This window comes from Thalassovita taeanensis, from assembly GCF_900110775.1.
Lineage (GTDB): Bacteria > Pseudomonadota > Alphaproteobacteria > Rhodobacterales > Rhodobacteraceae > Litorimicrobium > Litorimicrobium taeanense.
This window is the reverse complement of record NZ_FOEP01000003.1, coordinates 115,344-172,774: the sequence shown is the minus strand read 5'-3', so window position 1 is coordinate 172,774 and position 57,431 is coordinate 115,344. Positions and strand designations below refer to the sequence as shown.

Here is a 57,431-nt window from a genome sequence, read left to right as displayed (position 1 = left end):
GCAAGAGCGGGTGCCCAATCCGGGCACCCATCATTGGCTTACTTGGCCATCATGTTGCGCACGGCACCCACGATTGCCAGAACAACGCCGCCACCAATGCCGCCGCCAGCAACCTGACCGATGATCGCGCCGATATCCAGCCCGCCGGCATCGCCAGCAATGCCCGCCAGATCAGGCGTGCCCAGCATGCCCAGCAGCGTGCCACCAAGACCACCACCAACAACACCGGACAGCGAGTTGATCAGCGTGCCCTGATTGAGTGATTTAAACAGGCCACCGGCAGCGTTGCCGCCAACTGCGCCCGCAATCAAACTGATGAGAAGTTCCATTGTATTTCCCCTTCCAGACGGGCCTTATCCGATTTTGGGCGCGGCCCGGCCCAAGGCTGTCGCGCAGCGGCAGCCTACATCAGAAGTTGAAATATCCAGAAAGGGAAAAACCCCGGCCTATTCCCCGTGGCGCAGCAGGCGTTGCTGCTGACGGCCCCAATCGCGCTTGGCTTCGCTGTCGCGCTTGTCGTGGTTCTGCTTGCCTTTGGCGATGCCGATCTTCAGCTTGGCCAGGCCTTTGTGGTTGAAATACAGCACCAGCGGCACAAGGGTCATGCCCTTGCGCTGGGTCGCCGTCCACAGCCGCGACATTTCCTTTTTCGACACCAACAGCTTGCGCTTACGCCGCTCTTCGTGCTTCCAGGTTTTGGCCTGCTCATAGGGGGCGATATAGCCGTTGATCAGCCACAGCTCGCCATCTTCAACCGAGGCATAGCTTTCGGCGATGTTCGAGTTTTTCTCGCGCAGCGACTTCACTTCGGACCCTTGCAGCATGATCCCGCATTCCAGATCATCCTCGATGGCATAGTCAAACCGTGCCCGCCGATTTTCGGCGATCACTTTATAATTCGGGTCTGTCTTTTCCTTTGCCATGGGCCTTTCCTATCCGCGCGTAACGTTGCTGTCCATCCAAGGGCTTATCTAGGAACTTTCACACGCAATTCCAAGCCGCCCGGCTTAACTGCCGCGATAGGTGGACATACCATAGGCCGACAGCAGCAGCGGCACGTGGTAATGCGCCTCGGCGTCGGAAATGCCGAACCGGATCGGCACCACATCCAGAAATCGCGGCTTTTCCGGCGGGGTGCCGATGGCATCCAGATAGGCCCCGGCCTGAAACAGCAGTTCGTACACCCCAACCGCGAATTGATCGGCAGGCAGGATCGGGCTGTCGGTGCGCCCATCCGCGTTGGTGGTCATTTCGGCCAGTTGCACCCGCGTCTCGCCCTCGATCCGAAACAGGGTGATTGTCAGATTCGCAGCGGGACAACCGCGCGCCGTATCCAAAACGTGGGTTGTCAGATATCCTTGGGCCATCGCGGCGCTCCTTTTGCGGGCAAATACAGGCGTGATGCCGGAAGGATAGGCTGAAACAGGACCGGACCACACGCCTGAAAGTGTTTCAAGAATTTCTTGAAAGAGACAAGCCCACCAAATGCCTTAGAACCAAGCCAGCAATGGAAAGAACAAGAATGCAGCGTTATCCCCGCAATATGACCGGCTATGGCGCCACGCCGCCCCACGCGCAATGGCCCGGCGATGCCAAAGTCGCCGTGCAATTCGTGCTGAACTATGAAGAGGGCGGTGAGAATAATATCCTGCACGGCGATGCTGGGTCCGAGGCGTTTCTGTCCGACATCGCAGGCGCTGCCCCCTGGCCCGGCCAGCGGCACTGGAACATGGAATCGATCTATGACTATGGCGCGCGGGCCGGGTTCTGGCGGCTGCACCGGCTGTTCACCGGCGCGGACATCCCCGTCACCATCTACGGCGTCGCCACCGCGTTGGCGCGCAGCCCCGAACAGGTCGAGGCGATGCAGACCGCCGAATGGGAAATTGCCAGCCACGGCCTGAAGTGGGTCGAACATAAGGACATGTCCGAGGCCGAAGAGCGCGCCGCGATTGCCGAAGCAATCCGCCTGCATACCGAGGTCACCGGCACCCGCCCGCGCGGCTGGTACACCGGGCGCTGTTCGGTCAACACCGTGCGGCTGGTCGCCGAAGAGGGTGGGTTCGATTACATCTCGGACACCTACGACGATGATCTGCCCTATTGGATCGAGGTCGGCGACCGCGATCAACTGATCATCCCCTATACGCTTGAAGCCAACGACATGCGCTTTGCCACAGCGCCCGGATATATCACTGGCGAGCAGTTTTTTACCTACCTCAAAGACGCCTTCGATACCCTCTATGCCGAAGGCACCACCGCGCCCAAGATGCTCAGCATCGGCCTGCATTGCCGCCTGATCGGACGGCCCGGTAAACTGGCGGGGCTGAAGCGGTTCATCGAGTACATCAAAGGCTTCGAGGGCGTCTGGACCCCGCGCCGGATCGAGATCGCCCAGCACTGGGCCACGACCCACCCGCATCAGCGTTTCGACCGGCCCAGCCTGATGAGCCGCGCGGCTTTCGTGACCAAATTCGGCGGCATCTTTGAACATTCCGCATGGATCGCGGAGCGCGCCTTTGATCTGGAACTTGGCCCCGCCCATGACTCCGCTGCAGGCATCCACAATGCCCTTGCCCGCATATTCCGCTCCGCCACTCAGGAAGAACGCCTTGGCGTTCTGCGTGCGCACCCAGATCTGGCCGGGAAACTGGCGACAGCCAAGCGGCTGACCGCGGACTCGACCTCGGAACAATCCAGCGCGGGGCTTGATGCCCTGACGGATCAGGACCTTCAGGCCTTCACGCAGCTGAATACCCAATATACCGAAAAACACGGTTTCCCCTTCATCATCGCGGTGCGCGACCATACCAAGTCCAGCATTCTCGAAAACTTTACACGCCGCGTTAGCAACGCATCAGACATCGAATTCGCCGAGGCCTGCAAACAGGTCGAACGCATCGCCCGCCTGCGACTGGAGGCCCTTCTATGACCGCCAAAACCTATGCCTTTCCGCACGGAGGCCTGCCCGAGCAGGACGTGAACCCAGAAGGCACCGCCATCTTCACGACCGCCTATGCGGTCATCCCCGCCCACACGATGCGCGATATCGTGACCTCGCTGCTGCCCGGCTGGACCCGCACCCGCGCTTGGGTTCTGGCGCGCCCGCTGTCCGGCTTTGCCGAAACCTTCGCGCAGTATGCGGTCGAGGTGGCTCCCGGTGGCGGCTCCGACACCCCTGAGCCCGACCCAGAGGCGCAGGCCGCGATCCTTGTCGCAAGCGGCACCATGCGCCTGACCGTGAATGGCACCGCCCATACTCTGGCTGCAGGCGGCTTTGCCCATATTCCGATCGGCGCAATCTGGACCGTGCATAACGACGGCCCCGCCCCTCTGTGCTTTCACTGGGTCCGCAAACGCTGGCACGCCGCGCCGGGCCTCCAACGCCCGCCGCTGGTGATCACCTCCGATCACGACGTGCCCGCTCAAACCATGCCCAATACCGATCTGTGGTCCACCACCCGCTTTGTCGACACCACCGACCTGCGCTTTGATTGCCACGTCAATATTGTCACCTTCCAGCCCGGCGGGCGCATTCCCTTCGCCGAAACCCATGTGATGGAACACGGGCTGTATGTGCTGCAAGGCACGGCGCGATACCTGCTGAACACCGACTGGGTCGAGGTTGGCCCCGGTGATTTCATGTGGCTGCGCGCCTTCTGCCCGCAGGCTTGCATTGCCACCGGCACCGAACCCTTTCGCTATCTTTTGTATAAAGATGTGAACCGCCATCCAGCCCTGACCCTTTGACCTGACCCGCCGAGCCAAACCGCGCATGACCAAGACGATCAAAACCCAACCGCTGACAGCCCAAGCCTTCGCCCCCTATGGCGATGTGCTTGAGGCCGAAGGCACGCCCGACAAAATCATCAATCAGGGGTGTTGCGGCCGCTATCACGACCGTGCGCTGCTGGATTTTGGCGCCGACGGCCGCGCCGGTATCTCGGTCTTCAAGGCCCAGCCGCGCAGCCTGCCCTATGCACTGGATCTGGTCGAGCGCCACCCCGAAGGCAGTCAGGCGTTCATCCCGATGAGCCAGCACCCCTGGCTGGTCATCGTGGCATCGGACAACAATGGCACGCCGGACGATATCCGCGCCTTCATCGCGGCACCCGGTCAGGGGATCAACCTGCATCGCGGCATCTGGCACGGGGTGCTGACACCGCTGCACGCGCCCGGCCTGTTCGCCGTGATCGACCGCATCGGCGACACGGCCAACCTTCAGGAACACAAGCTCGACCACCCCATAACAATCACAGACTGATGCCCCCGACCAAGAAGGGGCCGCACAATCCAACAGGAGAAATAGGGATGACAGACACGACACTCGGGACCCCGGCCCAGATGATGGACCCGGACTATACGCCGCCGCTGGCCAAGGCGGTACCGCTGGGAATTCAGCACGTTCTGGCGATGTTCGCCAGCAACGTCACCCCCGCGATCATCGTGGCCGGGGCAGCGGGCTTTGGCTTTGGTTCGGATCAGGGCGCGCTCGGGTTTCCCGACATGACCTATATGATCCAGATGTCGATGCTGTTTGCGGGCATCGCCACACTGTTTCAGACCATCGGCATTGGTCCGGTGGGCGCGCGGCTTCCGATCGTGCAGGGCACCAGCTTTGCCTTTCTGCCAATCATGATCCCGGCGGTGGCCGGGCAAGGCACGGCCGGAATGGCGGGCCTGATGACCGGCGTGTTGATCGGCGGCTGTTTCCACTTCCTGCTGGGGACTGTGATCGGCAAGATCCGTTTTGCCCTACCGCCACTGGTCACCGGCCTGATCGTGCTGATGATCGGTCTGGCGCTGGTCAAGGTGGGCATCCAGTATGCCGCTGGCGGCGTACCGCTGATCGGCAAGCCCGCATTCGGGTCGCTGGCGATGTGGCTGCCCGCGCTGGTGGTGATTGTCGTGACGCTGGCGATCAAGTTCTTCACCAAGGGGCTGATGTCCGTTGCCGCGGTTCTAGTGGGTCTGGTCGCGGGCTATGTCGTGGCCTATTTCATGGGGCAGGTCAGCTTTTCCAAGATCGCCTTTGCCCCGCTGTTCGAACTGCCGACACCGTTCAAATGGGGGCTTCAGTTCAACTCGGCCATTGTCATCGGCATGTGCTTCATGGCGGTGATTTCTGCGATTGAAACCGTCGGCGATGTCAGCGGCATCACCAAGGGTGGCGCGGGCCGCGAGGCGACCGACAAGGAAATCACCGGCGCCACCTTTGCCGATGGTCTGGGCACCGCAGTGGCGGGCGTTTTCGGCGGGCTGCCCAACACTTCGTTCAGTCAGAATGTCGGCCTGATCAGCATGACCGGGGTGATGAGCCGCCACGTTGTCACAATCGGCGCGATCTTTCTGATCATTTGCGGCATGATTCCGAAATTCGGCGCGATCGTGGCCACGGTGCCGATCAACGTGCTGGGTGGCGGCGTTATCGTGATGTTCGGCATGGTCTGCGCCGCGGGGATCAGCATGTTGTCTGACGTGACCTGGAACCGGCGCAACATGGTGATCTTCGCCGTCTCGCTGTCGGTTGGCCTTGGGCTGCAAATGGTGCCCGAGGCGCTTCAGCATACGGGCAAAACGGTGCAAATTCTGCTGACCAGCGGCCTTCTGCCTGCCGCAGGCCTGTCGATCCTGCTAAACTTGATCCTGCCGGAAGAGCTGGACTAAGCCCTACGGGGTCGATGCACAAATCAGCACCCCTCGCCGATTTCGGCGGGAGGCTTCGTTTTCTGGCGCAATACGTCGCCATTGCACTTGGACCGGCCGCAGACTCACGTTAGGATTTGATCAAATTTGGATTGGAGCACCGCCATGAAAGACGACAACTTCCTCAAAGAAAATAATGCACGCCACCTGTGGCACCCGATGGGCCACCCGGCGGACGTGCAAGCTAATGAACCCACCATCATCAAAGCGGCTGAAGGGGTTCATATCACCGATATCGACGGACACAGCGTGGTCGATGCCGTGGGCGGTCTGTGGTGTGTGAACCTTGGCTATTCCAACAATGTGATCAAAGAGGCCATCGCCAAGCAGCTTTATGATCTGCCCTACTACTCGGCCTTTGCCGGGGCCACCAACCCGGCGGCGATCGAGGCATCGTATGCCGTGCGCGAGTTTTTCAAGGAAGACGGCGTGGCGCGGGTGTTCTTCACCTCGGGCGGGTCGGATTCGGTGGAAACCTGCCTGCGACTGGCGCGGCAGTATCACCGGCTGCGGGGCGAACCGACGCGCACCAAGTTCCTGAGCCTCAAGAAAGGCTATCACGGCACCCATTTCGGCGGCGCCAGCGTCAATGGCAACAACCGGTTCCGCACGGCATACGAGCCGCTTCTGGCGGGATGTTTCCACCTGCCCAGCCCCTATACCTATCACAACCCGTTCAACGAAACGGATGGTGCTGTTCTGGCGCAAAACATCGCCGCCGCGATGGAAGACGAGATCGCCTTCCAAGGTGCCAGCACGATCGCCGCGTTTATTATGGAGCCAATTCAAGGGGCTGGCGGGGTTATCGTGCCCGATGCCAGCTTCATGCGGCTGATGCGCGAGATCTGTGATCGGCATGGGATTTTGTTGATCTCGGACGAGGTGATCACCGGATTTGGGCGGACAGGTGATTGGTCGGGGGCGCGTCATTGGGGGGTGCAGCCGGATATGATGAGCACCGCCAAGGGCATTACCTCGGGGTATTTCCCGGTGGGTGCCGCGCTGATGAGCGAGAAGGTCGCCGATGTGTTCGAAAAGGACACCACCGGCGAGGGCGCGATTTATCACGGCTATACCTATTCGGCGCATCCTGTGGGGGCCGCCGCGGTCACCGCCTGCCTGTCCGAAACCCTGCGGCTGGACACCAAGACCAACGCCGCCGCACGCGGCACGCAGCTGTACGAAGGCGTTCTGCAACTTGCTGATAAATATGACATTATCGGCGACGTTCGCGGTGGCCACGGATTGATGACCGGGATCGAGATTGTCAGCGACAAGGCCAGCAAAACCGCGATGGACATGGCAACGATGAAGCGCATCCACAAGACCGCCTATGAGGCCGGGGCGATGGTGCGGCTGGGCGGGCACAACGTGCTGATGTCGCCGCCGCTGACCATCACCGACGACGAGGTGAACGTGATCCTTGGGGCGCTTGACGCGGGCTTTGCAGCCGCCTGATCCGGGGTTGACCTGATGTGAGAAGTATCACCCGCCCTCGACCGAGGGCGGGTTTTTTCGTGTCGGTGACACATCGGTTTCACGTCGGTATTACGTCGGTATTGCATCGGTGCGAAATCGCGCCCCCAAGCCGCCCCACCGGGGGGCTGTGTCATTGCGCCCCAGCGCAGAAGCTCTATTGAACTAAACATTCATATTACTTTATATGTTCACAAACGAGGAGCCCTCGAAAGGACCGCACAATGGACCCCAAAAAAATCTCGGACGAGATCTCTGTCGCGCCACAAATCCTGCCGGACGACGTCGGCGCGCTGGCGCAGATGGGCTTTCGCTCGATCCTGTGCAACCGGCCTGACGGCGAAGCGGCGGATCAGCCGACCTTTGAAGAGATCGACGCCGCGGCGCGGGCCGCCGGGCTGACAGCCCAGTATCTGCCGATCGTGGCGGGCAAGGTGTCGGATCAGGATGCAGCGGATTTCGGCAAGGCGATGGTTTCGCTGCCGGGGCCGGTTCTGGCGTATTGCCGGACGGGCACGCGTTCGGCCACGCTGTGGTCTTTGGCGGTAGCGAAGGACAAATCGCCCTCGGATATCCTGAGCGCGACCAAGGCGGCCGGGTATGACATGGCGGGCGTGGTGCGCCGGATCGTCAATGGCGGCAAGACCCCGACCGACACCGGCGATGCAAAGTATGACGTGGTAATCGTGGGCGGCGGCGCGGCGGGCATTTCGGTGGCGTCAAGCCTGATCGCGCGCAAGTCGGATCTGAACATCGCCATTCTGGACCCGGCCGACATTCATTACTATCAACCCGGTTGGACCATGGTGGGCGCGGGTATTTTCGACGCACAGACCACGGCCAAGACCATGGGCAGCCTGATCCCCAAAGGGGTGCATTGGATCAAATCTGCCGTGGCGGCGTTTGAGCCCAAGGACAACGCCGTTGTTCTGGATGGATGCCGAGTGGTGAAATACGATCGCTTGGTCGTGTGCCCCGGTCTGAAGCTGGACTGGAACAAGGTTGAGGGGCTGGTCGAGACGCTGGGCAAGAACGGCGTGACCTCGAACTATCGCTATGATCTGGCGCCTTACACTTGGGAACTGGTGAAGGGGCTGAAAGAGGGGCGGGCGCTGTTCACCCAGCCGCCGATGCCGATCAAATGTGCCGGTGCGCCGCAAAAGGCGATGTATCTGTCTGGTGATACCTGGCTGCGCAATGGCGCGCTGAAGGACATTGATATCAGGTTCATGAACGCCGGCGGTGTGCTGTTTGGCGTGAAGGATTACGTGCCCGCGCTTGAGGCCTATGTGAAGCGGTACGATGCCAGTTTGAACTTCTTCCACAATCTGGTGGCGGTGGACGGTCCGGCGAAAAAGGCGTGGTTTGACGTGACCAAGCCCGACACCCCGGTTGAACGGGTCGAGGTCGAGTTCGACATGATGCATGTCTGCCCGCCGCAGGTTGCGCCGGATTTCATCCGGGTGTCGCCGCTGGCCGATGCCGCCGGGTGGGTCGATGTCGATCAGGCGACGCTGCGCCACAAGGAATATGACAACATCTGGTCGCTGGGCGATGTGATGAACGCGCCCAACGCCAAGACCGCCGCCGCCGCGCGGATGCAGGCGCCGATCGTGGCGCAGAATCTGGTGGATGACATCAGTGGCACATCACCGACGGCGCTGTACAATGGCTATGGCTCGTGCCCGCTGACGGTGGAGCGCGGCAAGATCGTGCTGGCTGAGTTTGGCTATGGCGGGGCGTTGCTGCCGTCATTCCCCAAGTGGATGCTGGATGGCACCAAGCCGACCCGCGCAGCGTGGATCCTGAAAGAGCAGATCCTGCCGCCGGTATACTGGAAGGCGATGCTGCGCGGTCGCGAGTGGCTGGCGAAGCCCGAGAAGGTATCGGCCAGCTAGGCAAGACAGACACAAGACCACGGCAGGCAGGGTAAACCCTGCCTGATATATTTTCTGATCCAAGGACATCGCCTCATGCGACTGCCGACACTGAACCGCAAGCATCTGGAACGCCATCTGCCGATTTTGCAGTGGTCCAAGACATATGACCGCGAAACGCTGACCTCGGACATGGCGGCGGCGGTGATTGTGACGATCATGCTGATCCCGCAATCGCTGGCCTATGCGTTGCTGGCGGGGTTGCCGGCGGAAATGGGGCTTTATGCCTCGATCCTGCCGCTGGTGGCCTATGCGGTGTTCGGCACCAGCCGGGTGCTGGCGGTGGGGCCGGTGGCGGTGGTGTCGCTGATGACAGCGGCGGCGGTGGGCAATCTGGCGTTGCAGGGCACGGCGGAATATGTGGTGGCGGCGATCACGCTGGCGTTCATTTCGGGGCTTATCTTGTTGGTGATGGGGGTGTTCCGGCTGGGGTTTCTGGCGAATTTCCTGTCACATCCGGTGATCGCGGGGTTCATCACGGCCTCGGGGGTGCTGATCGCCACCAGCCAGATGAAGCATCTGTTTGGCATCAAGGCCGAGGGGCATACCCTGCCGCAGCTGTTGGGGTCGCTGTTCGAGAACCAGCATCTGGCCAATCCGATCACGTTGTTTATCGGGCTGACCACGACGGCGTTTCTGTTCTGGGTGCGCAAGGGGTTGAAGCCGCTGTTGCTGGCGACCGGGATGAAGCCACGGCTGGCCGATATCATGGCCAAGGCTGGGCCGGTCGCGGCGGTGGTTGTGACCACGCTGGCGACCTGGATTTTCGGGTTGCAGGACAAGGGTGTGCGGATCGTGGGCGAGGTGCCGATGGGTTTGCCGCCGCTGACGTTGCCATCGTTTGATGCGGATCTGTGGTCGTCGTTGTTTGTGTCGGCGCTGCTGATTTCGGTCATCGGGTTTGTGGAATCGGTGTCGGTCGCGCAGACACTGGCCGCGAAAAGGCGCCAGCGGATCATCCCGGATCAGGAGCTGATCGGGTTGGGGGCGTCGAACATCGCCGCCGCAATCTCGGGCGGGTATCCGGTGACGGGCGGGTTTGCGCGCTCGGTCGTGAACTTCGACGCGGGGGCAGAGACGCCCGCGGCGGGGGCGTTCACGGCGGTGGGCATCCTGTTGGCCGCGCTGCTACTGACGCCGCTTTTGTATTTCTTGCCGAACGCAACGCTGGCCGCAACGATCATCGTGGCTGTGCTGAGCCTTGTCGACTTCTCGATCCTGAGCAAAACGTGGTCGTACTCCAAGGTGGATTTCACCGCCGTGGCATCGACGATCGCGCTGACGCTGGGGTTCGGGGTTGAGGTTGGCGTGTCGGTCGGGGTGATCCTGTCGATCGGGTTGTTCCTGTACAAAACCTCGCGGCCGCATGTGGCCGAGGTGGGGCTGGTGCCGGGCACGCAGCATTTCCGCAACATCAACCGGCATGACGTTCAGACCGCGCCGTCGATGGTGACGCTGCGGATCGACGAAAGCCTGTATTTCGCCAACGCGCGGTTCCTTGAGGATTACATTTACAACCGCATCGCCTGTGACGAGCCGATCAAGGATGTGGTGTTGATGTGCTCGGCCGTGAACGAGGTGGATATGTCGGCGCTGGAAAGCCTTGAGGCGATCAATCAGCGGCTGAAGGATCTGGACATCAAGCTGCACCTGTCCGAGGTCAAAGGCCCGGTGATGGACCGGCTGAAGCGCAGCCATTTTCTGGATGAGCTGTCGGGCGAGGTGTTCCTGTCGCAATACGACGCGATGGTGCGGCTGACCCGATCGGACCAAAGCGAAGGCGCCTGAATTGACGGGTCTGCGCCGGGCGGGTATCTGCGGGGCATGACACAGATAGATTGGTTCGGCGTGATTGAGGATGATGGCAAGGCCCAAGGCTGGGGCTTTGCCGGTGGTGCGGTCTGTGCCACCGCCAGCGGCGCCGATGCGGCAGAGGTTATGGCGCAATTGGGCGCTGACACCGCGCTGATCGTGCGTGCCGGTGAGGCCGCGCAACCTGTGCCATGTGCGCTGCGCCCCGATGCTTTGCCGCTGGGCGATCTGGTGCAGGCGGCCCCGTTGGGGCGATTGCCCGCGCCGGTTCGGCTGCATCTGCTGGGGCTGGTCACGCTGCATACCAATTGGGATGGGGTGGCCTGTGTGATCGGGCCGGACCGCAGCCATTGGGTGCAGATCAGCGCCGGGGAAGCGGTGAGTTTCCAAAGTTTTCTGACCCCGCGCCTGTGGCATGCCCTGAACGCAGGCGATGCGGCGGACGCGCAGGCCGTGGCCGACACGCAATCCCGCCCCGAGCGATTGGCGACACATCTGAGCAGCGCCGAATTGCGCGGTGATTTCGCTGCCATCGCGGGCCATCTGATCGGGGCTGAGCTGTCGGCGGCGCGGCCCTATTGGCTGGGTCAGCAGGTGGCGGTGCTGGGCGACAGCGCGCTGGTGCCCGCCTATTGCGCAGCACTTGCGGCGCAGGGCGTGCCGGTTGCCACCCCGGAAAACACCGCCCCCGCGGGGCTGGTGGGGCTGCGCAACGCAGGCCGGATCACGCCCTGACGCGACGCGCGCGCTTGCCAAGATGCGGGCCTCATGCGACGCTGAGATGAACACCGATCATGGGAGGGGCGAGGTGCAGACCGACACCCAAAACATCAAAACACACCTGCCGCTGGTCACCGAGCTGCGCAATCCCGGCATGGCGCTGGATCTGGATTGGGTGCGCGCGGCGCAGGCCAACACCTCGGCCATCGAGCGGCGTGCGGCCACTCTGCCCGGTCGGCGCAGTGTGAAGAAAGAGTATCAGGCGGCGTGGTTGCTGAAGGCGATCACCTGCATTGATCTGACCACGCTGGCGGGCGATGACACTGTCGGGCGGGTGCAGCGCCTGTGCGCCAAGGCGCGCCAGCCCGTGCGCCACGATATCCTAGAGGCGTTGGGTGTGGACGGGATCACCACCGGCGCGGTCTGCGTGTATCACGAGATGGTCGCCCCGGCTGTGGCCGCACTTGAGGGCACGGGAATTCCCGTGGCGGCGGTTTCCACCGGGTTTCCGGCGGGGTTGTCGCCGTTCCATCTGCGCGTGGCCGAGATCGGCGAGAGTGTGAATGCCGGAGCGCATGAGATTGATATCGTGATTTCGCGGCGGCATGTTCTGACTGGCAACTGGCAGGCGCTGTATGACGAGATGCGCGCCTTTCGCGCGGCCTGCGGCGAGGCGCATGTGAAGGCAATTCTGGCCACCGGCGAATTGGGCAGTCTGCGCAATGTGGCGCGGGCCAGTCTGGTGTGCATGATGGCGGGGGCGGATTTCATCAAGACCTCGACCGGGAAGGAAAGCGTGAATGCGACGCTGCCGGTCAGTCTGGTGATGATCCGCGCAATCCGCGAGTATCACGAGCGCACCGGGGTGCGCATTGGCTATAAGCCGGCGGGCGGGATTTCCAAGGCCAAGGATGCGTTGGTTTATCTGAGCCTGATCAAGGAAGAGCTGGGAAATCGCTGGCTGCAACCGGATCTGTTCCGCTTTGGCGCGTCGTCGCTGTTGGGGGATATCGAGCGCCAGTTGGAGCATCATGTCACTGGCGCCTATTCCGCGTCCTACCGCCATTCGATGGGATAAGACGATGAGTGTAAAAGAGATTTTCGAGAGCATGGAGTATGGCCCCGCGCCTGAAACCGCAGCCGAGGCTTTGGCGTGGCTGGTGGATCAGGGCGACCGGTTCGGGCATTTCATCAATGGCAGCTTTACCGCGCCGGGCGAGGGGTTTTTGTCGAAAAACCCGGCCACGGGTGAAACGCTGGCGATGCTGACGCAGGCGACGCAAGCGGATGTGGATACCGCGGTCGAGGCCGCGCGCAAGGCGCAGCCGAAGTGGGAGAAGCTGGGCGGGCATGGTCGTGCGCGGCATATGTATGCGCTGACGCGGTTGATGCAGAAACATGCGCGGCTGTTTGCGGTGCTGGAAACGCTGGATAACGGCAAGCCGATCCGCGAAAGCCGCGACATCGACGTGCCGCTGGCGCAGCGGCATTTTTATTACCACGCGGGCATGGCGCAGCTGATGCAGGCCGAGATGCCGGACCGCCGCGCCTTGGGCGTGTGTGGCCAGATCATCCCGTGGAATTTCCCCCTGCTGATGCTGGCGTGGAAGGTGGCCCCCGCTTTGGCGATGGGCAACACGGTGGTGCTGAAGCCTGCTGAATACACCTCGCTGACGGCGCTGTTGTTTGCGGATATTTGCCGACAGGCCGGGCTGCCCAAGGGCGTGGTCAATATCGTGACCGGCGACGGCGCGGTCGGCGAGATGATCGTGGCCCATGAGGGGATCGACAAAATCGCCTTTACCGGCTCGACCGAGGTGGGGCGCAAGATCCGGCAAGCGACGGCGGGCAGCGGCAAGGCGCTGACATTGGAGCTGGGCGGTAAGTCGCCCTATATCGTGTTCGATGACGCTGATCTGGACAGCGCGGTTGAGGGGCTGGTCGATGCGATCTGGTTCAATCAGGGACAGGTCTGTTGCGCAGGCTCGCGGCTGTTGGTCCAAGAAGGCGTGGCCGAGCGGTTCCACGCCAAGCTGCGCGCACGGATGGACGGGCTGCGGATCGGTGATCCGTTGGACAAATGCATTGACGTGGGCGCGATCGTGGACCCGGTGCAGGTGCAAACCATCCGCGACATGGTGGACGGCAATACCGAGGGCGAGACCTATTGCGTGAACGCACAGCTGCCTGCGGGCGGGTGCTATTATCCACCGACGCTGATCACCGGGCTGACGCCGACGTCACGCCTGATGCAGGAAGAGATATTCGGCCCGGTTCTGGTCTCGACCACCTTCCGCACCCCGACCGAGGCGGTGGATGTGGCCAACAACACGCGCTATGGCCTTGCCGCGACGGTCTGGACCGAGAACGTGAACCTTGCGCTGGATATCGCACCCAAGCTGGTTGCCGGTGTGGTCTGGGTCAATGCCACCAATCTGTTTGACGCCGCCGCGGGCTTTGGCGGGATGCGTGAAAGCGGGTTCGGGCGCGAAGGCGGTTGGGAAGGCCTGAACGCCTATACCCGGCCCAAGGGCAAGACCAAGCCGCTGACCAAGATCGAAGGCTTCACCGGCGAGGGTAGCGAGGCCGAGGGGATCGACCGGACGCCGAAGCTGTATATCGGCGGCAAGCAGGCGCGGCCTGATGGCGGATATTCACAGCCGGTGTTTTCACGCGCCGGGGCGCTGCTGGGTCAGGTGCCGATTGCCGGGCGCAAGGATGTGCGCAACGCGGTCGAAGCGGCGCGCGGTGCCGGTGGCTGGGCCAAAAGCACGGCACATCTGCGGGCACAGATCCTGTATTACATCGCCGAAAACCTGTCGGCGCGGGCGGCGGAGTTTGCCGCGCGGATTGATGGGCTGACCGGCGGGCGCAGTGGCGCAAAAGAGGTCGAGGCCAGTATCAGCCGCCTGTTCACCTATGCCGCCTGGGCCGACAAGTTTGACGGGCAGGTCAAAAGCGTGCCGATCCGCGGTGTCGCCATGGCGATGCGCGAACCGGTGGGCGTGATCGGCGCGATCTGCCCCGACGAAGCGCCGCTGCTGGGGCTGGTATCCGTCATGGCGCCAGCGATTGCGATGGGCAACCGGATGGTTCTGGCCGCAAGCGAGGCGTTTCCGCTGGCCGCGACCGATTTTTATCAGGTGCTGGATACGTCGGATGTGCCGGGCGGGGTGGTGAACATTCTGACCGGGCCACATGCGGATCTGGCCAAGGTTCTGGCGCAGCATCTGGATGTTGACGCGGTCTGGAGCTTTTCGTCGTCTGAACTGTCGGGGCTGATCGAAGCCGCCAGCGCGGGCAACCTCAAGCGCAGCTGGGTCAACAACGGTCAGGCGCGCGACTGGATGGGAACCGAGGGCGAAGGCCGCGCGTTTCTTGAGGCCGCAACCGAGGTCAAGACGATCTGGGTGCCCTACGGCGAGTAAGGTCTAGTCAGGTGTTTCGCCGTCGCGTTTCAGGCGGCGGGACACATATAGGACAGCAAAACAGATGCCGCCGCCCAGAGTCCAAAACCCGCCCATCAGCATGGTCAGCTCGGCAAGTGGTCTGTCGGGATAAAGCGTGACGACAAAGCCCCAAATCAGCCAGAGGCCCAGCCACATCACCAGATGCGACAGCCAGAATTCGCGGCGACGCAGCAGGCGCAGCGGCCCAAGATAGACCGCCATGGCGGCGGTCAGCCCAACGATCAACGCGATCAGCAGCCATATAGTCATGACGATCCTCAGCCCCCGCAGTCCGCAGTCAGAGTGCCATGATCGCCCTGCGCGCTCAATGCGCCTGATCAGGCTGAGGCGTTTGGGCGCAAACCCCGCTTAGTTTCCAGCGGTCGCAAGCCCCACGGGCTGACCGACGACGACAAAGGTCAGGTGCGCGGGGTCCAGCAGGCGTTTGGACACGCGGGCGACATCGTCAAGCGTGACGGCGTTGACCTGATCGTTGCGGGTATTGATATAGTCGGTCGGCAAATCCTCCATCTGCATCGAAACGATGATGTTGGCGATGGTCGCATTGCCGTCAAACCGCAGCGCATAGGCACCGGTCAAATAGGTCTTGGCATTGGCCAGCTCTTCTTCGGTCACGCCATCGTCCAGCAGTTTCTGCCATTCCTCGCGGATCACCGCGACGGCCTCGGCTATGCGATCATTGCCCGACGCGACCGAGCCCATCCACATCTGCGCCTGATCCTTGTCGGCCAGATAGGTATAGACGCCATAGGTCAGGCCGCGTTTCTCGCGCACCTCCTGCATCAGGCGGCTTTCGAACGAGCCGCCGCCAAGGATCAGGTCCAGCACATAGGCGGCAAAGAAATCCGGGTCTTCGCGGTCGATCCCGCGCTGGCCGAACAGGGCCACGGATTGCGGTGTGTCGAACGGCACCACCTGCACCCCGCCGGGGAAGTTCAGCTTGGCCGGGCCGGGCAGCGGCGCGCCGGTGGCGGGCAGATCGCCTAGCAGCCCATCCAGCAGCGCCGACAATTCATCGGCGGTGATATCGCCCACAGCCGAGACATACAGCCGATCCCGCGCCAGCGCGCCTGCGTGCGCGGCGATCAAGTCAGCGCGGGTCAGCGCCTGCACGCTGTCCATGGTGCCCGACATCGGCGCGCCGTAAGGGTGGTCGCCAAAGATCAGCGTTTCAAATGCCCGCGAGGCGATGTCGCGCGGGTCTTTTTGATCGGACAGCAGGCCGGAAATCACCTGCCCGCGCACCCGTTCGACGGCGTCGGGATCAAAGCGCGGCGCCACCAGCGAATCGCGCAGCAGCGCCACCGCCTGATCGCGGTTTTCAGTCAGGAACCGTGCCGAGACCGAGACCACGTCATCCGACAGATCATAGCGGAAACTGGCGGCCAGCGCTTCGGTCGCGCGGGCGAAACCGCGAGCGTCCAGATCACCGGAGCCTTCTTCCAGCAGTCCGACCATCAAATTGGTCGCGCCCTTTTTGGCCGGGTCATCCAGCGCCGCACCACCACGAAACCGCAGCTCCAGCGCGGTGAAGGGGATCGAGTGATCCTCGACCAGCCAGGCGGAAATGCCGCCCGGCGTGGTGAGCGTCTGAATATCCACACCCGCGCGGGCCGGAAGGGCGGCCAGCAGCGCGATGCACAGCAGAATGAAGCGGGTCATCATTGGCTTACCTCCTCGGCCATCAGCCAGCCGGTGACAGAATGGCGCTTGTCCAGCAATTCGCGCGCGGCGGCCATGATGTCATCGGCGGTTACGGCATCCAGCGTTGCGGGCCAGTCCTGCACGTCCTTGATCGTCAGCCCCTGCGTCAGCGCCCGGCCATAGCGGTTGGCCAGCCCCTCGACATTGTCGCGGGCGTAAACCTCGGAGGCGCGGACCTGCATTTTGATGCGGTCCAGCTGTTCGGCATCGACGCCCTGCACCAGGAAATCGGCCAGCACCTTGTCCATCGCGTCTTCGGCCTGTTGCAGGCTGACGCCCTGCACCGGCACGATCACCAGATCAAAAGTCGTGTCATCCAGTGACGTGTCGCTGTAGTAGGCCCCCGTATACACCGCCTGCTGCGTGTCGAATTGCAGCTTTTCAGCCAGAACCGAAGTGGTGCCACCGCCCAGAATATCGGCCAGCAGAGTCAGCGCCGCCGCCTTTTCCTGCGCGCCGCTGTCGCGTTCAGGCGCCAGGTAAGACCGGCTGACATAGGGCTGCGCCACCCGCGCATCGCGGAAGATCAGCCGCCGCTCGGCGATCTGTGGCGGCTCAGTGCTGCGGTAACGTTGCTTGGGCAGGTCGGGATTGGCCGGAAGGACGCCATAATATTTCTGCGCCAGCGCGCGCACCGCGTCGGGCTGCACGTCGCCCGCGACGATCAGGATCGCGTTGTTGGGCGAATAATAGGTGCCATAGTAGGACAGCGCGTCCTCAAGGCTCAGCTCTTCCATCTCGTGGCGCCAGCCGATCACCGGCACGCCGTAGCGATGGTTGAGGTATTGCACCGCATCCTTCTGCTCACGGAACAGCGACGAGGGGTTGTTGTCCACGCGCTGATTGCGCTCTTCAAGGATCACGTCCCGCTCGGTGGCGATATCGCTTTCGCTTAGGCGCAGGTTGACCATGCGGTCACTTTCCATCCGCATCATCAGTTCCAGCCGATCCGCCGCGACGCGCTGAAAATAGGCGGTGTAGTCATAACTGGTGAAGGCGTTGTCATTGCCGCCGTTGCGCGCCACCGTTGCGGAAAACTCGCCCGGTGCCAACGTATCGGTGCCCTTGAACAGCAGGTGTTCCAAAAAATGCGCCACGCCGGACTGGCCGGTGGGTTCATCGGCAGATCCGGCACGATACCAAACCATCTGAACCACAACCGGCGCCCGGTGATCTTCGATCACCAGAACCTCCATCCCGTTGTCCAGATTGAAATGGGTCAGCTGATCATCAGCCCGCGCGGGCGCGGTGCTCACGGCAAAGGCCGCGATCAGGGTCAGGATCGGGGCGGTAAGACGGATCATCGGCGTTCTCCTGCAAGTTAGGTGCAAGATACGCCCTACTGCGGCAACCGCAAGCCAAGCTGACGCGCTTGTGACTTAGCGCGCGCCCGGCGGGGCGGACGGCGTGGTAATGCCAACCCGGCGAAACCGGTCCACCTCGTCATGTGCATCCAGCGACTGACGTTTGTACACGTCGTTATAGCGGTCGACACGCACCAGCCGGATCCGGGTAAAGCGCGATTTCCGACGGCGGAATTCCTCGTCCTCGACCACAAGGGTCGGGCGGATATCCGCCGAAACACCGCTGCGGCTGGCGTGGCTGACCAATGCGGCATCCGATGCAGGCACACCCGATGCAATCAGCGCAGATGGCTTGCCACCCAAAGCCGCCACCGCATCCCCAAGCGGGTTGCGATCGGTCAGGTTGGTCCCGCCCGGCGTCGGCACAGGCAACGCCGCATAATCCGCAGGGGCCTCAAGCGCCTTGTTTGGAAGGATTGAAAACTCGTCCGGCCCATCAGAGAACGAGCGCATATCGCGCAAACGAATATCCCGCCCGTCGCCCGAACAGGCCGACAAGACAACACAAGCGATCAAGATCAACGCACGCGGCATCCGCATTGCCAGCCTCCGATTTGGTCCGCCCTTTGCTTAGCGGATTGTCTCGCCCTCGTCACGCGGCCTTTTTCGCCCCGCCCCACAGAACCAACCCCAAAGCCCCGGCAAAGATCGCCACATCGGCGATATTGAAGGCAAAGGGGTTGGCGATCCCGCAGCACGACATGTTCAGAAAATCCGCCACGGCGCCATAAAGCAGCCGGTCCACCACATTGCCAAGCGCCCCGCCGATCAGCAACCCGGCCGAGATCTGCCCGGCCCGCCCCGGTCTGTCGCGCATGACCCACCACAGCACACCGCCCGAAATCAGCAGCGCCAGCACAATCAGCACCCAGCGCACCAGATCGGTGCCCTGCGCAAACAGGCCAAAATTGATCCCGTAATTCCACGCCATCCGCAGATTCAGAAACGGCGGCACCAGATCAATCTCGCCCAGTTGACGCAGGTTCAGCAGATGCACCACCAGATATTTGCTGGCCTGATCCGCCAGAAAAGTCCAGAAGCCCGCCCAGAATACCCGCCGCATCGCGCTCTCCTCGGGGCGCACGGCCCCGCATTCACATTTCCAAAATATCCCCGCCGGAGGCCTCCTGCCCGCGCCACGCACTGCGCCGCCGGGCAGGGTTGCCTCGCTTTAGTGGCGGAAATGCCGCATTCCGGTCAGAACCATCGCCAACCCGGCCTCATCCGCGGCCTTGATCACCTCGTCGTCGCGCATGGAGCCACCGGGCTGAATAACCGCTGTGGCCCCCGCTTCGGCGGCGGTCAGCAGACCGTCGGCAAAGGGAAAGAACGCATCCGACGCCACGACCGAGCCTTGGGTCAGCGGGGCAGTCAGCCCCAGCGCCTCGGCCATATCGACCGATTTGCGCGCGGCAATCCGGCAGCTGTCGACGCGGCTCATCTGGCCTGCGCCCACACCCACAGTCGCCCCGTCTTTGACATAGACGATGGCGTTGGATTTCACATGTTTGGCGACGGTCCAGGCGAACAGCAGGTCGGCCAGTTCCTTGTCAGTCGGCGCGCGCTTGGTGACCACTTTCAGGTCGGGCAGGTCGATATGACCGTTGTCCTTGTCCTGCACCAGGAACCCGCCCGACACCTGCCGGAACGTCAGCGCCGCATCGGCGGGGTTCGCCATGCCGGGGGTGATCAGCAGGCGCAGGTTTTTCTTTTTGGCAAAGATGTCACGCGCGGCCTGATCGGCGCCGGGGGCGATGACCACTTCGGTGAATATCTGGCTGATTTCCTCGGCCGTCGCTGCATCCAGCACCTGATTCAGCGCGATGATCCCGCCAAAGGCACTGGTGCGGTCGCAATCGAACGCGCGGCCATAGGCCTCGGTCAGGGTTGCACCGCGCGCCACGCCGCAGGGGTTGGCGTGCTTGATGATCGCGCAGGCCGGGCCGTCGTTGGGCAGGAATTCCGACACCAGCTCAAACGCCGCATCCGTGTCGTTGATGTTGTTATAGGACAGCTCTTTGCCCTGAAGCTGCTGTGCTGTCGCCACGCCGGGGCGTTTGGTGCCATCCAGATAGAACGCTGCTTTCTGGTGCGGGTTCTCGCCATAGCGCAGGGTCTGCGCCAGCGTGCCGGCCACAACCCGGCGGCGCGGCGCCTCGTCGCCAATGGCGGCGGCCATCCAGGTGGACACGGCGGCATCATAGGCACCGGTGCGGGCATAAGCCGTCTGCGCCAAACGCTGCCGGAAGCCATAGGAGGTCTGGCCGTCGTTGGCGTCCAGCTCGGCCAGCAGGGCGTCATAATCCTCGACATCCACCACCACGTTCACAAAGCGGTGGTTCTTGGCTGCCGCGCGGATCATCGCCGGGCCGCCGATGTCGATATTCTCGATGCAGGTGTCATAATCGGCGCCCTTGGTGACGGTTTCTTCGAACGGATAAAGGTTGACCACCAGCAGGTCGATCGCGCCGATCTGATGTGCTTCCATCGCCGATTTATGCTCGGGGTTGTCGCGCAGCGCCAGCAGCCCGCCGTGCACCTTGGGGTGCAGGGTCTTGACGCGACCGTCCATCATTTCGGGAAAGCCGGTGACCTCGGCCACATCGCGCACCTCGAGCCCGGCCTCGCGCAGCGTTTTGGCGGATCCGCCGGTTGACAGCAGTTCGACCCCGCGCGCGGTCAGCGCCTGGGCCAGCGCGATCAGGCCGGTCTTGTCGGAAACGGAAATCAGCGCACGGCGCACGGGATGCAGATCGGTCATGGGGCAGCCTTCTGGTCTTTGGTTCAGGTCAAATCCGGCTCGTCACGATTGAGATCGCGAATGCTGACAGGCGTGTCCTGCGCCTTTGACAACGACCACCGGATGCGGGTCGCATAGTCCATTGCGCGGCTGGATAAAACGATTTGTTTGGTCGCACGCGGCCTGAGGCGGCCTTTTTCAAGGTAAACCGAGGGGTCCAGCTCGATTTTTGCCGTTGCATCATGCCGGAACAACCACAACTCGCCGCTTTTAAGCGCCAGCGACACGCTGGATCCGCCCATATCAAGCGTCGCGTCGACCTCGGGGTGCAGGTGGAACCGTACCTGAAACGGCACGCCTTGCAGCCGGGCCTCGTCCATCACCTTGTCGAACCGGCGCTTGTCGGCCTCTTCAAGCGCGACCAGCAGATCCTCGCCCGCCATGCCGCGGCCATCGAACGTCATCTCAAGCGTGCGGGCATGGGTCAGCCCATGGGTCCGAACGTAACCGTTGTGCCCGCCCTCGAAGCGAATCCCGTCCGAGGCCTGCGACATCTGAACCGGCACTTTGGTGGGCGTATCGACCAGCATCTCGGCACGCGCGCCGCCTTCTCCCAGCCGCGCGCTGGAATAGCCTTCCAGCGACAGGGTGGAATGGCTGGGCGTTGCCCGCCCTGCCCGCCGCCAGTCCATGCCGAACGACCCGCCCGAGCCGCAATTGACCACCACCGGCCGCCGCCCCGAGGTCAGCTCGAACGCCAATGTCGAAGCATGTGCGTTCTGCGAGGCCTTGCCCCCCGGCGGGGCGCTGGCGTCAACGATCACGCTGGTGCGACCGGCGCTAAGCCGGGCATAGCCCATCGACAGGCCGTCAGGGGTGAAGGTCTTGACGCCGCTGGCCGCCAGCGCGGTATCCAGCCGCCCTTCGGCCCCGCGCCCGCCGCCATGGAACCGCGCCAGCCCGCCATCGGCATGGCGCAGGGTGCGCAGGGTGGGGGCGATGCGTTCGATCGCGGCCAGATGATCGGGATGCGGGGTGCGCCCGGTTTCCGTCAGCGCCGCCGCGGCCCAGGTCAGCAGGGTGAACACCTCGAGCAGCTCTTCGGGGTTGCGGGTGGGAATGCCGCCCTGCGCATCGACCTGACCGCGACACTCGCGCCCCAGCGCCTTGATCGCGGGGGCGGTGTGTTTCTCCATCCCCTCAAGCGACAGCGCGGCGTAAAGCAGCCCGGTCAGGGCCTCGAATCTTGGCAATCCGGGGGTGGCCTTGTGCCAGCGGCGGCCCAGAAAGATCGCCTGTTGCCCAAGGGAGCGAAAGAACGCTTCAGAGGCGTCCTTGTCCTGCCCGCGCAGCACGAACAGCGCGTGGTGAATCCAGCGGATGATGCGCCGCCCGGTCAGGTCCGGCGTCCAGCCTGGCCCGGTGCCATTGCCGTAAAGTGCGATCCAGTCCCAAAGCCAATCGCGCGCCAATGCGCGCGTCGCGGCGTCGCCCACAGCGGCCAGATCATCCAGCCAGGCAAAGCCGTGGACCTCGTGCTCGAACGCGATATCGGGGGCGTCGATCTGCCAGAGGCTCGTGCCCGGTGATTCGATCAGATGCCCCGCGAACAGCAGATTGCCCGCCATCAACTGCCGCCCGCGCGCAAAAGACCCGATGGTGCGCGGTTCGGGTTGGCTGACAAATCCGGTGGCCGGGCGCGTCAGCGTGCTCAGCCGCGCATGCAGCCGATGCATGAAGCGCGTGTGCCGCGCCGAGAAACGTTCTGGTCTGGACATCAGCTCTGCCTCTCACGCTCTGACGGCGGAATTGGGCAAAGGATAGACTGACAAAACCGGGCTGTCACCGCTGAAAACCTGCGCTGCGCGGTTTTTGCGCCGGGGCCGTCGCGGGGGATTTTGGGCAGCGGAAAAAGGGGGCGGTTTGCCCCTCCGGTCAGACCGTCAGGGTCTGACCTTTCACCCCCAAGGATATTTGGAAAATGTGAACGCCGGGGTCAGGTGGTCAGGCAGGCCATGTAAAAGCCATCCATCCCACCAAGGTCCGACCAGTAATCGGGGCGCAGGCGCAGCCCGCCTTCTTCGGTGATCCAGGCGGGGTCGATGCCGGGCAGCGCCAGCGCGTCACGGTCCGCACGCAGGCCGGGGTGACGCGCTAGGGCGTCTTCGACCTGACATTCGCCTTCGTCTGGCAGCAACGAGCAGGTACAGAACACCAGCCGCCCGCCGGGTTTGAGCAGGGTCAGCGCGTGGTCGATCATCTGCTCCTGAAGCTCGATCAGCGCGCCGAAATCCGAGCCGTCCTTGGCCAGCGGCAGGTCGGGGTGGCGGCGAATGGTGCCGGTGGCCGAACAGGGCGCATCCAGCAGGATTGCATCGTATTGGCCCTGATGTTGCAGCGCGTCGCCGGTGACCAGATGCGCCTTGAGCCCGGTGCGGGTCAGGTTTTCGGCCACGCGCACCATGCGGGAGGCGGATTGATCAAGCGCGGTTACATCGGCACCGGTCGCGGCCAGCTGCATGGTTTTTCCGCCCGGTGCGGCGCACATGTCCAGCACGGCCTCGTCAGGTTTGGCAGCAAGGAGTTTTGCGGGCAGTGCTGCGGCGGCGTCCTGCACCCACCAATCGCCTTCGGCAAACCCCGGAAGCGCCGACACCTGCCCCGGTTGCGCCAGACGCACCGATCCGCTGGGCAGCAACACCCCGCCCACCGCTGCGGCCACTGCCGCCGCGTCGCCCTTTGCCGTCAGATCCAGCGCGGGGCCTGCGAAATGCGCCGCCTCCATCGCCGCCATCGCCTCGGCGCCATACGCCTCGACCAGCGGCCCGCGCAGCCATTTGGGCAGGCGCGGCACCCGCAGTTTGGCCCATTCCGCGACGCCCTCGGCCGCGACTTTGCGCAGCACGGCGTTGACCAGCCCCTTCATCGCCGCCGTATGGGTGTCAGCCGCGGTAATCGTCACCGCCTCGTTGACGATGCCATGCGCATCGCCGCCAAGGCACAGCTCGACCGTCGCCAGCCGCAGCGTATTGCGCACCGTCAGGGGTGGATATTTCCGCAGATGCTTTTGCAGGATCCGGTCGGCCCGTTCCAACCCGCGCAGGGTGTCGGTCGTCAACCGCTGCGCCCGCGCCCGATCCGCCGGGCTCAGGCGTTCCAGCATCCGGGTGCCCAACAGCTCTGACAGCAACCGACCCTCGCCCAAAACCTCGTCCAACAGGTGAACGGCGGCACTGCGGGGGGTCTGTTTGCGTTGGCTGGTCATGTGCGGTCCTTGCTCTGGCGTGATGGGGGCGTATATCAAGGGTCAGCCGCAAGAGGAAGACAAGCGATGAGCGAGCCGAAAAAAGACCTGCCCCCCGCCGCGATCCGCGCTTTGGCCGAGGCCGAAGCGCGCCGCGTTGAGGCCGCCAAGAAAACGCCGCTGGCAAAAGAGCTGGGCGGGCGCGACGGCCCCGAGCCTGTGCGCTATGGCGATTGGGAGAAGAAAGGTCTGGCGATCGATTTCTGACCGCAGGCATTGAGAACAGGGCCTTAGTGCTGACCCGGACGGCAGGACCACAGCCGGGGCGTTACAGCCCCAGCACATCCACCATGTCATATTCGCCCGGATGCTGGTCCAGCCCCCAAAGCGCGGCCTTCAGCGCCCCACGGGCAAACACCGACCGGTCACTGGCCACGTGGCGCAGAATGATCCGCTCGCCTGCGGCGGCAAACATCACATCATGCTCGCCGATGATATCGCCGCCGCGAATCGCGCTAAAGCCGATATCGCCACGCTTGCGGGCACCGGTTATCCCATCGCGCCCCCGATCCGAGACATCCTCAAGCCGCACGCCGCGCCCCTGCGCTGCCGCCTCGCCCAGCATCAGTGCTGTGCCCGAAGGCGCGTCGACCTTCTGGTTGTGATGCGCCTCGATCACCTCGATGTCGTAATCGGCGTCCAGCGCGGCGGCGACCCGTTTGGTCAGCTGCACCAGCAGGTTCACCCCCAGCGACATATTCCCCGCGCGCACGATCACCGCGTGATGGGCGGCGAGTTTCAGCCGTTCAAGATCCTCGGTCGTCATGCCGGTGGTGCCGATCACATGCACCGCACGGGCCTGCGCGGCCAGCGCGGCAAATTCCAACGTCGCGGCGGGCGCGGTGAAATCAATCACCGCCTGCGCGTGGGCAAAGGCCTCCAGCGGCTCGTCGGTCACGATCACGCCCTGCGCGGCACCACCCATCGCCTCGCCGACATCCCGGCCCACCCAATCGTGGCCCTTACGTTCGACCGCGCCCACCAGCCGCGCCCGGTCGCTGTTCTGAATGGTGCGGATCAGCATCTGCCCCATCCGCCCCGAGGCCCCCGTCACCACAATGCCCGGCAGGTTTGTCATCGCATCCACTCCGATATTCTTCGCTTCCGCCTGCATAGCGAAGCAAAGCACGCTTGGCAAAGCCCCGCAGAAGGCTTAGATGCCAAGGCATGGCCAAAGGTAGCTTTTCTCAAGGCTCAGGACCCAGCACGCGACAGCTGCGGGTCGGAGAGCTTATCCGCCGGACGATGTCCGAGGTGCTGGCGCGTGGGGATATCCATGATCCCGACCTCAACCGGCTTTCAATCACCGTGGGCGAGGTTCGCACCTCGCCGGATCTGCGGGTGGCCACGTGTTTCGTGTTGCCACTGGGCGGCAAGGAACAGGGCGACGCGGTCAAACTGCTGGCGCGCAATCAGGGCGAGCTGCGTCGCATCATCGGCAAGAAATGCGGCCTGAAATACGCGCCCGAGCTGCGGTTCCTGCTGGATGACACGTTTGACAGGATGGACGAGACTCGCCGCCTGTTCGAACAGGAACACATCCGCCGAGACGTGGAAAAATAATGCGTCGGGGCGGAGCATATCCGCCCGTTTGGGTGGCTTTGCTATGGTCGGCCCTAAGCCTCTGGCCGCTTGCCGCCAGCGCCGTCGAGTGTTCCACGCTGGAGCATTCCGGCAACAGTTACACGATATGCGAGGTCGCCGCCGACCGTGAACAGCTGCGCCTGTTCCTGAGCGGCCCAGACGGCGTGCCCTATGGTCAGTTCAGCGCGGTCAGGGCTGCGGTGGCCGAACAGGGCGAACAGCTGCTGTTTGCCGCCAACGCCGGTATGTACCACGACGACCGCCGCCCGGTGGGGCTGTATATTGAGGACGGCGAACAGGCGATGCGCGTTGTCACCAACGCCGGGCCGGGCAATTTCGGCCTGTTGCCCAACGGTGTGTTCTGCGTTGGCGATGCCCGCGCCGACGTGATCGAAACCCTGCGTTTCGTGGAGACCGCGCCCGCGTGCCGTTACGCCAGCCAATCCGGCCCGATGCTGGTGATCGACGGCGAGCTGCACCCGCGCTTCCTGCCCGACAGCACCTCGCTCTATGTCCGCAACGGGGTCGGCAGCTCGGCCGATGGCCGCCGCGTGGTCTTTGCCATTTCGGACGAGCCGGTCAGCTTCCACGACTTCGGCAGCCTGTACCGCGACGCGCTGCACCTGCCGCAGGCGCTGTATTTCGATGGCAATATCTCGCGGATCTATGCGCCGCAGATCGGCCGCAACGATCCGGGGTTCCGCCTGGGGCCGATCGTCGGCGTTACAGCGCCCCGCGAGCCTTAAAAATTTGACAGGCGGGACCGCATCGGATACCTCGCGCGCCTTGGCGACATCCGTAAACTTCAGCAGGCAGGGGCAACATGGCACGCAAACGCAAGGGTCGGGACATTTCAGGCTGGCTGGTGGTGGATAAACCCGCCGGTGTCACCTCGACCGCCGTGGTCAACAAGGTCAAATGGGCCTTCAATGCCAACAAAGCAGGCCATGCCGGCACGCTCGACCCCGAGGCAACCGGCGTTCTGGCCGTGGCGCTGGGCGAGGCAACCAAGACCGTGCCCTATATCACCGACGCGCTGAAAGCCTATCGTTTCGTGGTGCGGCTGGGGCAAGCCACCAACACCGATGACACCGAGGGTGAAGTGATCGCGCAAAGCGATCTGCGCCCCACGGATGAGCAGATCAAAGAGGCGCTCAGCGGCTTTCTGGGCGATATCATGCAGGTCCCGCCGAAGTTTTCCGCCGTCAAGATCGACGGTCAGCGCGCCTATAAGCTGGCGCGCGAGGAAGAGGATTTCGAACTGGCCGCCCGCCCGCTCTGGGTCGAGGAACTGCTGATGACCGACCGCCCCGACGCCGATCATGTCGAGCTGGAAATGACCTGCGGCAAGGGCGGTTATGTCCGCGCAATTGCCCGCGATCTGGGCGAAGCGCTGGGGTGTCATGGCCATGTGAAGTGGCTGCGCCGGGTCTGGTCCGGGCCGTTTGACGCCGAAGACGGCATCACCCTGGAACAGCTCGACGCGCTGGCCCGCACCCCCGAGCTTGACGCCCACCTGCTGCCGCTCGAAGTGGGCCTGACCGACCTCCCCGAGGTCAAAACCACAGATCAGGGCGTTGTGCGGCTGCGCAATGGCAACCCCGGCATGGTGATCGCGCATGGTGTGGAATACGGCGATGAATGCTGGGCCTCGTTCGATGGCAAAGCCGTCGCCGTGGGCCAATACCGCGCGGGCGAACTGCACCCCAGCCGGGTCTTCGTGCCAGCAGCCCCGACCGAGGGCTGAACCCTTGCATCCGCGCCGCTGCGGCGGCACAACTGCGCCATGATCACACGCGAGTTCCTCAAGGGCGACGCCCAGTCCACCGCCGTCTATTCCGACTGCGAAAACTACCGCTATCTGCTGACCCGTGTCTGGGATCCGGCCGGGCGCAAGGCGCTGTTTGTCATGCTCAACCCCTCGACCGCGACCGAAGTGCAGAATGACCCCACGGTGGAACGTTGTGAACGCCGCGCGCGCGCGCTTGGCTTCGGCAGCTTCCGCGTGACCAATATCTTTGCCTGGCGCGACACCGATCCGCGCGCCATGCGTGCCGCCACCGACCCCGTCGGCCCTGAAAACGATCGCGCCATCGCCGACAGCTGCGACTGGGCCGATCAGATCATCGCCGCCTGGGGCGCCCACGGCGACCACCTGAACCGCGGTCCCGCCGTGGCGCGGCTTTTGCGTGACACCGGCCGGACGATCCACCACCTTGGCCTGACAAAGGGCGGACATCCGAAACATCCGCTGTATATTGCGTATACTCAGCAACCTCAGCAGTGGGACACGCCGCACTAGCGCCTGCCCCAACCAAGGCCCACATGACCTCATCGACCGATTCCAGCACCGAAAAAGCAATCGCCGCGATCGAACGCCTGACCGAGGAGGTCGCGCACCTGAACGGGCATCGCTTTGTCGCCGTGCAAAACTCGCTGCTCCGGCAGTTGCTGGCGCAGTTCACCCGTGGGCTGGCCTTCGGCCTTGGCTCGGTTTTGGGGGCGACACTTCTGGTGTCGGTGCTGGCGTGGTGGGCCTCGCAGTTCGAATTCCTGCCACTGATCGGCGACTGGATGGCACAGCTGGCCGACGAAATAGAACGCGCCACCAGCGGCCAACCGCAGATTAACCAAATCACCCGATAGGTTTTGACCAGCCCCCCATCGCTCAGGTTACTATACTGCGGGGCAAAAGGGGTGGTTCCGCCATGTTTATGATCGCTGGTCTGTTGAGTATGATGGTTGCGGGTGCGGCGTTTGTCGGCACCGGCCTTATGGATGACGACCCGGCCGAGGATGACGGCCCAGAACAGCCCGACACCCCGGACCTTGCAGAATCCGACCAAAACGGCACCGACCTTCTGGACAGCGCCGATCCCGATGCGGGCGCCGAGATCGAAGCCACGGGCGATCAATTCGCAGCCGGTGCGACGATCCTCAGCGGCACCGACGGCGACGATCAGCTTGATGGCCAAGGCGGCGACGACCAAATCGGCGGATATGCCGGTCAGGACACGCTGTCGGGCGGCGCGGGCGATGATGACCTGCACGGTCAGGCCAACGACGATGTGATCTGGGGCGGTGATGACAACGATACGCTGCACGGCGAAGATGGCAACGACACCCTGCACGGCGACGGCGGCGACGACGAACTGTTCGGCTATGACGACGACGATGTGATCTGGGGCGGCGACGGCGATGATACCCTGACCGGCGGCGATGGCGATGACCAACTGCACGGCGAAGATGGCAATGACGGGCTGATGGGCGGGCTGGGCGATGATACCCTGACCGGCGGCGCGGGGCAGGACACGTTGTTCGGCGGCTGGGGCAACGATGCCCTGTCGGGCCGCGACGATACCGAGATGGATTTCCTGAACGGCGGCGGCGGTGACGATTCAATCGTTGCGGGTGATTTTGATCTGGTCAGCACCGGCGATGGCGATGATGTGATCCTGCTTGGCGACTGGATCACCAACCCCGCCGAGGTGCAGGATTTCGACCTCACCTCGGACACGCTGGTCGTGATTTACGACGACAGCGCCGCAACCGTGCCACAGCTTGACCTGACCCCGTTGGAGAACCAGCCCGGCAGCGTCAGCCTGTCGCTGAACGGGGTGCAGATCGCCACCTTGCGCAACGCAGGCTCAATGACGCTGGACGACGTGATGCTGATGGGACAATCTGGCATTGCAAGCGCCAGCACGGCCTAGGCCGTGCAGCCCGATCAGACGCCCCGCCTGCTTTTCCCTTTCCTTTCGCGCCAATCTCACCTATACGCGCGCATCCGTTGCGGATTCCCGCGCGGGTGCTCTATGGACCCTGCTGGACGACATCCCGGCTTGTGCCCCAACCCTCAATACAGGAGATCCCGATGTCGATTACTGTTGAAGAAAAAGCACGCGTCATGAAAGATTTCGCAACCAAAGAAGGCGACACCGGTTCGCCCGAAGTTCAGGTTGCAATCCTCAGCTCGCGCATTGCCACGCTGACCGAGCATTTCAAAACCCACAAAAAAGACAACCACGGTCGTCGCGGGTTGCTGAAAATGGTCGCCCTGCGTCGGAAACTGCTGGACTACCTCAAAAACAAAGACGAAGCGCGATACACCACGCTGATTCAGCGTCTGGGCCTGCGCCGCTAAGATCAAAACCGCGCCCCTTGGGGCGCGGTTTTCACTTGATCCGAAGGGTTCTGCCGTCTGGCTTTGCGACGGGACCGGGATGAATGGAAAGCCACGGGGCAATGCGGCCCCGGATGAAAACGGCCCACGGGGATACGCCCCGACAAGCCAACATAGGATACGAGATGTTTAACGTTACGACGAAAACAATGCAGTGGGGCGACGAAACCCTCACTTTGGAAACGGGCAAGATTGCCCGTCAGGCTGATGGCACCGTCATCGCCACCTTGGGCGAAACCAGCGTCATGGCCAACGTGACCTTCGCCAAATCCCCTAAGCCCGGTCAGGATTTCTTTCCGCTGACCGTGCATTATCAGGAAAAATACTATGCCGCGGGTAAAGTGCCCGGCGGTTTCTTCAAGCGCGAAGCGCGCCCGACCGAAAAAGAGACGCTGACCGCGCGCCTGATCGACCGTCCGATCCGCCCGCTGTTCGTCGAAGGCTTCAAACACGAAGTTCTGGTCATGTGCACCGTGCTGTCGCACGATCTGGTCAACGACCCCGACGTCGTTGCAATGATCGCCGCCTCTGCCGCGCTGACCATTTCCGGCGCGCCGTTCCGTGGCCCGATCGCATGCTGCCGCGTTGGCTTCACCGAAGGCAACTATGTGCTGAACCCGTCTGTCGATGACATGCAGGGCCTGCGCAACAACCCCGATCAGCGCCTTGATCTGGTTGTCGCCGGCACCAAAGACGCCGTCATGATGGTCGAATCCGAAGCATACGAGCTGTCCGAAGCCGAAATGCTGGGTGCCGTGAACTTCGCGCACACTCAGATTCAGCCGGTGATCGACCTGATCATCTCGCTGGCCGAAGACGCCGCGAAAGAGCCGTTCAACTTCACCCCCCCGGATTACTCGGAGCTGTACGCAGCCGTGAAAACCGCCGGTGAAGATCAGATGCGCGCCGCGTTTGCGATCACCGACAAGCAGGAACGCACCACCGCCGTTGCCGCCGCCCGCGATGCCATCAAGGCCGCGCTGAGCGAAGAGCAGCTGGGTGACGCGAACCTTGGTTCCGCGCTGAAAAAGCTCGAAGCCGGCATCCTGCGTGGCGACGTCGTGAAAACCGGCAAGCGGATCGACGGTCGTGACACCACAACCGTGCGTCAGATCGTTGCCGAAACCGGCCTGCTGCCCCGGACCCATGGCTCCGCCCTGTTTACCCGTGGCGAAACCCAAGGTCTGGTCGTGACCACGCTGGGCACCGGCGATGATGAGCAATTCATCGACGCGCTGCACGGCAACTTCAAATCCAACTTCATGCTGCACTATAACTTCCCGCCGTATTCGGTTGGCGAAGTTGGCCGCGTGAGTGGCCCGGGCCGTCGTGAAATCGGTCACGGCAAACTGGCATGGCGCGCGCTTCAGGCCGTTCTGCCCGCCGGCACCGACTTCCCCTACACCATCCGTATCGTGTCCGAGATCACCGAGTCGAACGGCTCGTCCTCGATGGCATCGGTCTGCGGTGGTTCGCTGTCGATGATGGACGCGGGCGTTCCGCTGAAATCGGCTGTCGCTGGTGTGGCCATGGGCCTGATCCTCGAAGACGACGGCTCTTATGCGATCCTGACTGACATCCTGGGTGACGAAGATCACCTTGGTGACATGGACTTCAAAGTAGCAGGCACCGAAAACGGTATCACCTCGCTGCAGATGGACATCAAGATCGCAGGCATCACGCCCGAGATCATGGAAAAAGCCCTGGCACAAGCCAAAGACGGCCGTATCCATATCCTGAACGAGATGAACAAAGCCCTGTCCGGCACGTCCGATTTCAGCGTTCACGCGCCCCGGATCGAAACGATGCAGATCCCGACCGACAAGATCCGTGAAGTGATCGGGTCCGGCGGCAAGGTCATCCGCGAGATCGTCGAAGTCTCCGGCGCCAAAGTCGACATCAACGACGACGGCATCATCAAGATCGCCTCGCCGAACGGTGAAGCCATTCAGAAAGCCTATGACATGATCTGGTCGATCGTGGCAGAGCCGGAAGAAGGCAAAGTCTACAAGGGCACCGTGGTCAAGATCGTTGATTTCGGCGCCTTCGTGAACTTCTTCGGCAAGCGCGACGGTCTGGTCCACGTGTCCCAGATCGAAAACCGCCGCCTGAACCATCCGTCGGATGTGCTGAAAGAAGGTCAGGAAGTCTGGGTCAAACTGCTGGGCTTTGACGACCGTGGCAAGGTGCGCCTGTCGATGAAAGTCGTGAATCAGGAAACCGGCGAAGAAGCCACGCCTGAGGAAAACGCAGAAGACTAAGTCTTCTTTCCTGCAAAATGCGAAAGCCCCGGCAAATCTGCCGGGGCTTTTTTTATGTCCGGTGAAATCCCGTTTGATCAGCCCGCCAGATCCCCCCATCTTTTCAAGGCAATGCGCGCGCAGACCACCGGTCAGAGCCCTTATTTGCAAAGGCCTCTGACAATTTCCCCGGGTCTGAAATCTAGTTTTTTCCCCGTTTCTGAACCCGCAGGACAGGGCATTAAGGCCCCACAAGATCGGTGCGCCCGAGAGCGTCTCTCTGGCAAAGCCGACACCCTCGGTAAGACTTCCAATCATGCCATCCCCACTCACGGGAAGGTTTCTGGCAAGAAACCTGAGAGGGGCTTTCGTCTCCCCGCGAAAGCCCCTTTTTCAGATAATCTCATCCTCATCGAACAGCGGATCGGCCTCAAGCTGCTCTGACATTGCGTCCATCTTTTGCCCCGCCAGTTCAAGGTTGGGCAATTGCGCGACGTGGAACAGCGCATCGCCCTCGTTGACCACCGGCAGGTTGGTGCGCCCGACGATGATCCCGCCTGTGGTGGCAATCACATCTGTTTCGATCTCGCCGAACGGATCAGACAACACCCCCAGCAATGCGCCTTCCTCGACGATATCCCCGATGTTACGGTATGTCCGCAACAACCCGCCCGCCGGCGCCCGCTCCCAGGTCGAACGGTTGCACCGGATCGGCTTGACCTGTGGCCGCGCCACCCCACGCGAGCTGATCATGCCCAGCTCTCGCATCACCCGCAGGATCCCGCTCAGCCCGTGCCGCGCCGCCGATTCGTCGAACCGCAGCCCCTCGCCTGCCTCATACAGCAGCATATCCACGCCGCGTTCCTGCGCGGCCAGCCGCAGCGACCCGTCCCGCAGCTTCGAGGTCAGAATGACCGGCGCGCCAAACACATCCGCCATCTGCATCGTCCGCGCATTGCCCGGCGATACCCGTACCTGCGGCAGGTTGCTGCGCTGGATCGCAGCCGAATGCAGGTCGACGCCGAAATCAGATCGCACCACGATCTCTTCCATAAAGATATTCGCCAGCCGCGCCGCCAGCGACCCACCCGATGAGCCCGGAAAACACCGGTTCAAATCGCGCCGGTCCGGCAAATACCGCGAGTGGTTCAGAAACCCGAAAGTGTTGACGATCGGTACCGCCAGCAAGGTGCCCGACAACGCATTCAGCGGGGCCGAGCGCAACAGGCGCCGCACGATTTCAACCCCGATCACCTCGTCCCCGTGGATCGCGGCAGACACGAACATCACCGGGCCGGGTTTCTTGCCGTGCACCACGTGCACCGACATCGACACCGGCGTGTGATCCGACAACGTCGAGACCGGCAATTCGACCGTGCGGCGGGTGCCCGGCGCGATCACCTGATCCGCCAGATGGAAGGGACCGCGCCGTGGCATCAGCCCTTGCCCCGCGTTCTGGTTGCGCCCACTTTGGCGTTCTTCTCGATGCACTCGATGATCTTGCCGGCGATATCAATCCCCGTGGCCTTCTCAACCCCTTCCAGCCCCGGCGAAGAGTTCACCTCCATCACCACGGGACCGTGGTTCGAACGCAGCATATCCACGCCACACACGTTCAGCCCCATCGCCTTCGCCGCCCGAACCGCGGTTGACCGCTCCTCGGGTGACAGCTTGACCACATTGGCCGATCCGCCACGATGCAGGTTGGACCGGAATTCGCCCTCGGCCCCGGTGCGCTTCATCGCGGCCACAACCTTGCCACCCACGACCAGCGCCCGAATATCGGTGCCGCCCGCTTCCTTGATGAACTCCTGCACCAGGATGTTCACGCCCGCGCCGCGAAACGCTTCGATCACCGACTTGGCCGACCGATCAGTGTCAGCCAGAACCACGCCAATGCCCTGCGTGCCTTCCAGCAGCTTGATCACCAACGGCGCGCCGCCGGCCATCTTGACCACTTCCTCGGTCTGCTTGGGGTCATGTGCAAAGGTCGTGACCGGCAATCCGATCCCATCGCGGGCCAGCAACTGCATCGAGCGCAGCTTGTCCCGCGACCGGCCAATCGCCACGGATTCGTTCAGCGGGTAAACGCCCATCATCTCGAACTGGCGCAACACTGCCAGACCGTAAAACGTGACCGAGGCACCGATCCGCGGAATGACCGCATCATAGGTCGGCAGCTTTTGCCCCTCGTAATAAATCTCGGGCCGCCGCGACGCGATGTTCATCGTGCAGCGCAGCGTGTTGATCATGTCCAACTCGTGGCCGCGCTCTTCGGCCGCCTGCTTCAGTCGTTGATGTGAATACAGGTTCGCATTCCGGGCCATCATCGCTATTTTCATTGTCTCTTCCTTTCCTGAAGAAGATCGTGACCTATCCCTTACGGGGCCGCGACGGCGACCGGCGAGCCGGCCATAAAAGATTTTCCGGCATCCACAAGGATACCGCGTTTACGTATGGCCGTACGGCCAAGGATGATCGGCATCACCATGCCGGACCTATCTGTCAAAGAAACGTCAATCCGCCATTTCCGACCGTCCAGAACCAGCAGCGTTTCGATCACCAACCGGTCCTGCGGCGTGCCGCTGGTATTCTTGATCGCCCGCTGGTCAACCAGCCGCGCCTCGCAATCACGCGCCTTCAGCCCGCTGGCATGCGGAATGTGAAACCGCACCCATTCCTGCCCCTCGCGCTCGAAGATGCGGATCCGCGTCGCATGCAGCGCTGAGGTCCGCGCCCCTGTGTCGATCTTGGCCGTCAGCAGTGGAAGGCCCAGTTCGGGCAGGGCAATGCGTTCGCGCCAGCCGATGATCATCGGCGGACGAGGCTTGCGCCCGGTCTTCGCTGTCATTTCAGCACATCCTCACTGACGCGGCGATAGTTCACAAAGGTATTGGCACTGAGCACGACAAAGAATGTTTCCATGTCGATCAGCACAAAGCCCCGCTCGAACAGCGCGCGGGACAGGATCAGCGTATCACTGTCATACAGGCGACGGCGCTGCAGCAACTGCCGCAGCAGTTTCACCGGGATCCGGTAACGCCCATCCGATTTGCCGCCAAACTCTTTGGTATAAAGATCGGCAAGCTTGTCTGCGCAGGCGGCAAGGTGTGTTTCAGTCAGGTCATTTTTCATGCGCCCTCGTAAAAAAACTAATCCTCTTTGTCTATAGGTAATTTTTTACCACCTATAATCCTGTTGCAACTGTGACGCACAAAAAAAGACCCCGGAAATCTCCGGGGTCTCAATCATCACTTCAAATAGGTCAGGCGCAGATCAGGCCTTGTATTTGGTCGTGCGCAGATAGGGCAGCTTGACGTCGATCTCGCCAAACTTTTCGCGCGCCTGATCGTCGGTCAGCGACAGCGCCACAATCACGTCCTGCCCCACGGTCCAGTTGGCCGGAGTGGCAACCGGCGTGCCAAAGGTTGCCTGCAACCCGTCCAGCGCGCGCAGCACCTCGGCAAAGTTACGGCCTACCGACATCGGATAGGTCATGATCAGCTGCACCTTCTTGTCGGGGCTGACAATGAACACCGACCGCACGCTGGCCGAATCGGCGGCCGTGCGCCCATCGGGCAGATACGCCTCGGCGGGCAGCATATCGAAGGCCTTCGACACTGCCAGATCCCGATCCGCGATGATCGGGAACCCTGCGGGCGCGCCGGAAAACGCTTCGATGTCGCTTTTCCACTGCTTGTGCTCGTCAACACCGTCCACCGACAGGCCGATCACCTTGGTGTTGCGCTTGACCCATTCATCGGCCAGTTGCGCCACGGCGCCAAATTCGGTTGTGCAGACAGGAGTGAAATCCTTGGGGTGGGAAAACAGAATCGCCCAGCTATCTCCGATCCAGTCGTGGAACGTGATCGTCCCCTGATCTGTCTCGGCTGTAAAATTCGGTACGATGTCATTGATACGCAAGCCCATTCGACTGTCCTTCCAAAAGTTGTCTGATTACATTCTGTATATTAGATATGTTCTAAACTGGCAAGTTCCAGAGTTTTTCTATCGACTATGTCAAAAAACCGCCAGTGCGTCATGTGATCCCACCTCACTTCCTAATTTGATCAAATTTTTGAAATCAACAAGACTGCCCCTTGCAGGAGCCTAAAACCCCTGCCAGACTGCCGCGGAAACCTGCGGCCAACCCTTCCACCATGCGGAAATTGACCACAGCCCTGGGAACATCCTCACGGAGGTCAAAGATGATCGAGAAACGCCAATTTTATATCAATGGGGCATGGGTCAATCCGGCTCAGCCGCGCGACCACAACGTCATTGATCCCTCGACAGAAGAGCCCTGCGCCGTGATCTCGCTGGGCGGTCAGGCCGATAGCGACGCCGCCGTTGCCGCCGCCAAGGCCGCCTTCCCCGCATGGATGGCCACGTCGCCCGCCGAACGCATCGCGCTGGTGGAAAAGCTGCTGGAAATCTACAAGGCCCGCTCCGAAGAAATGGCGCAAGCCATGAGCATCGAGATGGGCGCGCCCATCGACATGTCCCGCTCCAGTCAGGTTGGCGCCGGCACTTGGCACATCACGAACTTCATCAAAGCGGCCAAGGATTTCAAATTCATCAAACCGCTGGGCGACCACGCCCCGAATGACCGCATCATTCACGAACCGATCGGCGTTTGCGCCCTGATCACACCGTGGAACTGGCCGATGAATCAGGTCACGCTCAAGGTCATCGCCGCCGCCATCGCCGGCTGCACCATGGTGCTGAAACCGTCCGAGGAAAGCCCGCTCGACGCGATCCTCTTTGCCGAGTTCATGCACGAGGCCGGTTTCCCGCCGGGCGTCTTCAATCTGGTCAACGGTGACGGACTTGGTGTCGGAACCCAGCTTTCGGGTCATAAAGACGTCGACATGGTCAGCTTCACCGGCTCGACCCGTGCCGGCATCGCCATCTCCAAAACCGCCGCTGACACGCTCAAGCGCGTGCACCTGGAACTGGGCGGCAAGGGCGCCAACATCATCTTCGCCGATGCCGACGACAAGGCCGTCAAACGCGGCGTGCTGCATATGATGAACAACACCGGCCAGTCGTGCAACGCACCCAGCCGGATGCTGGTGCAAAAGGGCATTTACGACCAAGCCGTCGCAACCGCCGCCGAAGTCGCCAATTCTGTCACCGTCGGCAGCGCGCACGACTCGGGCCGCCACATCGGCCCTGTCGTGAACGAAGCGCAATGGACCAAAATTCAGGGCCTGATCCAAAAGGGCATCGACGAAGGCGCCCGCCTTGTTGCCGGTGGCACCGGTCGCCCCGAGCACCTGAACCGCGGCTTCTTCGTCAAACCGACCGTCTTTGCCGATGTGACCAACCAGATGACCATCGCCCGCGAAGAAATCTTCGGCCCGGTCCTGTCAATCATCCCGTTCGAGACCGAGGAAGAAGCCGTCGCCATCGCCAATGACACCGTCTACGGCCTGACCAACTATGTGCAGACGCAAGACGGCCCCCGCGCCAACCGGCTGGCGCAGCAACTGCGCTCGGGCATGGTTGAAATGAACGGTGCCTCACGCGGCGCGGGTGCGCCGTTTGGTGGCATGAAACAATCCGGCAACGGTCGCGAAGGCGGCGTTTGGGGCATCGAGGATTTCCTCGAAGTCAAATCCGTTGCGGGTTGGGCGGCGGAATAACCCCACCACCATTGCTTGACACATGCATCCGGGGCTATATCAGCCCCGGATGTTTTTGTTTCAGGAGGTGCCGCATGACAACATCACAGCCGACATCGCTGGCCGGGTTTGTCCCCGATACCATCCTCAAACGTGACATCTTTTCCGAAACCGTATCGGGCCATATGGCCAACGACCCGGAACAGCGCGTGGCGTTGCGGCGGCTGGACGGCGTGCCGTGGTACGCCCGGCCGGTCTCGCAATTCCTTGCCCGCAAAGAGGCGCGCGGCTTGCGCGCCGTTCAGGGCATCGAAGGCACCCCTATTCTGCTTCAGGCCGACCGCGCTGGAATTCTGCGGGTCTGGTCGGCGGGCACGCCGCTGCATCTGGCCAAGCCGTCACATGCTGAATGGTACAAAGACGCCAAACGCCTGCTGCGCGAAATGCGCCACCGTGGCGTGACCCACAACGATATTGCCAAGCCGCAAAACTGGCTGATGACCCCCGATGGCCGCGCCTCGGTCATCGACTTTCAGCTTGCCACCGTGCACCGCCGCCGGGGCAAGATGTTCCGCGTCGCCGCGCGCGAGGATCTGCGCCATATGCTGAAACAGAAACGCGCCTTCGCGCCACATCTGCTGACGCCCTCGGAAAAGAAAATGCTGGCGCGCAAATCCCTGCCCTCGCGGATCTGGATGGCGACAGGCAAGCGGCTTTATAATTTCATCACCCGCCGCCTGATGCATTGGTCCGATGGCGAAGGCTCGGAAAACCGCGTGGCACAAGATGGCCCCGCGATCCGCGCCGCGTTGATCGGTGATGGCGCGCGCGAGGTGGCTTTCGCCGCCTATTCCCTGCCCGCCGGCGGCGTTGGCCTCTATGCCTTCGCCGAGGCCGACGCACCGATGCAATACCGACATGATACCGACGTGAAACCGACGTTGCTTCAGACGGTCAAAACCCTGCCGCGCGACGGCACTGGCGCCCTGCGCCTCGACCTGCTCGAGCTGATCGCCACCAACCGTCTTGACGAGCTGGCGCAGATGCAGGCCGCCTCCCCCGAGCTGGCAGACACCCTCCGCCCCATCGTCGCCGGGCGTCTGAACCTGACAGATCGCCGTCTGAGATAACCGACCGCACCGACACGGCACTCAGGCTTTCGGCGTGCTCTGCGGTGCGAACTCAAAGCCACCACAGCTCAGCGCCGGGCAGGACCGACGTCGACATCCGCAAAATTATGGCGCAAAATGGCGTCTCGGCGCGGGGTGACCTCGAACCCGACATCACCGCCATCTGAACCACGTTTTTTGGAAAACAACGCGCCCCGGACCGGTAGCCATGCGTTTTTGTGCTTAAAATCAATGCGACCGGCGCCGCTCGCAAATTTTTCGAAGCTCCTATATCAGCAGGCACACGAGGGCGGCGCGGGCGTGTGCAGCCCCAAAACTGGCCAAAACATCAAGTTTGAAAGGACATAAACTTTCCACGCTTGAACCATATTGCAGCTCCATGCAGATGAAATGCTTAGATAATATCAAAAGTGTGATCTATATTTCCAATGAGCATGTGCGTATGTGAGGTTAAATATGCATAGTGTTCTGGCAAGCACGGCATGGGTAGGAGAACAATATGCTGAAATGGGCCGCGGCCGTTGCTGATAGCAACTCCCTTCAGGCATTCCCCGCCCTTTGGTTTGCAACCGCCATTATTTTGGTTGCCGCCCTGCTGATCACGTTCCTGGCCTGGCGAAAAGTCGTCAATCTGGACAGTGAACTGCTGATATATAAACGTGCGCTGGATGAGCACTGCATGATCACCGTGATCAATCCGGACTGGACCATCAAAGGCGTAAACGAGAAATTTCTTAAGACCTCCGGTTTCGATAGATCCGAGCTTTTGGGGAAGTCGATCCATCAGCTCTACCCGCCCGATTTCTACGACAGCAACTCCGACACCATTCAGGCGAACTTGCTCGATGGTAAAATCTGGGCAGGCGAAACACACCTACAGACACGAAGCGGCGAAGCCTATTGGACCCAGACAACCCTGGTGCCTGTGCTGGATGCCAAGGGTCGGCTGAAGGAAACCATCGGCCTGCGAACCGATATCACCAAGCTCAAGACGTTCGACGCAGAAGTGCAATTGCGTGAAACGCTGGATTTGCTGCGGGATGAAGTTTACATGTTCACCCCCGACGATTTCCATATCACTTATATGAACCACAGCGCCCGCGCGCGGCTCGGCTGGCCCGAGGATGGGTATCAACAAGCGACGATCCCGGAAACGCACGACCTTATTGATATGAAGAACCTAAGGCGCAAGATCCGTCAGCTGTCTTATCAGCGCGAGCGTTCGATCACGTTCGAAATCCACCACGATGACAGAAGTGTCGAGATCAGTTTGCAACTGGTTCAGCCTGCCGGCAACGCCCCGCGTTATGTGGCGGTGGTTCGCGATGTCACTGCGCGCAATGCGGCAACTCAGGCGAAATCAGAATTCGTTTCAATGGTAAGCCACGAACTGCGCACGCCGCTGACCTCGATCAAAGGAGCATTGGGGTTGGTCTCTATGGCGGCCGAAAACGAGCTGCCCGAGCGCGTGAATTCAATTCTGGCAATCGCAAAGCGCAACACCGACCGCCTGATTCTGCTGATCAATGACATTCTGGACCTGGATAAAATCGACTCTGAAAGAATGCCCTTTCAGCTTCAGGAAATGAATGTCGCAGAATTCCTGGCCGAGGCGGTTGAGGCCAATGAAGGCTATGCTTTGGAATGCGGCGTGCGCTTTGTCGGGCAGGGGCTTGATCAAAACCTGACAATTGACGGCGACCCGGATCGGTTGATGCAGGTAATGTCCAACCTGATGTCAAACGCGGCAAAGTTCTCGCCGGTCGGCGAGAATGTCGAAGTCGGGATGACCGATATGGGCCGCAAGGTGCGCATATGGGTCAAGGACAAGGGCTGCGGCATCCCCGAGAAATCGCAGCCGCACATTCTGGAGCGGTTCCAGCAGGTCGATTCGTCCGACCGCCGCAAGGTAAATGGAACTGGATTGGGCCTGAGCGTCGTGAAAGCGATCATCGAAAAGCACGGCTCCCAGATACAGTTTGAAAGCAAGGTCGGTCAGGGTAGCAAATTCTATTTTGATATGGCCAAATATTCCGACACACAGGAAATTCGCGCCTAAAGCGTTTCCCTGACTCGTTACCAGTGATGACTCGTTGCTCTCTAACCATCAGACAAAAAATGGAGTGAATAAATGAGGCAGTTACGCAAGATCGTTCATGTCGAAGACGATCCTGATATTCAGGAAGTCTCCAAAATGGCGCTTGAACTTGTGGGCGGGTATACCCTGTTTCAATTCTTTTCAGGCCAGGAAGCCATCGAAAAATCATCCGAAATAGAACCGGATCTGTTTTTGCTTGATGTCATGATGCCCGGCCTGAGCGGAGAGGAAACCCTTGCGGGCCTGCGTCAGATAGAGACCACCAAGTGCATCCCGGCAATTTTCATGACCGCCAAAACGCGGGCATCCGATCAGGCCGCACTGCGCGCCCTTGGCGCCTTGGATGTCATCGCCAAACCGTTTGACCCCTTGGAACTGCCGAGCCAAATTCAGGCGCTGTGGGACAGATCTCAACACTGCCCCTGAGCTGAGCTGAGCTCAAGCAGCCTACGGTCCGCAGTTTGTAGTCTGGTAAAAGGCGGACTCACGGCCTGAAAACGCCCCGCAAATCCGGGGCGAAATCAATCCGCGCATCTAACGCTTATTTGCGACCCGTGCTGAAAAGCTTGGAAAAACGCCATTGCGTGCCCGGCAAAGCTTCGCGATGCGTCGACAAAACAGTTTGGGTTTGGGCGTCGAGCACATTCTGCTCCGAGGCCTGCTCCGCGCTCCGAACCGCAGCATGCAAAGCCTCGGCAGTATTGTTGCCGACACGGATCACCCCCACGCGCAGGTGCTTTCCGACCGACGCCGTGATTTTCAGCGGGGCACCGTTATGGTCTACGAGTTTCAGCGCGGCCAATTCAGATTGGATGGCCAGTTCAAGCGTCTTGGGTTTGTGCGTGTAAACACCGTGCGCAAGGGTGACGAACGTCCCGTTTCCCGCATAGGACAACAGGCGCTCGTCAAATGGCAAACCGTCCAAAATCGCGTCAGCAATCTGGCCCAGAAGATCCTTGAACTCCGTCGGGGAGAAATGCGCATACAGCTTTTCGATCTGGTCGATGTGGAAGGCAAGAATATGACTTGTGATAAGCCCGCCTTGTGACAGCTGCCTCAGATAGTTTTTCATCGCCGCAAAGCCGATCACGCCTTCGACGGCGGCAAGAGCAATGGGCGCACGCAAGTTTACAAAGCTGTCGCGTTCTTTTTCGGCGCGCAGATCGGCCTCTCGTATAAGACCGTTCTGAATGTCCTGCTCGGACTTATGCAGCCGCCACGCCATCCCAACCCGAGAGACAAGTTCGACCGAATCGAACGGCTTCGTCACGTAATCCGTGGCACCTGCGGCAAAGGCCCTGTCGATATATGCTTTCTGCGACATTGCCGTGATCATGATGATCGGTGTTTTGCTATAAGCAGGTTTTTTCCTGATCTCCTGGCAAAGCTCGATACCGTCCATTTCAGGCATTTGGATATCCAGCAGAATGCAATCCACCGGCGGCTCGGCGGCATCAAGCAAACCGAGAGCCTTATACGCCGACGTTTCCAGAACCAAATCGGAATGGCCTGCTTCTTCTAGGGTTGCCGCAAGCAACTCGAGAACAAGATTGTCATCGTCAACTGCAAGAATCCGCATTCTCGAAACTACCCTTAGTTGCTACTTCATCACCTAAAGCGGGAAATGCCCCGCAAAATACACCCTAAAGTGCATCAAATCTATGCTTGCAGAGCAAAATGGTAAAAGTATGACGAAAATTGTGGCGGAAAATAATTGATACAGTACGTTACGGAAAGGGGAAGATGCCTTGCACTTTCCCGCTAGAGCTGTGTGTATAGTAGGCTACTGTTTCGGTCTGACAACCAGAGACGCCTTTGGCATGTACACGGAGTTGATGATGAATACCTATGCTATCGCAGAATACGCGTGAATAGCATGCTTTCACGTCTAAAATTCCCGGCCAATGGCTTCCCTTTGCGCTGGAAGATCATCCTTGTGACTTGTGCCATCGTTGCGCTGTCCACAACAAGCATCAGCATGTTCTATTACACGCGGACGGTTCAAAACACGCTGGAAACATCTGTCAGCAACTTGGCAGGTGAAACGCATCTTTTGGCCGCGCGGTTCTCGGCGCAGTACGATCACATCAAAAACGACCTTTCAATGGTCGCGTCGCACCCCGCGCTTCGGGACATTGCCTCGGGTAACTTGGACGAGCAGCAGGCAAGCGACAGCTTGGTAGATCTGATGACGTCGTTGATGCTTGTGCGATCTGAATACACCCAGTTCCGTCTGATCGGGATGACGGACAACGGCAAAGAAATCGTGCGCGTCAACAAAGTGGGCGACTGGATCGTTCCGGTTCAACCTGCACAGCTTCAGGAAAAGGGCAACGAAGCGTATTTTCAAGAAGCTGTCACGCACGCCCAAGAGCACGATCAGTTCATGCCGCATGAACGGCACAGCGTGGTCTTTTCCGACGCAACGTATAATCGGGAACATGGTCGGATCGTCGAACCCAGAACCGTGATGATCCGGGCGATTTTGCCGATTTTCAAAGACAGCCACGAATTGTTCGGCCTGCTTGTCATCAACGTCGACTATGAACAGCTTCTGGCCAGTGCTTTTGAAAACCTTCAGCAGGAAAACAGAATATATGTGGTCAATCAGGCCGGGGATTTTCTGAGCTACACGCCGGATGGGGCCGTGTCACGGCTTGAATTCCACGATGACTATTCTGCGCCCCTGCCGACCGCAGTCTACCGCGCGATTGCGTTTACCGCGGACGAAGGCCAGATCCTTGATACCGAAGACAATTCCTATCTGATGCGCGTGCATCTGAATGATACGCAACCTGATAACTTTCTTGGGGTGATGCTTCAGACCCCCAAGGCCCGAATCCTTGCCAAGGTAAAACAAACCCAGCGCGACAGCTTTCTGCTGATGGCGATCTTTGTGCTGATCGCGGCAGGCATCACGCTTGTTGTCTCAACCAGCCTTACGCATTCATTGCAGACCCTGACGCGCAAAGTCATGGCGTCTGTAGATGATGGCAAACCGCTGGATCTGGTCGTGACCTCTCAGGATGAAATCGGCACGCTGGCCAAAGCGTTTCAGACCCTGACGGACAAGCATGTCGAAAATGAATCCAAGCTTCAGTCCATTCTCGCCAATGTTGGCGAAGGGTTGATCATCATCGGTGAAATGGGCGAAATCAGGATCTACAACCCGGCCTGCGAGCGAATTTTCGGGTATTTGGCCAACGAAGTGATTGGCCAAAACGTCAGCATGCTGATGACCAAACCGGATGCATCTGTTCATGACGCGGTTCTGCTGCGGTATCAGCAGGAAAAGAACCGCCGCATCGACTGGACCGGGCGCGAAGAAACCGGGCGGCGCAAGGACGGGTCGACCTTCCCGATCGAACTGACGGTTTCTGAAATTCTGGTTCAGGGTGAACGCCTGTTTGTCGGAATTGTACGAGATATCACCGAGCGAAAAGCCGTCGAAAAAGCCAAGTCGGAATTCGTATCCGTGGTCAATCACGAGCTTCGCACACCGCTGACCTCGATCAAGGGGGCGCTCTCTTTGCTTCGCTCCGGTGCATTGGGATATGACACGCCTGCCGCGCAGAAAAGTCTGGATATCGCGTTCAGAAACAGCCAGCTTCTTGGCCGATTGATCAACGACATTCTTGATATTGAAAAGCTTAATTCAGGCGAAGCGTTTACCAAAATGGGGTCGCTTGATCTGACGGCCCTTGTTCGCGAGTCGCTTGAATCGAACGGACCTTATGCTGACGAATATAATATTCGCTTGTCATATGCGGGTGAAACCAATCCGGTTTATGTGAATGGCGATAATGACCGGCTTCTTCAGGTGCTATCGAATCTTTTGTCGAACGCGATAAAATTCTCGCACCCCGGAAGCGAAGTTATTGCGCGTGTCAGATGTGACGCGGCAAAAGAAACTGTGCGCGTTTCGATCGAGGATTCCGGCAGCGGAATCCCGGAAGACGCCCAAGAGAAGATCTTCAATTGGTTTACACAAATCGACTCCTCCGATCAGCGCCAAAAAGGTGGAACGGGGCTGGGCCTGGCGATTGTGAAAAGCATCGTGGAACTGCACGGCGGCACGATCCACTGCATCTCGAACGAAGATGAAGGCAGCATATTCTATTTTGAGCTGACCACGCATAAGAAAAGCGATCGCTCAGCGGATGTGACCGAGAACGCCGCAACCCATACCTAGCGCGATATTTGCCCCCTGCCGTCGGGGGCGATCAGGTAAATTTGCGGAAAAACCGCGTCCGGTCGAACATGTCTTCCAGTTCTTCCATCCGCTTGCGCGTGCTGGCCCAAGTGTGTTCCTGAACCTCGGCGATCACGATTTCCAGCATCAGCATCAGCGTGACCGAGCTGTCCCAGGCGCTTGGCACCACGATGCGCCCGCAAAAAGTGCAGTCGGCAAATTCATGCACCGGCGAGCGCCACTGATCCGTGAATAAAATGATCCGCGCGCCTTTCTCGCGGGCCATTTCGGCCAACTTCAGGGTCGCATTCTCATATCGGCGCACGTCGAAAATCACCACGACATCGCCCGGCTTCATATCCAGCAGGTAATGCACCCAGGCGTTCGACATCGACTGAATCTGCGTCACGTCCGCTCGCAACACCTGCATATGCATAAAGAAATAGTCCGCCAGCGACCGGGTAATCCGCCCGCCCACAACGTAAACCGACTGCCCCGGATCGGCCAACAGGGTGCAGGCGCGATCAAACGTTTCGATATCAATCTGGGTCAGGGTCTGGCGAATGTTGCCCATCACCGCATCGGTAAACCGGTTCAGGATATGCGCGTCCGGTGCCTTTTCGACCCAAGTGTCATGCTTGGTAATCGGGTCCGAGATTTTCGCCTCAAGCTCGCGCCGCAGCTCGGCCTGAAAATCAGGAAAGCCAGTAAACCCAAGCTTTTGCACCATCCGCGCCACCGTCGGCGTGGAAACCCCTGCCGCCTTGGCCACCAACGTGATCGAGCCCAGCCCAGATACCGGGTAATTCTGAAGCAATGAATCCGCCAGTTGCCGTTCGGCGCGGGTCAGCGAATCAAACGCGGCATGCAAGCGCTCGGCAATGGTCTCGGCGGGTTCTGTCACGTGCGTCCCCTTTTTTGCTCAATATACCGACAGGCGACACCTTCGTGAAGAAATAATTTCAGGATCATCGTTGACAGGTCGGTGTCAGATGAAGAATTGTCTTCACAACAGCAAGAGGTCAGCCGTTTCCGACATGTTACAATCCCGGTCCACTACGCAGAACGAGGCGGTGCAAGTCATCAACCCCGATGGGCTGGGGCCTGTTGTTGTGATCTGCGAACATGCCTCGAACGTGTTTCCGGCTGACATCGGAACGCTGGGCCTGAGCGATGAGGCGCAGCGCAGCCATATCGCCTGGGATCCTGGCGCCTTGGCCGTGGCGCAGGGGCTTAGCCGCGCGCTGGATGCGCCGTTGGTCGCAGGCGCGGCATCGCGGCTGCTGTTTGATTGCAACCGCCCCCCCGAGGCCGCCGATGCCATCCCCCCCCAAAGTGAACTGTTCGAGGTGCCCGGCAATATCGCCCTGACATCCGACGCCGCCGCTGAACGCGTGCGCCGGTTCCACGATCCATTCAACGCGGCCCTGCGCACGGTGCTGGATACCAAAGCACCGCAGGTCATCGTGACAGTGCACAGCTTTACGCCGGTGTATTACGGCACCCCCCGCGCCGTGGAAATCGGGGTATTGCATGATACAGACAGCCGTCTGGCCGATGCTATGCTGGCCTGCGCGGCCGATCATGTGCAGGAAAACATAGGCCGCAATGACCCATACGGCCCCGAACACGGCGTCACCCATACCCTGCGCCACCACGCCTTGCCGCGTGGGGCGCTGAACGTGATGCTTGAAATCCGCAACGATCTGATTGCGGATCGCGACAGCCAGCGCGCCATGGCCGGGAGGCTGGCGCAGTGGATTGCATCGGCCATGGCAGCGCTGGATGTGTCCTTGACCCCAAGCGAGGTGCCATGCCCCCACTGATCAAAGGTTTTGTGCGTGTCGTTGATGCGGTGAATTACCGGCTGGGCCGGATCGTGATGTACGGCATCTTTGTGATGATGGGCATTCTGATGTGGTCATCGATTTCCAAAACCTTCTTCCTGCCCTCGCTCTGGACGCTGGAAATGGCGCAATTCGCCATGGTCGCCTATTACATGCTGGGCGGGCCCTATTCGCTGCAACTTGGGTCGAACGTGCGGATGGACCTGTTTTACCACGACTGGTCCAACACCAAAAAAGCGTGGTTCGATGCGTTTACCGTGCTGTTCCTGATGTTCTATCTTGGGGTGCTGCTCTATGGCGCGATCGACAGCACGACCTATTCCTTGAAATACAATGAACGCAGCCCGACCGCGTGGCGGCCGATCCTGTGGCCGATCAAGATCACAATGTGCGTCGGCGTCAGCCTGATGATGCTGCAAGCCATGTCCGAGTTTTTCAAGGACGTGGCACGCATTCGCGGCAAGGAGCTGTAATGTCTTACGAAATGATCGCCATTTTCATGTTCGCGCTGATGATGCTGATGCTGTTCACCGGCCAGCGCGTGTTTGGCGCGATTGGCGGTGTAGCGGCGTTGGCGGCGTTGATGCTGTGGGGCACGGGCGGGTCTGACATTCCGTTTTCCTCGGCGATGAAGCTGATGAAATGGTATCCGCTTCTGACCCTGCCGATGTTCATTTTCATGGGCTATGTGCTGTCGGAAAGCAAAATCGCTGACGACCTCTATAAGATGTTCCACGTCTGGATGGGGCCAGTGTCCGGGGGGCTGGCGATCGGTACCATCGGCCTGATGGTTCTGGTTTCCGCGATGAACGGGCTGTCCGTCGCAGGCATGGCGATCGGGTCCACGATTGCGCTGCCGGAACTGCTCAGGCGTGGCTATGACAAAAAGATGGTCACCGGAGTCATTCAAGCGGGGTCGAGCCTTGGAATTCTCGTGCCGCCCTCGGTCGTGTTGGTGCTTTACGCGATGATCGCGCGGCAACCCGTGGGGCAGCTTTGGCTGGCGGGCGTGGTGCCGGGGCTGGTGATGGCGACGATGTTCATCGCCTATATCTATATCCGCTGCCGCCTGAACCCGTCGCTTGGCCCGGTTCTGCCGCCCGAAGAACGCAACGTACCGCGCGCCGAAAAGCTGCGCCTGCTGACGGCGGGCCTGCTGCCGCTGGTGATCTTTGCCACCATGATGGTGCCCTTCGTAAACGGCTGGACCAGCCTTGTCGAAAGTTCGGCCATCGGCGCGATGACCGCCTTTTTGGCGGCGGTCCTCAAAGGCCGGATGACCCGCGCCGTATTCGAGGTGTCGGTCCGCTCGACCCTCGCCATTTCGTGCATGTTCATGTGGATCATTCTGGCCGCTCTGGGCTTTGGTGCCATCTTTGACGGGCTGGGCGCCGTGCGCGCCATCGAAGACCTGTTCACAGAACGGCTGGGGCTGGACCCGTGGATGATCCTGATCATGATGCAGCTCAGCTTCATCGTGATGGGCACGTTTCTGGACGATACCGCGATGCTGGTGATTGTGGCGCCGCTCTATGTGCCGCTGGTTCATGCGCTGGGGTTTGACCTGATCTGGTACGGCATCCTTTATACGATCACCACGCAGATCGCCTATATGACGCCGCCCTTCGGCTATAACCTGTTTTTGATGCGCGCCATGGCCCCGCCTGAAATCACGCTGCGCGATATTTATGGCTCGATTTTGCCCTTCGTGCTGGTGATGATTGCGTCACTGGTGCTGATCATGGCCTTTCCGCAGATCGCGCTGTGGCTGCCAAATTACGTTTACGGAAAATGACAGAACTCCGAACAGGAGCGACCAAGGCAAGACATATCGAATAAACCAACAGGAGAGAGAAAAATGACAACCAGACGTAAGTTTCTGACCTCAGCCGCCATTGCCGCACCCGCCGCACTGGCCGCCCCGGCGCTGGCCGCCTCGACCATCCGCTGGCGGATGCAGACCTATGCCGGCCCCGCTTTGGCCGAGCATGTGATCAAGCCCGCCATCGACAGCTTCAACAAGATCGCCGGCGACCAGATGCAGATCGAACTCTACTTCGCCGATCAGCTGGTCCCGACCGGCGAGCTGTTCCGCGCCATGCAAAAGGGCACGATCGACGCGGTGCAGTCGGATGACGACTCAATGGCCTCGCCGACCGAAGTCACCGTGTTTGGTGGCTATTTCCCCTTCGCCTCGCGCTATTCGCTCGATGTGCCGGTGCTGTTCAACCAGTACGGCCTGAACGAAATCTGGGATGCGGAATATTCCAAGGTTGGCGTCAAACACATCAGCGCCGGCGCATGGGATCCCTGCCATTTCGCCACCAAAGATCCGATCACCTCGCTGGCGGACCTCAAAGGCAAACGCGTCTTTACCTTCCCCACAGCGGGCCGGTTCCTGACGCAGTTCGGCGTGGTCCCCGTGACCCTGCCGTGGGAAGATATCGAGGTTGCCATGCAAACCGGCGAGCTGGACGGCATCGCATGGTCCGGCATCACCGAAGACTACACCGTTGGCTGGGCCGATGTGACCAACTACTTCCTGACCAACAACATCTCGGGCGCCTGGGCCGGGTCGTTCTTCGCCAATATGGACCGCTACAACGAACTGCCCGCGCATCTGCAAGAGCTGCTCAAGGTCTGCATGGATCAGTCGCACTACTATCGTCAGTGGTGGTATTGGGGTGGCGAAGCCTCGCTGCGCGTCGATGGCACCAAGATGCAGCTCACCTCGATTCCCGACGAAGAATGGGCAACGGTCGAATCCGCCGCGCATGTCTTCTGGGATGAGATCGCAGCCGAGTCCGAGACCAAGGCGAAGGTCGTCGAGATCTTCAAGAAGTACAACGCCGACATGGAAAAAGCGGGCCGCCCCTATCGCTATGGCTAAGCTCGCCATCGGCGCGACATGACACTCGGCGCGGCCCCGGATATCGTCCGGGGCTGCGTCACGACAGATCAACGACAAAGGAGCCGACCCATGGCCGGATTGATGACATTCGAGGCGCTGCAAACCGCCGTAGAGACCCACGCCGTGGATACCGTTCTGGTCTGCATCGTCGATATGCAGGGCCGCCTGATGGGCAAACGCTTTGTGGCGCAGCACTTTGTTGAAACCGCGTGGAAAGAAACCCATTGCTGTAACTACCTGCTGGCCACCGATCTGGCGATGGCCACCCCCGAAGGCTACGCCGCCACCAGCTGGCGTGCGGGCTATGGCGACTATGTGATGAAACCCGATCTGACCACCATCCGCCCGATGCCCTGGCTACAGGGCACGGTGATGGTGCTGTGCGATCTGCTGGATCATCACACCCACGAAGAGGTGCCGCACGCCCCCCGCACCATCCTGAAAAAACAGATCGCGCGCGCCGAAGCGATGGGCCTGACCCCGATCATGGCGACCGAGCTTGAGTTTTTCCTCTTCGCCAAAAGCTTCAAACAGATCGCCGCCAGCGGCTTTCGCGATCTGGAACCGATCAGCGACTATAACGAAGATTACAACATCCTTCAGACCAGCCGCGAAGAGCACGTGATGCGCCCGCTGCGCAATCATCTCTACGCCGCAGGCATCCCCGTGGAGAACACCAAGGGCGAGGCCGAGGCCGGTCAGGAAGAGCTGAATATCAAATACGCCCCCGCGATGGACACCGCCGATCACCACACGATCGCCAAACACGCCACCAAGGAAATCGCCGACCAGCAGGGCCACGCCGCCAGCTTCCTGCCGAAATGGCGCACCGACCGCGTCGGCAGCTCGTCGCATGTGCACCAATCCATGTGGAAGGACGGCCAGAACGCGTTTTTCGACCCCGAGGGCGAACACGGCATGTCGCAGATGATGCGGCACTATATGGCCGGGATGATCAAATACGCCCCGGACATGACCGTGTTTCTGGCTCCCTATATCAACAGCTACAAACGGTTCCAGCGCGGCAGCTTTGCCCCCACCAAAACCGTCTGGTCTGTCGACAACCGCACTGCCGGTTTCCGCCTGTGCGGCGAGAACAGCAAATCGGTGCGGGTGGAATGTCGCATTGGCGGCTCTGACCTGAACCCCTATCTGGCGATGGCGGCACAGCTGGCCGCCGGTCTGGCCGGGATCGAAGAGGGGCTGGAGCTTGCCGCCCCCACCACCGGCGACGTCTACGACAACGAAAAGGCGCGTGAGGTGCCCAAAACCCTGCGCGACGCCACCGAAACCCTGCGCAATTCAACCATGCTGCGCGCAGCGATGGGCGATTGGGTGATCGACCACTATACCCGCGCCGCGGAATGGGAACTCGAAGAATTCGAACAGGCGGTGACGGACTACGAACTGGCACGCGGCTTTGAAAGGGCCTGAGCAATGAAGACGATCAAATGTATCTCCCCCATCGACGGCTCGGTGGTTGTGGAACGCCCGGCGCTGTCGGCAGATGCTGCGGCACAGACCGTTGCGCGCGGCAAAGCGGCACAAAAAGCATGGGCCGCACGGCCTTTGTCGGAACGTATCGCGCTGGTCATGAAGGGTGTCGAAAACGTCGGCGCGATGAATGACGATATCGTGCCCGAGCTTGCCCGCCAGATGGGCCGCCCGGTCCGCTATGGCGGCGAATTCGGCGGCTTCAACGAACGCGCGCAACATATGGCGCAGATCGCCGAACAGGCGCTGGCGCCGATGGTGCTCGAAGATTCCGCCGCCTTCAAACGCTACATCGCCCGCGAAGCGCACGGTCTGGTGCTGGTCATCGCGCCGTGGAACTATCCGTTCATGACGGCGATCAACACCGTTGCCCCCGCCCTGATCGCGGGCAATTCCGTGATGCTGAAACACGCCAGCCAAACCCTGCTGGTCGGCGAGCGCCTGGCGCAGGCCTTCCACGCCGCTGGCATCCCCGAGGACGTGTTCCAGAACGTCGTCCTCGACCACGACACCACCTCTGATCTGATCGCCGCGCGCAGCTTTGGCTTTGTCAACTTCACCGGCTCGGTTGGTGGCGGCAAAGCGATCGAACGCGCCGCCGCAGGCACCTTTACCGGTGTCGGGTTGGAACTGGGCGGCAAAGACCCCGGTTATGTCATGGAGGACGCCGATCTTGACGCTGCTGTCGACACCCTGATTGACGCCGCGATGTTCAACTCGGGGCAATGCTGCTGCGGGATCGAACGCATCTATGTGGTCGAAAGCCTGTTCGACGCCTTTGTTGAAAAGGCGGTCAAGATCGTCAACGGCTACAAACTCGGCGATCCGATGAACCCCGAAACCACGCTTGGCCCGATGGCGCAGGCCCGCTTCGCCGACAACGTCCGCGCCCAAACCTCCGAAGCTGTTGCCGCTGGCGCCACGCCCCTGATTGATCCGGCACTGTTCCCGCAAGATGGCGGCGCCTATCTGATGCCGCAGATCCTTGTGAACGTCACCCACGACATGCGGGTGATGCGCGAAGAAAGCTTCGGCCCCGTCGTCGGCATCATGCCGGTGAAAGACGACGCCGAAGCGCTGGCGCTTATGAACGACAGCGACTACGGCCTGACCGCCTCGCTGTGGACCGCTGACGTCGCGCGGGCCGAGGCGCTTGGCGCCCAGATCGAAACCGGCACCGTGTTTCTGAACCGCGCCGATTACCTTGATCCCGGCCTGTGTTGGACCGGCTGCAAAGACACCGGTCGCGGTGGCGGCCTGTCGATCATCGGCTATCACAACCTGACCCGCCCGAAATCCTATCACCTGAGGAAACAGCAATGACGCTGACTGCTAACTGGTCCTATCCCACCGCCATCCGTTTCGGGGCGGGCCGGATCGCCGAACTCCCCGCCGCCTGTACCGCCGCCGGGATCACCAAACCGCTTCTGGTCACCGACAAGGGGCTGGCCGCGCTGCCGATCACCGCACAGACGCTTGATATCCTCGATGCGGCGGGCCTTGGCCGCGCGATGTTTTCCGATGTCGACCCGAACCCGACCGAAGTGAACCTCGAAGCGGGCCTCGAAGTTTACCGCGCGGGTGGCCATGACGGCGTGATCGCCTTCGGTGGCGGCTCGGGTCTGGATCTGGGCAAGATGGTCGCCTTCATGGCCGGTCAAACCCGCCCGGTCTGGGATTACGAAGATGTCGGCGATTGGTGGACCCGCGCCAACTCTGACGCCATCGCGCCCATCGTCGCCGTGCCCACCACCGCCGGCACCGGCTCCGAAGTGGGCCGCGCTTCGGTGCTGACCAACTCGATCACTCACGAGAAGAAGATCATCTTCCACCCCAAAGTTCTGCCCACCGTGGTCATTTCCGACCCCGAGCTGACCGTGGGCATGCCGCCGGCGATCACCGCAGGCACCGGGATGGATGCCTTCGCCCACTGCCTCGAAGCCTTCTGTAGCCCGCATTTCCATCCGATGAGCCACGGTATCGCGCTGGAAGGCATGCGGCTGGTCAAAGAGTACCTGCCGCGCGCCTATGCCGACGGCACCGACATCGAGGCGCGCGCACAGATGATGGCGGCCGCCGCCATGGGCGCTGTCGCGTTCCAAAAGGGTCTGGGCGCGATCCACGCGCTCAGCCACCCGATCGGCGCGGTCCACCACACCCATCACGGCACCACCAACGCCGTGGTCATGCAGCCGGTCCTGCGCTTCAACCGCCCCGCGATCGAGGCGCGGATTGAGCGCGCCGCCGCCTATCTGGACATCAGCGGCGGGTTTGACGGCTTCTATGCCTTCGTGGGACAGCTGAACGCGTTGCTTGGCATCCCCGCCGACCTGACCGCACTTGGCGTGACCGACCCCGACTTGGACGCGCTGACTACCTCGGCCCTGGCCGATCCCAGCACTGGCGGCAACCCGGTCGAAATGACCCCCGAGAACACCCGAAAACTGTTCGAGGATTGCTTCTGAGAAACACCGGACGGGGCACATCGCCCCGTCTTTACCCGTTGTTGTAAAACGCGCGCAACGCCAGCTTGTCCACCTTGTTGACCTTGGTCAGGGGCAAGGGTTCAGTGCGAAAGGACACCAGCGTGGGGCATTTGTAATGCGCCAGCTGTGTCCGGCAATGGGCGATGATCTCTTCTTCCGTCGGACAGGCACCGGGGTGCAGCACGATCACCGCATGAACCCGCTCGCCCCATTTCGGGTCAGGCGTGCCGATGATCGCGCTGTCCCTGACGGCCGGATGCGTACCCATGACCTCCTCGACCTCAACCGGATACACGTTTTCGCCGCCGGTGATCACCATGTCCTTGATCCGCCCCGCCAGAAACAGAAACCCGTCCTTGTCGAAATACCCGCTGTCGCCGGTATGATACCACCCGCCGCGCATGGCCTCGGCTGTGACCTCGGGCTGCTGCCAATACCCCTTCATGATATTCGGACCACGGGCGATGATCTCGCCGATCTGACCGGCGGGCAGCGGCACATCGTTTTCATCCACCACCCGCACATCGGCATAAGACACCGGCCGCCCGAGCGAGGTCAGCTTGCCCGCCTTCGGCCCGCTGAGCACATGATAGTCCGGGTTCAGCACCGTCAGCACGGGCGAGGCTTCGGTCATGCCGAACGCCTGCCCAAAGCGCACCCCGGGAAAGACCTTCAGCGCGCGCTTCATCAGCGCGGGCGGCATCGGTGCCGCGCCATAGGTCATCATCTTGACCGACGACATGTCAAACCTGCCGATCTGCGGGTGATCCAGAAGCATCGCCATCATCGTTGGCACGAATTGCAGCAGCGTCACCCGGTGTTTGGCGACCAGCCCCATCAGCTCCACCGCATCAAACCGCGGCATCAACACCAGATGCACCCCCATCAACGAGGCCCCGAACACACGCGAACCGCCTGCGGTATGAAACAGTGGGCCAGTGACAAAATGCGCCCCGTTTTCGGCGATGTCCCAATTGGTCAGCGCCGCCATCGCATTAGTGAACATGTTGGTATGGGTCAGCATCACACCCTTCGGCGTGCCGGTGGTGCCGCCAGTATAGAACATGATCAGCATGTCATCATCGCGGCCGCACAGCGCCTGAAAATCTGGTTCCGCTCCGGCCGTGCTCAGCGCCGCTTCATACCCAACCATACCGGCGGGCACCGTACCGGTGCCTGCATATAGCACCTGCTCGACCTGCGGGCAGGCGGCCATGATCGCCCGCGCCAGGGGCGCGTGTTCTTCATCCACCACCAGAACCCGCGGGCGGCAGTCATGGATACAGTCGATCAACTCGCGCTCGGACAGGCGGAAATTGATCGGCACCACCGCCGCACCAACCAGCGCCGGCGCATAGTAGCACTCCACCCCGATATGGCTGTTGAACCCCAGATACGCCAGACGGTCGCCGCGCTGAACACCAGCGTCAGACAGCACCGTGGCAAGCGCGCGCGTACGCACGTTCAACTCGGCCCAGCTCAGCGTGCGCAGGGCGCAACTTACGGCAGGAAGATCCGGCCACGCATGTGCCGCCTTGGCAAGCTGATCGGTAACACGGATCATATATTCGGCCTTTGCTATTTTCCGCAAGCACGGTTGGTTGTCCTGCGACGGCACCCGGCGTGGCGCCAAGCGCCTGACAGTTCTGACACAGACGCAGGCGTACGCAACCCATCCCAACCCAAGAGTCGGCCCAAAAAGCCCCTGATCCTTCCGCTAGGGAACTTTGAGACGACATTCGGTCCAAATCACGTGGTCGGCAGCAACGAAAGCGGGCCAAAACCTCAAAAACGAATCGCTCTTTTCCGCGATTACAAACGGTTTTCACAACAATATCGCGAGAAAGTTCAGACTGTTCAAAACCTTAACTCTACCCAGAGATGTAATTTCACCGCCCGAAGGGTCGACAAACTTCCGCCCGCCGACCGCCAGAAGAATGGCGCGAAACGGCCACAATCCCGCCACATTTGCCGCCGTTTTCGGGCGGGAATTGCATATGTGACAAACTTTCGACAAATTCGATACATGCACAGAACCGTCGAGCCATGCGGAAAGCGCGATTTATTGTTGCGCCCTTTCTGCACAGCTACGACACAAACAAGAATTGTGTCACGACCAGCAACAATTCGCCCACTTCTGACCGTGTGAGATGAAAATGCGCTCGGTTGCGCGGCACCTGAAAACCCGCGCCCGAACCCTGAACGACAGCACGCTGACCCACCTCTGATCGCGCCCGGAAAAAAGGTAAGCACAGATCGTAACACCGGCCATGTCGTGCGCTGGCGCACATCTCCCGAGGGTTGTAGACGCTTCGTCGCAATTGACGGAAATTTGCCGAAAATGCATAAAGATGGACATCGGATCACTCAAATTCGAGGAAATACTGAGACCAATTATTCCGCATATTTTTCAACCCCGGAAATTCTTGATCCCACCTCGGCCTTGTGCCTCCGTAAATAATTACCCGGGCGGCCCACCAGTTCGCCCTCGTGTCGACCAGACAGTTATTTCGTGACTGCACTGCTGCGCCGTCTTGGCGCTGTGGAAAGAAGTTTTGTTGTGTGCCGGGCGCATTTGTACGCGTCCAAGTATGAGTATCAAACCCTGGGGAGGGTCGGTAATGAATATGCAAATGAACCCGGTTTACGAACCGGCACAGATCGTTGTACCCGCCAGCGGACGGTCGTCCGCGCTGTGGCACCGCGGGCTGTACCGGATTGCGGGCAAGCGAGCGTTGGATCTGACGCTGGCGCTTCTTATCACCCCCCCGGTGGTTGTTATTCTGGCTGTCCTGGCTGCGGTGATTGCGCTCGACGGGCGCTCACCTTTCTATCTGCAAAAACGGGTTGGACTGCACGGCCGCGTGTTTCGCATGTGGAAACTACGCAGCATGGTGGACGATGCCGATCAGGTGCTGGCAACCTATCTTGCGGCCAATCCTGACGCCAAGGCCGAATGGGACCACACGCAGAAACTCAAGAACGACCCTCGGATCACCCGCTTTGGCCACTTCATCCGCAGAACCTCGCTGGATGAACTGCCGCAACTTGTCAACGTGCTGAAAGGCGAGATGTCGATGGTCGGCCCCCGCCCGATGATGTGCGAACAGCGCGCGATCTATCCGGGCACCGAATATTACGCCATGCGCCCCGGAATTACCGGTTTCTGGCAAACCTCGGCACGCAACGAAAGCAGCTTTCGTGACCGGGCAATGTTCGACGCGAGCTATTTCCGCAAGCTGTCGCTGCTGACGGACCTCAAGGTCATGGCCGACACCTTCCGGGTCGTGATCCAAGCCACCGGGCACTAAGCTGCCGATCAAACAGGCCCCAACACCTTCGTGCCGGGCCTGTTTTGCCATTATTATGCCGTAACGCGCCTGTATCCATCTATGATAGAGATGTG

The 57,431-nt window shown here is 61.1% G+C and carries 52 protein-coding genes; 32 read left to right on the top strand and 20 right to left on the bottom strand.

The annotated features are described in order from the left end of the window. Window positions 1-38: 38 nt before the first annotated feature. From BSF79_RS05575 to uraH, 3 genes are all read right to left on the bottom strand, one after another. A complete protein-coding gene (locus tag BSF79_RS05575) occupies window positions 39-329 on the bottom strand; it encodes a hypothetical protein (protein ID WP_090268873.1) in 291 nt (96 codons plus the stop codon). Window positions 330-446: 117 nt separating this feature from the next. After that, the gene (gene smpB / locus BSF79_RS05570; RefSeq protein WP_090268872.1) at window positions 447-923 is read right to left on the bottom strand and encodes an SsrA-binding protein SmpB; all 477 of its coding nucleotides are present in this window, start codon (window positions 921-923) and stop codon (window positions 447-449) included. 84 nt (window positions 924-1,007) lie between these two features. Next, complete coding sequence (gene uraH, locus BSF79_RS05565) at window positions 1,008-1,367, bottom strand: hydroxyisourate hydrolase (RefSeq protein WP_090268871.1); 360 nt, start codon at window positions 1,365-1,367, stop codon at window positions 1,008-1,010. 155 nt (window positions 1,368-1,522) lie between these two features. Here uraH and puuE point away from each other — a divergent pair, with 155 nt between their 5' ends. The 10 genes from puuE to BSF79_RS05515 all read left to right on the top strand — a co-directional run bounded on the left by puuE (window position 1,523) and on the right by BSF79_RS05515 (window position 15,079). After that, entirely contained in the window at window positions 1,523-2,932 is a 1,410-nt protein-coding gene (gene puuE, locus BSF79_RS05560) for an allantoinase PuuE (protein ID WP_090268870.1), read from the top strand. Next, a complete protein-coding gene (locus BSF79_RS05555; protein WP_090268869.1) occupies window positions 2,929-3,750 on the top strand; it encodes a bifunctional allantoicase/(S)-ureidoglycine aminohydrolase in 822 nt (273 codons plus the stop codon). The genes puuE and BSF79_RS05555 overlap by 4 nt, the downstream gene beginning before the upstream one ends. Before the next feature lie 25 nt (window positions 3,751-3,775). Then, on the top strand, window positions 3,776-4,264 hold the full coding sequence (locus BSF79_RS05550; RefSeq protein ID WP_090268868.1) for an ureidoglycolate lyase: 489 nt from the start codon (window positions 3,776-3,778) through the stop codon (window positions 4,262-4,264). A 47-nt stretch (window positions 4,265-4,311) separates the two neighbouring features. After that, window positions 4,312-5,667: a uracil-xanthine permease family protein gene (locus tag BSF79_RS05545; protein WP_090268867.1), complete on the top strand. Its 1,356-nt coding sequence runs from the start codon at window positions 4,312-4,314 to the stop codon at window positions 5,665-5,667. A 144-nt stretch (window positions 5,668-5,811) separates the two neighbouring features. Next, on the top strand, window positions 5,812-7,164 hold the full coding sequence (locus BSF79_RS05540) for an aminotransferase class III-fold pyridoxal phosphate-dependent enzyme (RefSeq protein WP_090268866.1): 1,353 nt from the start codon (window positions 5,812-5,814) through the stop codon (window positions 7,162-7,164). Window positions 7,165-7,406: 242 nt separating this feature from the next. Then, entirely contained in the window at window positions 7,407-9,080 is a 1,674-nt protein-coding gene (locus tag BSF79_RS05535; RefSeq protein ID WP_090268865.1) for a bifunctional protein tyrosine phosphatase family protein/NAD(P)/FAD-dependent oxidoreductase, read from the top strand. A gap of 75 nt (window positions 9,081-9,155) precedes the next feature. Then, window positions 9,156-10,907, top strand: coding sequence for a SulP family inorganic anion transporter (locus tag BSF79_RS05530; RefSeq protein ID WP_090268864.1), 1,752 nt, complete (start codon window positions 9,156-9,158; stop codon window positions 10,905-10,907). A 36-nt stretch (window positions 10,908-10,943) separates the two neighbouring features. Further along, on the top strand, window positions 10,944-11,666 hold the full coding sequence (locus BSF79_RS05525; protein WP_090268863.1) for a 2-dehydro-3-deoxygalactonokinase: 723 nt from the start codon (window positions 10,944-10,946) through the stop codon (window positions 11,664-11,666). Window positions 11,667-11,712: 46 nt separating this feature from the next. After that, window positions 11,713-12,729, top strand: a complete 1,017-nt coding sequence (deoC, locus tag BSF79_RS05520) for a deoxyribose-phosphate aldolase (RefSeq protein WP_090268862.1) — start codon at window positions 11,713-11,715, stop codon at window positions 12,727-12,729. 4 nt (window positions 12,730-12,733) lie between these two features. Continuing rightward, window positions 12,734-15,079, top strand: coding sequence for an aldehyde dehydrogenase family protein (locus BSF79_RS05515; RefSeq protein WP_090268861.1), 2,346 nt, complete (start codon window positions 12,734-12,736; stop codon window positions 15,077-15,079). Window positions 15,080-15,082: 3 nt separating this feature from the next. On the opposite strand, the gene BSF79_RS05510 is transcribed toward BSF79_RS05515, so the two are convergent. From BSF79_RS05510 to BSF79_RS05475, 8 genes are all read right to left on the bottom strand, one after another. Next, window positions 15,083-15,370 carry a hypothetical protein gene (locus tag BSF79_RS05510; protein ID WP_090268860.1) on the bottom strand — a complete coding sequence of 96 codons (288 nt, stop codon included), beginning with the start codon at window positions 15,368-15,370 and terminating at the stop codon, window positions 15,083-15,085. A gap of 99 nt (window positions 15,371-15,469) precedes the next feature. Next, complete coding sequence (locus tag BSF79_RS05505) at window positions 15,470-16,783, bottom strand: M16 family metallopeptidase (protein ID WP_090269091.1); 1,314 nt, start codon at window positions 16,781-16,783, stop codon at window positions 15,470-15,472. After that, a complete protein-coding gene (locus BSF79_RS05500; RefSeq protein ID WP_090268859.1) occupies window positions 16,783-18,129 on the bottom strand; it encodes a M16 family metallopeptidase in 1,347 nt (448 codons plus the stop codon). Before BSF79_RS05500 ends, BSF79_RS05505 begins: the two co-directional genes overlap by 1 nt. A 75-nt stretch (window positions 18,130-18,204) precedes the next feature. Then, window positions 18,205-18,729, bottom strand: coding sequence for a DUF3035 domain-containing protein (locus BSF79_RS05495; protein ID WP_090268858.1), 525 nt, complete (start codon window positions 18,727-18,729; stop codon window positions 18,205-18,207). Window positions 18,730-18,781: 52 nt separating this feature from the next. Continuing rightward, the gene (lspA, locus tag BSF79_RS05490; protein WP_090268857.1) at window positions 18,782-19,252 is read right to left on the bottom strand and encodes a signal peptidase II; all 471 of its coding nucleotides are present in this window, start codon (window positions 19,250-19,252) and stop codon (window positions 18,782-18,784) included. Between the two features lie 108 nt (window positions 19,253-19,360). Further along, window positions 19,361-20,950 carry a bifunctional phosphoribosylaminoimidazolecarboxamide formyltransferase/IMP cyclohydrolase gene (purH, locus tag BSF79_RS05485; protein WP_090268856.1) on the bottom strand — a complete coding sequence of 530 codons (1,590 nt, stop codon included), beginning with the start codon at window positions 20,948-20,950 and terminating at the stop codon, window positions 19,361-19,363. Window positions 20,951-20,973: 23 nt separating this feature from the next. After that, window positions 20,974-22,707, bottom strand: coding sequence for a heparinase II/III family protein (locus tag BSF79_RS05480; protein ID WP_090268855.1), 1,734 nt, complete (start codon window positions 22,705-22,707; stop codon window positions 20,974-20,976). A gap of 218 nt (window positions 22,708-22,925) precedes the next feature. Next, window positions 22,926-24,194, bottom strand: coding sequence for an RsmB/NOP family class I SAM-dependent RNA methyltransferase (locus BSF79_RS05475; RefSeq protein WP_090268854.1), 1,269 nt, complete (start codon window positions 24,192-24,194; stop codon window positions 22,926-22,928). A gap of 66 nt (window positions 24,195-24,260) precedes the next feature. On the opposite strand from BSF79_RS05475, the gene BSF79_RS05470 reads away from it, so the two are divergent. Continuing rightward, complete coding sequence (locus tag BSF79_RS05470; RefSeq protein ID WP_090268853.1) at window positions 24,261-24,440, top strand: DUF1674 domain-containing protein; 180 nt, start codon at window positions 24,261-24,263, stop codon at window positions 24,438-24,440. 61 nt (window positions 24,441-24,501) lie between these two features. Here the strand turns inward: BSF79_RS05470 and dapB are convergent, their stop codons facing one another. Further along, on the bottom strand, window positions 24,502-25,311 hold the full coding sequence (gene dapB / locus BSF79_RS05465; protein WP_090269090.1) for a 4-hydroxy-tetrahydrodipicolinate reductase: 810 nt from the start codon (window positions 25,309-25,311) through the stop codon (window positions 24,502-24,504). An 89-nt stretch (window positions 25,312-25,400) separates the two neighbouring features. Here dapB and rbfA point away from each other — a divergent pair, with 89 nt between their 5' ends. From rbfA to pnp, 8 genes are all read left to right on the top strand, one after another. Then, complete coding sequence (rbfA, locus tag BSF79_RS05460; protein WP_090268852.1) at window positions 25,401-25,796, top strand: 30S ribosome-binding factor RbfA; 396 nt, start codon at window positions 25,401-25,403, stop codon at window positions 25,794-25,796. Beyond that, window positions 25,796-26,563 (top strand): phosphodiester glycosidase family protein, encoded by a 768-nt coding sequence (locus tag BSF79_RS05455; RefSeq protein ID WP_090268851.1) that lies wholly within the window; start codon window positions 25,796-25,798, stop codon window positions 26,561-26,563. Before rbfA ends, BSF79_RS05455 begins: the two co-directional genes overlap by 1 nt. 77 nt (window positions 26,564-26,640) lie before the next feature. Continuing rightward, on the top strand, window positions 26,641-27,564 hold the full coding sequence (gene truB / locus BSF79_RS05450; protein WP_090268850.1) for a tRNA pseudouridine(55) synthase TruB: 924 nt from the start codon (window positions 26,641-26,643) through the stop codon (window positions 27,562-27,564). A gap of 39 nt (window positions 27,565-27,603) precedes the next feature. Beyond that, window positions 27,604-28,119 (top strand): DUF1643 domain-containing protein, encoded by a 516-nt coding sequence (locus BSF79_RS05445; protein ID WP_090268849.1) that lies wholly within the window; start codon window positions 27,604-27,606, stop codon window positions 28,117-28,119. A gap of 23 nt (window positions 28,120-28,142) precedes the next feature. Beyond that, window positions 28,143-28,463 carry a DUF5665 domain-containing protein gene (locus tag BSF79_RS05440; RefSeq protein WP_090268848.1) on the top strand — a complete coding sequence of 107 codons (321 nt, stop codon included), beginning with the start codon at window positions 28,143-28,145 and terminating at the stop codon, window positions 28,461-28,463. A gap of 62 nt (window positions 28,464-28,525) precedes the next feature. Then, complete coding sequence (locus BSF79_RS20200) at window positions 28,526-29,530, top strand: calcium-binding protein (RefSeq protein WP_090268847.1); 1,005 nt, start codon at window positions 28,526-28,528, stop codon at window positions 29,528-29,530. Between the two features lie 161 nt (window positions 29,531-29,691). Then, the gene (rpsO, locus tag BSF79_RS05430; protein ID WP_090268846.1) at window positions 29,692-29,961 is read left to right on the top strand and encodes a 30S ribosomal protein S15; all 270 of its coding nucleotides are present in this window, start codon (window positions 29,692-29,694) and stop codon (window positions 29,959-29,961) included. Window positions 29,962-30,125: 164 nt separating this feature from the next. Further along, on the top strand, window positions 30,126-32,261 hold the full coding sequence (pnp, locus tag BSF79_RS05425) for a polyribonucleotide nucleotidyltransferase (protein ID WP_090269089.1): 2,136 nt from the start codon (window positions 30,126-30,128) through the stop codon (window positions 32,259-32,261). Window positions 32,262-32,633: 372 nt separating this feature from the next. Here the strand turns inward: pnp and BSF79_RS05420 are convergent, their stop codons facing one another. The 5 genes from BSF79_RS05420 to BSF79_RS05400 form a co-directional block, all read right to left on the bottom strand. Beyond that, the gene (locus BSF79_RS05420; RefSeq protein WP_090268845.1) at window positions 32,634-33,677 is read right to left on the bottom strand and encodes a succinylglutamate desuccinylase/aspartoacylase family protein; all 1,044 of its coding nucleotides are present in this window, start codon (window positions 33,675-33,677) and stop codon (window positions 32,634-32,636) included. Next, window positions 33,677-34,582: a 30S ribosomal protein S6--L-glutamate ligase gene (gene rimK, locus BSF79_RS05415; protein ID WP_090268844.1), complete on the bottom strand. Its 906-nt coding sequence runs from the start codon at window positions 34,580-34,582 to the stop codon at window positions 33,677-33,679. Before rimK ends, BSF79_RS05420 begins: the two co-directional genes overlap by 1 nt. A gap of 38 nt (window positions 34,583-34,620) precedes the next feature. Continuing rightward, the gene (locus BSF79_RS05410) at window positions 34,621-35,091 is read right to left on the bottom strand and encodes an ATP-dependent zinc protease family protein (protein WP_090268843.1); all 471 of its coding nucleotides are present in this window, start codon (window positions 35,089-35,091) and stop codon (window positions 34,621-34,623) included. Further along, on the bottom strand, window positions 35,088-35,375 hold the full coding sequence (locus BSF79_RS05405; RefSeq protein WP_090268842.1) for a hypothetical protein: 288 nt from the start codon (window positions 35,373-35,375) through the stop codon (window positions 35,088-35,090). Before BSF79_RS05405 ends, BSF79_RS05410 begins: the two co-directional genes overlap by 4 nt. 141 nt (window positions 35,376-35,516) lie before the next feature. Beyond that, window positions 35,517-36,170, bottom strand: coding sequence for a peroxiredoxin (locus BSF79_RS05400; protein ID WP_090268841.1), 654 nt, complete (start codon window positions 36,168-36,170; stop codon window positions 35,517-35,519). A gap of 278 nt (window positions 36,171-36,448) precedes the next feature. On the opposite strand from BSF79_RS05400, the gene BSF79_RS05395 reads away from it, so the two are divergent. From BSF79_RS05395 to BSF79_RS05380, 4 genes are all read left to right on the top strand, one after another. Further along, a complete protein-coding gene (locus BSF79_RS05395; RefSeq protein ID WP_090268840.1) occupies window positions 36,449-37,888 on the top strand; it encodes an aldehyde dehydrogenase family protein in 1,440 nt (479 codons plus the stop codon). 74 nt (window positions 37,889-37,962) lie between these two features. Then, window positions 37,963-38,997 (top strand): serine/threonine protein kinase, encoded by a 1,035-nt coding sequence (locus BSF79_RS05390; RefSeq protein ID WP_090268839.1) that lies wholly within the window; start codon window positions 37,963-37,965, stop codon window positions 38,995-38,997. A gap of 499 nt (window positions 38,998-39,496) precedes the next feature. Continuing rightward, entirely contained in the window at window positions 39,497-41,056 is a 1,560-nt protein-coding gene (locus BSF79_RS05385) for an ATP-binding protein (protein WP_090268838.1), read from the top strand. Between the two features lie 72 nt (window positions 41,057-41,128). Then, on the top strand, window positions 41,129-41,521 hold the full coding sequence (locus tag BSF79_RS05380; protein ID WP_090268837.1) for a response regulator: 393 nt from the start codon (window positions 41,129-41,131) through the stop codon (window positions 41,519-41,521). 115 nt (window positions 41,522-41,636) lie between these two features. Here BSF79_RS05380 and BSF79_RS05375 read toward each other — a convergent pair whose 3' ends face one another. Continuing rightward, window positions 41,637-42,674, bottom strand: a complete 1,038-nt coding sequence (locus tag BSF79_RS05375) for a response regulator (protein WP_090268836.1) — start codon at window positions 42,672-42,674, stop codon at window positions 41,637-41,639. A 297-nt stretch (window positions 42,675-42,971) separates the two neighbouring features. Here BSF79_RS05375 and BSF79_RS05370 point away from each other — a divergent pair, with 297 nt between their 5' ends. Then, complete coding sequence (locus BSF79_RS05370) at window positions 42,972-45,287, top strand: ATP-binding protein (RefSeq protein WP_090268835.1); 2,316 nt, start codon at window positions 42,972-42,974, stop codon at window positions 45,285-45,287. 31 nt (window positions 45,288-45,318) lie between these two features. On the opposite strand, the gene BSF79_RS05365 is transcribed toward BSF79_RS05370, so the two are convergent. After that, on the bottom strand, window positions 45,319-46,191 hold the full coding sequence (locus BSF79_RS05365; RefSeq protein WP_090268834.1) for a MurR/RpiR family transcriptional regulator: 873 nt from the start codon (window positions 46,189-46,191) through the stop codon (window positions 45,319-45,321). Window positions 46,192-46,324: 133 nt separating this feature from the next. Here BSF79_RS05365 and BSF79_RS05360 point away from each other — a divergent pair, with 133 nt between their 5' ends. The 7 genes from BSF79_RS05360 (at window position 46,325) to BSF79_RS05330 (ending at window position 54,004) form a co-directional block, all read left to right on the top strand. Then, on the top strand, window positions 46,325-47,113 hold the full coding sequence (locus BSF79_RS05360) for an N-formylglutamate amidohydrolase (protein WP_090268833.1): 789 nt from the start codon (window positions 46,325-46,327) through the stop codon (window positions 47,111-47,113). Next, entirely contained in the window at window positions 47,101-47,607 is a 507-nt protein-coding gene (locus tag BSF79_RS05355; protein ID WP_090268832.1) for a TRAP transporter small permease subunit, read from the top strand. The genes BSF79_RS05360 and BSF79_RS05355 overlap by 13 nt, the downstream gene beginning before the upstream one ends. Then, a complete protein-coding gene (locus tag BSF79_RS05350) occupies window positions 47,607-48,929 on the top strand; it encodes a TRAP transporter large permease (protein ID WP_090268831.1) in 1,323 nt (440 codons plus the stop codon). The genes BSF79_RS05355 and BSF79_RS05350 overlap by 1 nt, the downstream gene beginning before the upstream one ends. 63 nt (window positions 48,930-48,992) lie before the next feature. Beyond that, a complete protein-coding gene (locus tag BSF79_RS05345; RefSeq protein ID WP_090268830.1) occupies window positions 48,993-50,024 on the top strand; it encodes a TRAP transporter substrate-binding protein in 1,032 nt (343 codons plus the stop codon). A 90-nt stretch (window positions 50,025-50,114) separates the two neighbouring features. Continuing rightward, complete coding sequence (locus BSF79_RS05340; protein WP_090268829.1) at window positions 50,115-51,479, top strand: glutamine synthetase family protein; 1,365 nt, start codon at window positions 50,115-50,117, stop codon at window positions 51,477-51,479. Window positions 51,480-51,482: 3 nt separating this feature from the next. Then, entirely contained in the window at window positions 51,483-52,862 is a 1,380-nt protein-coding gene (locus BSF79_RS05335) for an aldehyde dehydrogenase family protein (protein ID WP_090268828.1), read from the top strand. Beyond that, window positions 52,859-54,004, top strand: a complete 1,146-nt coding sequence (locus tag BSF79_RS05330; RefSeq protein ID WP_090268827.1) for an iron-containing alcohol dehydrogenase — start codon at window positions 52,859-52,861, stop codon at window positions 54,002-54,004. The genes BSF79_RS05335 and BSF79_RS05330 overlap by 4 nt, the downstream gene beginning before the upstream one ends. Window positions 54,005-54,035: 31 nt before the next feature. Here the strand turns inward: BSF79_RS05330 and BSF79_RS05325 are convergent, their stop codons facing one another. Next, on the bottom strand, window positions 54,036-55,589 hold the full coding sequence (locus BSF79_RS05325) for a class I adenylate-forming enzyme family protein (protein ID WP_090268826.1): 1,554 nt from the start codon (window positions 55,587-55,589) through the stop codon (window positions 54,036-54,038). A 1,063-nt stretch (window positions 55,590-56,652) separates the two neighbouring features. Here BSF79_RS05325 and BSF79_RS05320 point away from each other — a divergent pair. After that, the gene (locus tag BSF79_RS05320; protein ID WP_425443232.1) at window positions 56,653-57,336 is read left to right on the top strand and encodes a sugar transferase; all 684 of its coding nucleotides are present in this window, start codon (window positions 56,653-56,655) and stop codon (window positions 57,334-57,336) included. Window positions 57,337-57,431 lie beyond the last annotated feature (95 nt).

Bases quoted from the DNA above. Each gene is read 5' to 3' on its own strand.
- BSF79_RS05575 (WP_090268873.1), bottom strand. From the start codon at position 329: ATGGAACTTCTCATCAGTTTGATTGCGGGCGCAGTTGGCGGCAACGCT.
- smpB (WP_090268872.1), bottom strand. From the start codon at position 923: ATGGCAAAGGAAAAGACAGACCCGAATTATAAAGTGATCGCCGAAAAT.
- uraH (WP_090268871.1), bottom strand. From the start codon at position 1,367: ATGGCCCAAGGATATCTGACAACCCACGTTTTGGATACGGCGCGCGGT.
- puuE (WP_090268870.1), top strand. From the start codon at position 1,523: ATGCAGCGTTATCCCCGCAATATGACCGGCTATGGCGCCACGCCGCCC.
- BSF79_RS05555 (WP_090268869.1), top strand. From the start codon at position 2,929: ATGACCGCCAAAACCTATGCCTTTCCGCACGGAGGCCTGCCCGAGCAG.
- BSF79_RS05550 (WP_090268868.1), top strand. From the start codon at position 3,776: ATGACCAAGACGATCAAAACCCAACCGCTGACAGCCCAAGCCTTCGCC.
- BSF79_RS05545 (WP_090268867.1), top strand. From the start codon at position 4,312: ATGACAGACACGACACTCGGGACCCCGGCCCAGATGATGGACCCGGAC.
- BSF79_RS05540 (WP_090268866.1), top strand. From the start codon at position 5,812: ATGAAAGACGACAACTTCCTCAAAGAAAATAATGCACGCCACCTGTGG.
- BSF79_RS05535 (WP_090268865.1), top strand. From the start codon at position 7,407: ATGGACCCCAAAAAAATCTCGGACGAGATCTCTGTCGCGCCACAAATC.
- BSF79_RS05530 (WP_090268864.1), top strand. From the start codon at position 9,156: ATGCGACTGCCGACACTGAACCGCAAGCATCTGGAACGCCATCTGCCG.
- BSF79_RS05525 (WP_090268863.1), top strand. From the start codon at position 10,944: ATGACACAGATAGATTGGTTCGGCGTGATTGAGGATGATGGCAAGGCC.
- deoC (WP_090268862.1), top strand. From the start codon at position 11,713: ATGAACACCGATCATGGGAGGGGCGAGGTGCAGACCGACACCCAAAAC.
- BSF79_RS05515 (WP_090268861.1), top strand. From the start codon at position 12,734: ATGAGTGTAAAAGAGATTTTCGAGAGCATGGAGTATGGCCCCGCGCCT.
- BSF79_RS05510 (WP_090268860.1), bottom strand. From the start codon at position 15,370: ATGACTATATGGCTGCTGATCGCGTTGATCGTTGGGCTGACCGCCGCC.
- BSF79_RS05505 (WP_090269091.1), bottom strand. From the start codon at position 16,783: ATGACCCGCTTCATTCTGCTGTGCATCGCGCTGCTGGCCGCCCTTCCG.
- BSF79_RS05500 (WP_090268859.1), bottom strand. From the start codon at position 18,129: ATGATCCGTCTTACCGCCCCGATCCTGACCCTGATCGCGGCCTTTGCC.
- BSF79_RS05495 (WP_090268858.1), bottom strand. From the start codon at position 18,729: ATGCGGATGCCGCGTGCGTTGATCTTGATCGCTTGTGTTGTCTTGTCG.
- lspA (WP_090268857.1), bottom strand. From the start codon at position 19,252: ATGCGGCGGGTATTCTGGGCGGGCTTCTGGACTTTTCTGGCGGATCAG.
- purH (WP_090268856.1), bottom strand. From the start codon at position 20,950: ATGACCGATCTGCATCCCGTGCGCCGTGCGCTGATTTCCGTTTCCGAC.
- BSF79_RS05480 (WP_090268855.1), bottom strand. From the start codon at position 22,707: ATGTCCAGACCAGAACGTTTCTCGGCGCGGCACACGCGCTTCATGCAT.
- BSF79_RS05475 (WP_090268854.1), bottom strand. From the start codon at position 24,194: ATGACCAGCCAACGCAAACAGACCCCCCGCAGTGCCGCCGTTCACCTG.
- BSF79_RS05470 (WP_090268853.1), top strand. From the start codon at position 24,261: ATGAGCGAGCCGAAAAAAGACCTGCCCCCCGCCGCGATCCGCGCTTTG.
- dapB (WP_090269090.1), bottom strand. From the start codon at position 25,311: ATGACAAACCTGCCGGGCATTGTGGTGACGGGGGCCTCGGGGCGGATG.
- rbfA (WP_090268852.1), top strand. From the start codon at position 25,401: ATGGCCAAAGGTAGCTTTTCTCAAGGCTCAGGACCCAGCACGCGACAG.
- BSF79_RS05455 (WP_090268851.1), top strand. From the start codon at position 25,796: ATGCGTCGGGGCGGAGCATATCCGCCCGTTTGGGTGGCTTTGCTATGG.
- truB (WP_090268850.1), top strand. From the start codon at position 26,641: ATGGCACGCAAACGCAAGGGTCGGGACATTTCAGGCTGGCTGGTGGTG.
- BSF79_RS05445 (WP_090268849.1), top strand. From the start codon at position 27,604: ATGATCACACGCGAGTTCCTCAAGGGCGACGCCCAGTCCACCGCCGTC.
- BSF79_RS05440 (WP_090268848.1), top strand. From the start codon at position 28,143: ATGACCTCATCGACCGATTCCAGCACCGAAAAAGCAATCGCCGCGATC.
- BSF79_RS20200 (WP_090268847.1), top strand. From the start codon at position 28,526: ATGTTTATGATCGCTGGTCTGTTGAGTATGATGGTTGCGGGTGCGGCG.
- rpsO (WP_090268846.1), top strand. From the start codon at position 29,692: ATGTCGATTACTGTTGAAGAAAAAGCACGCGTCATGAAAGATTTCGCA.
- pnp (WP_090269089.1), top strand. From the start codon at position 30,126: ATGTTTAACGTTACGACGAAAACAATGCAGTGGGGCGACGAAACCCTC.
- BSF79_RS05420 (WP_090268845.1), bottom strand. From the start codon at position 33,677: ATGCCACGGCGCGGTCCCTTCCATCTGGCGGATCAGGTGATCGCGCCG.
- rimK (WP_090268844.1), bottom strand. From the start codon at position 34,582: ATGAAAATAGCGATGATGGCCCGGAATGCGAACCTGTATTCACATCAA.
- BSF79_RS05410 (WP_090268843.1), bottom strand. From the start codon at position 35,091: ATGACAGCGAAGACCGGGCGCAAGCCTCGTCCGCCGATGATCATCGGC.
- BSF79_RS05405 (WP_090268842.1), bottom strand. From the start codon at position 35,375: ATGAAAAATGACCTGACTGAAACACACCTTGCCGCCTGCGCAGACAAG.
- BSF79_RS05400 (WP_090268841.1), bottom strand. From the start codon at position 36,170: ATGGGCTTGCGTATCAATGACATCGTACCGAATTTTACAGCCGAGACA.
- BSF79_RS05395 (WP_090268840.1), top strand. From the start codon at position 36,449: ATGATCGAGAAACGCCAATTTTATATCAATGGGGCATGGGTCAATCCG.
- BSF79_RS05390 (WP_090268839.1), top strand. From the start codon at position 37,963: ATGACAACATCACAGCCGACATCGCTGGCCGGGTTTGTCCCCGATACC.
- BSF79_RS05385 (WP_090268838.1), top strand. From the start codon at position 39,497: ATGCTGAAATGGGCCGCGGCCGTTGCTGATAGCAACTCCCTTCAGGCA.
- BSF79_RS05380 (WP_090268837.1), top strand. From the start codon at position 41,129: ATGAGGCAGTTACGCAAGATCGTTCATGTCGAAGACGATCCTGATATT.
- BSF79_RS05375 (WP_090268836.1), bottom strand. From the start codon at position 42,674: ATGCGGATTCTTGCAGTTGACGATGACAATCTTGTTCTCGAGTTGCTT.
- BSF79_RS05370 (WP_090268835.1), top strand. From the start codon at position 42,972: ATGCTTTCACGTCTAAAATTCCCGGCCAATGGCTTCCCTTTGCGCTGG.
- BSF79_RS05360 (WP_090268833.1), top strand. From the start codon at position 46,325: ATGTTACAATCCCGGTCCACTACGCAGAACGAGGCGGTGCAAGTCATC.
- BSF79_RS05355 (WP_090268832.1), top strand. From the start codon at position 47,101: ATGCCCCCACTGATCAAAGGTTTTGTGCGTGTCGTTGATGCGGTGAAT.
- BSF79_RS05350 (WP_090268831.1), top strand. From the start codon at position 47,607: ATGTCTTACGAAATGATCGCCATTTTCATGTTCGCGCTGATGATGCTG.
- BSF79_RS05345 (WP_090268830.1), top strand. From the start codon at position 48,993: ATGACAACCAGACGTAAGTTTCTGACCTCAGCCGCCATTGCCGCACCC.
- BSF79_RS05340 (WP_090268829.1), top strand. From the start codon at position 50,115: ATGGCCGGATTGATGACATTCGAGGCGCTGCAAACCGCCGTAGAGACC.
- BSF79_RS05335 (WP_090268828.1), top strand. From the start codon at position 51,483: ATGAAGACGATCAAATGTATCTCCCCCATCGACGGCTCGGTGGTTGTG.
- BSF79_RS05330 (WP_090268827.1), top strand. From the start codon at position 52,859: ATGACGCTGACTGCTAACTGGTCCTATCCCACCGCCATCCGTTTCGGG.
- BSF79_RS05325 (WP_090268826.1), bottom strand. From the start codon at position 55,589: ATGATCCGTGTTACCGATCAGCTTGCCAAGGCGGCACATGCGTGGCCG.
- BSF79_RS05320 (WP_425443232.1), top strand. From the start codon at position 56,653: ATGCAAATGAACCCGGTTTACGAACCGGCACAGATCGTTGTACCCGCC.